This window comes from Massilia consociata, from assembly GCF_042432755.1.
In the GTDB taxonomy this organism is placed as follows: Bacteria; Pseudomonadota; Gammaproteobacteria; order Burkholderiales; family Burkholderiaceae_D; genus Telluria; species Telluria consociata.
The window spans coordinates 1-57068 of the sequence record NZ_JBHLWP010000009.1; the positions used below are offsets into that span (position 1 = coordinate 1).

Below are 57068 nucleotides of genomic sequence, written 5' to 3' on the forward strand. Positions count from 1 at the left end.
TTTCAGCTTAGCTTCAATTTCCTTGAGCTTAGCCATCTGCGATTTCAGCGCTGCGATCTTGTCGTTCAGGCGAACGCTTTTCGCTTGTGCGGCAGCCGGCTCCTGCCGGTCGGCGGTGTCCAGTTCGGCCAGGTAGCGGCTGATGCTCGCTTCGATCTCTGCCATCCTGCGCTTGAGCTTGGCATCGGTGAAATTGCGGTCGCTACTGTTGACGGCCTTGAACTTGCTGCCGTCAATCGCCACGACCGCGTCCGAGAACAGATCCAATTGCTGGCACAAGACGACAAACTGCCTGCACACGTTGCGAATGGCTTTGCCGTTGTCTTTGCGGAAGTTTGCTATCGTCTTGAAGTCCGGGGCCAGGCGCCTGGTCAGCCACATCAGCTCGACATTGCGCTGCGATTCGCGCTCGAGCCTGCGGCTCGACTGGATGCGGTTCAGGTAGCCGTAGATGTAGAGCTTGAGCAGTACAGCCGGGTGGTAGGCTGGCCTGCCAGTCTTTGCAGGCACTACCCGCGCAAAACCCAGCTTGACCAGGTCAAGCTCATCAACGAATACATCGACTACGCGAACCGGGTTATTCTCGGTGACGTAGTCGTCCAGGTGTTCCGGCAGTAGCGTGCCTTGTCCACGGTCTTCGCCTTCGATAAAGCGCTTCATTTGGCACCCCAGTGATGAGATACTTCCTCAACGTTTACCCAGCCGGGTTCGTTTACACGGTCCTGCGTTTTTACACAGGCTGGGTCGAAAGCGGACGCTACCGTAAGCCGCAGTTGTCTGAAAGCTGACAGTCTTGGTGTAGGAACCATTCCACTTCAACAGGCGCTTGCCCCGAATCGTGCCGCCAACTATGTGATGCCGGAGAACTACGCCATGCCTTCTAATCTCAAACAGTGTTTCTTGGTCTTCGTCCTGCTGCTGGCCGGTTGTGCGACCGGTACGTCGGAGGTAACGTTTGAGCAGCATGTCGAGCAGGGCATGGAGCGGACCGGCGCACAAGGCCTTGCGATCGCGATCATACGCGGTGGCGCGGTGGCGCAGGTTCGCACCTGGGGAAAGCGCAACGCCCGGGGCGAACCCCTGACGCCGGAAACGGTGATGTATGGCGCATCCCTCACCAAAGCCGTGTTTGCCTATACGGTGATGCAACTGGTGGAGGAGGGGAAGCTCGACCTGGACACGTCGATCGCCGCCTACCTGCCGAAAGCGCTTCCCGAGTACGCTGACGAAGCCAGGAAGTACGCTGCCTGGCAGCATCTACAGGGCGATGAGCGCTGGAGGAAGCTCACGCCGCGCATCCTGCTCACCCATAGCGCCGGTTTTTCGAATTTCGGGTTTCTCGAGCCGGACGGGAAGCTACGCTTCCATTTCGACCCCGGTGCCCGTTACGCCTACTCGGGCGACGGGATGATCCTGCTGCAATTCGTCATCGAGCGCGGGCTCGGCCTCGACCTGGGCAAGGAAATGCAGAGGCGTGTGTTCGATCGTTTCGGCATGCGGCGAACCGGCATGACCTGGCGCCCGGACTTCGCCACCGACCTGGCCGATGGATGGAAAGCGGACGGCAGCGTCGAACCGCATGACGAACGCAGCAGGACCCGCGCTGCCGGTTCCATGGACACGACGATCGCGGATTTCGCCAGGTTCGCGGCCGCGTACGTGCGCGGCGACGGACTGCAGCCGGCATCCCGGGCAGAATTGACGCGTCCACAGTTGCCGATATTGAGCTTGTCCCAGTTTCCCTCGTTGCGGCCGGTCGCCCAGCCAGAACATCGGCACCGCGATCTGGCCGCGGGGCTGGGTGTGATCAGCTTCGAGGGGCCGCTCGGCCGCGGCTTCCAGAAGGGCGGGCACAACGATTCAACCGGCAACACCTGGGTTTGCCTCGAAAGACAACAGGACTGTGTCGTCATCTTGTCGAACGATGTTCGCGCTGAACCGCTGTTTCCGGGAATTGTGCGGCTCGTCCTGGGTGAAACGGGCATGCCCTGGAGCTGGGAGTATGGAGCGAACAGCTGGGCGAAACCGTAATCAAGAGCTTGTGTCCGATGCGGCTTGAATGTGCAGTCGACAGCCGTCTACGCCGGACGCCCCGGATCAGCCGGACGACGTCTGCCGCTTCCGCATGCAATCCGGTGAAAGAATCGCTTCGCTCTAACGTTGTAGCAATCGGGAAATTGCAATACCATCCAGAACCTACGGTGTATCGCACCGCCTGTCCGTTCTATCCTAAGGATCCGATTGCATGAAGATTGCTCCCCTGGCCCTCCTGGTGGCCGCGTGTTTCACGTCCACCGTTCCAGCTCCGGCACACGCCGCCAAACCGGCCCAGGCCGGGCCGGCGGCGGGGCTGAAAGTGGACTTCCAGAAGTTCACGCTGCCAAACGGGCTGGACGTGATCTTCCATATCGACCGCTCCGACCCGGTCGTCGCCGTCAACCTGACGGCCCATGTCGGGTCGGCCCGTGAGAAGGCGGGGCGCACCGGGTTTGCGCACCTGTTCGAGCACCTGCTGTTCCTGGAATCGGAAAACCTGGGCAAGGGCGGCCTCGACAAGATGAGCGCGCGCATCGGCGGCTCGGGCGCCAACGGCTCGACCTCGCAGGACCGCACCAACTACCTGCAGACGGTCCCGAAGGACGCGCTCGAGAAAATGATCTGGGCCGAGGCGGACAAGCTGGGCTGGTTCATCAATACGGTCACCGATCCCGTGCTGGCGAAGGAAAAGCAGGTCGTCAAGAACGAGAAGCGCCAGGGCGTGGACAACGCACCCTACGGCCACACCCGCTACGTCATCAACAAGGCACTGTACCCGGCCGACCATCCGTACAACTGGCAGGTCATCGGTTCGCTGGAAGACCTGCAGAACGCGACCCTCGACGACGTCAAGGAGTTCTTCCGCCTGTGGTACGTGCCGAACAATGTGACCCTGGTCATCGCCGGCGATTTCGATCCGGCCCAGGCGCGCAAGTGGGTCGAGAAATATTTTTCCGAGATCAAGCGCGGCGAACCGATCAAGCCGCTGGCCAAGCGTCCCGGCAAGGTGGAGCAGACCGTGAAACTGGCCCACGAGGACAATTTTGCGAAACTGCCCGAGTTGAACATGGCCTGGCCGACCGTCGAGGACCTGCACCCCGACGCGTACGCGCTCGAGGTGCTGGCCGAGTACCTGTCCCAGACCAAGCGGGCGCCTTTCTACCAGGTGCTGGTGGAAGACGGCAAGCTGGCGCCGAGCGTCCAGATCAGCAACTACTCGGCCGAACTCGCCGGCCAGTTCATGCTGCGCGTGCGTGCGTTCGAGGACAAGCCGCTCGACGACGTGGCCGCCGCGATCGACCAGGCTTTTGCCAAGTTCGAGCGCGAAGGCATCCCGGAACGCGACCTGAACCGCATCAAGGCGGGTCTCGAGACCCGGTTCTACAACTCCGTTTCCAGCGTCCTCGGCAAATCGGCACTGCTGGCCGAGTATAACTACCTGACCGGCAACCCGGGCCATATCGAGGAAAGCATCAAGAAGACGCTGGCGGTCACGCCGGCCGACGTGCGCCGCGTGTACGACACCTACATCAAGGGCAAGCCGTATGTCGCGACCAGTTTCGTCCCGAAGGGCAAGCTGGCGCTTGCCCTGAGCGGATCGGGCAAGGCCAACGTCGTCGAAGAGAAAGTGGTGCAGGGCGCCGAGCATGCCGTCGATCCGAGCACGACCGCGGAGTACACCAGGACCCCGTCGAAGATCGACCGCAGCAAGGAACCGCCTTACGGCGCGCCGCCCGCCGTCAAGGTGCCGCAGGTGTGGGACACGAAGCTGGCCAATGGCATGCGCGTGCTGGGCATCGAAAACAGGGAAGTGCCGCTGGTCCAGTTCGATATCGCGATCGATGGCGGCCTCCTGCTCGACAAGCTTGACAAGGTCGGTGTCGCCAACCTGATGGCACGCCTGATGACGCAGGGTACCGCCCTGAAGACCCCGCAGGAGCTGGAGGAAGCGATCCAGCAATTGGGCGCGACCATCAATGTGTTCGCACGGACGGAAGACGTGCGCATCAGTGTGACGACCCTGGCCCGCAATTACGGGGCCACCCTGGACCTGGTGCGGGAAATCCTGTTGCAGCCGCGCTGGGACGAGAAGGAGTTCGCCCTGATCAAGCAAAGCGTGCTGAGCCAGATCCGCCAGCAGGAGGCCGATCCGAACGCGCTGGCGAGCAGCAATTTTAACAAGCTCATCTACGGCAAGGACGATCTCCGTTCACGCAATATCCTCGGCACCTTTGATACCGTAAATGCGATCACCATCGACGACCTGAAGCAGTACTACCGCGCGAACCTGTCGCCGTCGAATGCGCGCATGCACGTGATCGGCGCCTTGCCGAAAAGCGCCGTGACGCGGCCGCTGGCCGCGCTCGGCCGCGAGTGGAAGGCCAAGCCGGTGACCCTGCCCGCAGCCGTGGCGGCAGGCGGCGGGGCGCCGGCCAAGGTGTACTTCGTCGATGTGCCGGACGCGAAGCAGTCGGTGCTGCATATCGGCTACCGGGCCCTGGCCGCGACCGATCCGGACTATTACCCGGCGACCGTGGCGAATTACATCCTCGGTGGCGGCGGCTTCGCGTCGCGCCTGACCCAGGAGTTGCGTGAAGGCAAGGGCTACACCTACGGCATCCGTTCGAGTTTTTCGGGCAGCAAGAGCGCCGGGCCGTTCATCATCGCCAGCGGCGTGCGCAGCAACGTCACGCTCGAGTCCACGCAGCTGGTGAAACAGGTCCTGCAGGACTACGCCCCGACCTTCTCGGCGGCAGACCTGGAAACGACCAGGAACTTCCTCATCAAGAGCAATGCGCGGGCCTTCGAAACCTCCGCAGCCAAGCTGGACATGCTCGACAACATGAGCAAGTACGGCTGGCGCGCCGACTACGTCAAGGACCGCGAGCGCATCGTCAAGGCGATGACGCTGCCGCAGGTCCAGGCCTTGTCGCGTCAGTACCTGGACCCGTCGAAGATGGTCTGGCTGGTGGTCGGCGATGCGAAAACGCAGCTGCCGAGGATGAAGGAGCTGGGCTTCGACGAGCCGGTCCTGATCGCCAAATAAGCCTCGGGTACCACGCCTCAGCTACCGAGCCTCAGGTACCAGGCGTCGGGCACCGGTATCGCCTTCGTTCCCGGCGATGCCGGCGCCGTCAGTGGGTCGCGGACGAGGGCAGGTGGGACGGCCCTGTGCCGGCAAAGGGCATGGCGCCGATATCCGGCCGGCGCTGCGCCCGGATGGCGACCGGCTCGGCGCCGCTCGCGGGCAGCCCCTTGCCGATGGCCGGCGAGCCGGGAAGGAGCCGGAAATCCGGCGCGGGGGAAGAGCGGCTGTAGTCTGCGAACAGCGGCGCGGCGCTGATCGTGCCGGTATGCTGGCGTCCGGCCGACAGCCGCCAGTCGCCATGGGCGTTGTGGTACACCAAGTTGTTGCGGTAGCTGATGTTGGGGCCTGTCGCACCCTGTTCCAGGATGCCGTGGCCGTTGTCGTACACGATGTTGTTGATCGTGTGCGTGTGGTCGTTTGGTCCCTTGCTGTGATAGAAGTCACCGCCGCCGACCACGATGCCGGTGCCGCAGGCGACAACGGTGTTGCCGCGGATCGTCACGTGGCTGGCGTCGTGCCACAGGTGGATGCCGGCGCCGGAGGCCCGGTAGATGACGTTGTCGCGTACGCTCGCCGTCGTGCTCACGTAGATGCCGTGCATGTAGCGGCAGTCCGGCGGGCCGATGTCGTGCACGTGGTTGCCGACCACTTCTCCGTCATTGCCCTTGTAGTAGCTGTCCACGCCGATCCCGGCGCCACCCTTGGGTTCGCACGGCACGTCGTTGCCGATGTGGTGGATGTGGTTGTGGTGGATGCCGTTGTGCGAGCCGCCGTTGTAGATGCCGCTCAGCCATTTCATGCCGCTCTGGTACTGGCTGCCGTCGATCTCGAAGCCGATGATGTCGAGGTAGTTGGCGCGGTTGTCCCATGCCGCCGGCTGGCGCGAATCGAGGGGCGGCACCAGGCGCGCGCCGCCACGCTCGACCGACTGGAACACGATGCGCGCCTCGGCGGTGCCGTGGGTGTTGGTGCGCACGCCGCCGAAATAGGTGCCGGGCGCCACGTGCACCGTGGTGCCGGGCGTGACCGCCTGCGCCGCGCGGGTGAGGGTGCGGAAGGGTTCGTCCCGGGTGCCGGGGTTGCTGTCCGAGCCGGACGGCGCGACGTACAGGTGGGTGCGCACCAGCTCGGGGATGACGAGGTCTTCCTGCCCGTGCTCGCGCAGGCGGCACCCGGAAAGCACGGCTGCAAGGAGCAGCATCGCGACGAACGGCGCAGCTAGCGGGCCGGGGACGATGGTGAACTGGTGACGCGGCATGTCTTCTTCCTCGCGGGCTCGAACGTGACCCGGCAAGTTTGACGCGCCACAAGCCGGAGGGAGGCCGGATCGCTCAATGAATTCTTTGAGTGTGCTCAACACGGGACGGTGCTGCCGCGTCCGCCGCCCCGCCGCACCGGCGCTTCAAGCCGCGGGCTGCACCTGGGCCAGCGCGGGCATGTAGGTGTCGAGGAATTCGGCCGGCATGCGGCGCGGCCGGCCGCTGCTGATCTCGATGCACACCAGCTCCCAGCGCCCGCGCAGCACGGTGGCACCGTCGCTGTCGCGCACCAGCTGGAAGCGGCGCTCCATCGCCAGCTTGCCGTCGCCGGCGACCAGCCAGGTTGCCAGGCGCAAGGACTCGCCCGCCGAGGTCGGGAGCAGATAATCGTATGCGCCGCGCCGGATCGCCATGGCCCGGTCGAGGCGGCGGTAGTCGTCGAGCGTCAGGCCGAGCTGCTCGGAATGCGCCCAGCCGGCCTGTTCGCACCAGCGGATGTAGACGGCGTTGTTGGTGTGGTCCAGGCCGTCGATGTCGCCGGCCTGGGGCGTGACGGGCAAGATGAAGGGGTGCGGATAATCCCAATCCAATGCGATACCTCGTAGTGCGGTGGCGGCGCTCGGCCGCAAGAACGCCATTGTACGGCCCCGCCGGCGGGCGTGCCGGCACCCGTGCGCGTGCACCGCCCGCAGGCTGCGCTAGGGGCGCTAGGCGGCGCCCCAGTCGAGTTCCACCAGCAGCGCCTGGTGGTCCGATCCCTGCTCGCTGGCGTCGACCTGCACGCGGCGCACGCGCCCGGCGAGGTCGGCGCTGGCGAACACGTAATCGAAGGTGAAGGGGGCCGCCGCATTGGGATTCGCGTCGTGCAGGCCGACGGTGGGAGCGTGGCGCCGGCCGGGCTGGGCCAGTTGCCAGCAGTCGCGCCAGGGCTGGGTGCCGTCGCTGAACGGCGCCAGCAGGCGCTGGTGCTCGGGCGAGCCGGGCAGCATGTTGAAGTCGCCCGCGAGCAGCGCCGGCATGGCGCGCGGCGGCACCGCGAACGGACCGCGTCCCGGCGCCGGCGGGCAGCGCGCATGGTGGCTGGCTTCGCGGTGCAGTTCGCGCAGGCGCTCGACCTGGGCCAGGCGCTGGCGCTGCGAAAAATATTCCAGGTGGACGCTCGTCACGCGCAGCAGGCCGCCCGGCGCGGCGACGGTCAGCTCCAGCGCCATGCGCGGCATGCTCATCACTTCCGGCTCGGGCGGCCAGGGCAGCGAGTGGCGCAGCGCCTGCAGCACCGGATGGCGCGAGAACACCATCATGCCGAAGCGGCGCAGCGCGTGCTGCCCGCCATCGGCACCGGTGCCGGCCCCTGCGGCTTCGCAGGCGATGGCCTCGATGCCGGTGTAGCCAGGCAGGCGCTCGCGCAGCATGGCGAACTGGTTTTCGGACTGGTCGGTGTAGCCGTCGGAAACCTCTTGCACGCAAAGCATGTCAAAACTGCAAAGGCGGTCGAGGCATGCGATGATACGGTCGAGATCGGTTTTGCCGTCCGGGCTGCGGCCGGACTGGATATTCCAGGTAACGAGCTTGAACATGGGCGTCCTTTCAGGAGACCCTCAGGCTAGCGCGCAGCCACGGCTGCAAGCTTGAAGAAGCTCAGGCGTGCGGGGGACCGGCCCGCGCCGGACCAAGTATGGGAGTGTGCATGTTTACGATGATCCTGTTGCTGTACCTGCAGCAGCACCGCGAAGTGATGTTGGAGAGCACAAGCTTGCGTGGAACGTACCAGACGAAGAAGGCTTGCGAGGCCGCCGCCGTGCGCCTGCGCGGCCCGCTGCCGACGCCGGACGGTTACGCCGCCGCGTGGCACGACGCGATGTGCATCCCGATCGAACGCAACGTCATCGTGAACCAGGGCAAGCCCGTGGACCTGGGCAGGCTCCTGCAGGACCGCCCGCCGGTGGTGTGCGAAGGCACGGGCGCCTGGCGCCGGGTGGCGGAACTGTGCGTGCCCGCACCCGCACCCGCACCCGCGCCGCCCGTCAAGGACAAGGGCGGCGCCAGATAGCCGGTTTCATGGGGCAGTGCCGCGCCCTTGGCGCTGTGCCATCACTCCGGCATGAAGCGGAAACCCGAGAACCGGCCGGCCTTGTCAAGCATCACCGACACCAATAGCGTCTCGTTGTCGTAGCTGTAGCGGTAACGCAGGCTGCGGCCGCCATCCTTGTCCTGGCTCGCCAGCAGCGCAACCGAGCGCAGGGCGCCGGCCTCGCCCAGCGCCTCGGCCACGCGCGCCAGTACGGCCGGCGTGAATTCGGCGCCGAGTTGCGCGTTCAGCCCAGCCGGCGCCTCGCCGCGGGCGAACCTGTCCATCGCGGCGCGCACCTGCGCGCTTGCCGCCGGATCCTTGTCGGCGATGGGTTTGGCCGGTGCATCGAATAGCGAGGGCACGTAGTGCGCCGCCACCATGTTGGCGAATTTCGCCGGACGCGCGGAAGCCGAGTTCGCCAGGATCACGACGGTGAGCTTGTCGTCGACGTAGCGGCACAGGTGCGAGCGGAAACCCTGCCAGGCGCCGCCATGGCTGATGTGGGTGCGGCCCTTGACCTTGTCGACGAACCAGCCATAGCCGTAGGGGGCATCGCTGCCGTCGTTCAGCTTTGCCGGCGTGAAGCTTGCCGCCCTCAGGCGCGCATCCAGGATCTTGTCGCCGTACAGGGCCTGGTCCCAGCGCGCCAGGTCGCGCGCCGTCAGGTACAGGCTGCCGTCGGCCGTGGTGTTCAGGCGCGGGGCAACCCAGGCCTGGTTCTTCAGCGCGCCGTCTTTCCATTCATAGCCGGCGGCCCGGTGCGGGACGATGTCGGCTTCGGTGATCACGCGCGTGTCCATGCCGAGGGGGGCGAAGATGCGCTCGCGCAGCTGGTCGCCATAGAACTTGCCGCCCGCCCGGTTGGCGATGAAACCCAGCAGGTGGTAGCCCATGTTGCTGTACGCCCATTTCTCGCCCGGGGCCGAGCGCACCGGGATCTTCGCTTCCAGCGCGATCAGTTCCTCGTCGGTGTAGTCCTTGCGAAAGTCGATGATCTCGTATGGGTCGCCCAGGCCGGAGGTGTGGGCGAGCAGGTGCCGGATCGTGATCTTCTCCCAGGCCGGCGGCGTGTCCGGCAGGTGGCGCGCAATGGGGTCGTCCAGGCTCAGCTTGCCGTCCTGCGCCAGCAGCAGGATCAGCGCCGCGGTAAAGGTCTTCCCGACCGAGCCCGACTGGAACACCGTCTGCGGCGTCACCGGCACGCGGTGCTCCACGTTGGCCAGGCCGTACCCTTTTTCCTTGACCACCTTGCCGTCCTTGATGACCAGCACGCTCAGCCCCGGCACGTGGCGGCGCTGCATTTCCTTCAGCAGGGCATCGTCGAGGCTGTCGGCCTGCGCGCCAGCACTGAAGGCGATCGCGGACAGTAGGGCGAGGGTAGCAAGGCGCATGGGGTTTTCCTGTGGGAATGTAAGGACGGAATGATATTCGTATCCGGACGGTAGCGGTGCAATCGCGGCGGCGCCGTCCGCATTTCATGCAGGCCGCATCGGCGCCGGCGCACCGGTCACGGCCCGGCGGGAAGGCCAGCGCGGGCCGGCGGGCCCGAGCACTTCCAGGCTCAGTCGCGTTTCCAGTCCGCGTGGCTGGGGCACGCAATGCCGCCTGCGCTGCCTTCTCCGCCCCTGCTGTCGAACAGCGTGGCGCCGCCGCCCACGGCGCCACCGATGCTCGGCCTGACGCTGCCGCCGGTGCGGCACCACACCTTGCCGCCTAGGCGGAAGCGGTAGATCACCTGGCCGTCCGGCGCGGTATAACTTTCGCTCGTCAGGCCGCGCGCCGTATCCTTGTGGGCGCCATCGAGCGCCGTCCGAAAACTCCCCCACGGCGTGCCGGCGACGGCGGGCACGCCGGTTTTCCCCGCGCGCAGCTCACGGTCGACGATGCCGGCGTCGCGGCGGGCGCGTCCCACCATCGCGTCGAGCCGCGATTGAGCCGGCGCGGCGTCGTCGGGGACGGCGAAAGGGTCGGCGGTAGTGGCCATGGCGGCCGCGGCGGCCGGTGCAGGATCGGCAGCCGGGATGTCGGGCGTCGTGATGGCTTGAGCGACCACGGGCCGGGCGGCCGGCCGGGGGCGCGGGGCCGAAGACGAAGACGAAGCGGGCGTGGGGCGGAGTGGCGGCGCTTTTGCCTGCGCTGCTGCCTGCGCTTGCGGCAAAGACGCCGGCGGCGCGAGGAGCACCAGGTCGACCGCCCGTTCCTCGCGCCGGTCGGGCGCCGGCGCATGCGCGACCCGCCAGCCCCAGGCCAGCAGCAGGTGCACGCCCAGCGCGGCGAGCAACGGCCAGCCGGGCCGGACCTGCCTGCGCGGGAACGCGGGAGCGCCGGGCTGCATCGCAGGTCAGGACTTCGGCGCGGTCAATGCCTGCCTGATCGCGACACAGCGCTGGTCTTCCTGCAGGGTGTCGAGCAGCGAGCGGCGGGTGCCGGCCGACAGGTCCTTCATGGTGTCGGCGGCCTTCTGCAGGCGCTGCACGCTCGCCGGGGTGCAGCTGGCCGGGATCATGGTGTTCGCATACGAACGCATGAACACCGGCCCCGCGGCCTTGTCGATCGCCGGCAGTTTGGCCAGGCGGCTCGCAGCGGTCTGCTCGGCGAGCGCTTTCTGCTCGGCCGGATACATGGCGCCCATCGCGGTGCGCACCTTCGAGAACGGCAGCTTGGTCTGCAGGTCTTCGACGGTGGCGAGCCATTCGGACTTCACATTCGGGTCCGGCCGGCTGACGGTGGCGGCGATCGCCGCGCCTTGCCCGGCGTCCGACTTGTCGCGCGCCTGCTCGGCTTCGACCAGCGCGCCAGCGCCGGCATGGTCGAAACGGTTCAGGCGGTTGATGATGGCCCAGCGCTGGTCCTGGCCGATGGCCAGGCCTTCGGTTCCCTTGCCGTCCAGCATGCCGGCCAGGCGAGCCAGCGCTTCCTGGCTGCTCGCCACGCTCAGGTAGGTGCCGAACCACAGGCGCTGGAAGCTCTCGTTGCCCCGGTTGGCGACGACGCCGTTCCATGCCATCTCTTCCAGTGCCTTCGCGGTCTGCCTGCTCCAGGCGTTGTCGAGGCTCATGGCGTCGAGGTACTCCCGGGACGCGGTGACCTTGCCCAGCACGTCGCCCAGCAGGGTGTAATCCTTTTCTTGCGGCGCATTGACGAGTGCCACCTGGATGAATTCGTTCAGCGGCAGCCTGGCGTCGCGCACGCCGTCCCACAGCGCCTGCCACAGCATGGCGCGCAGCAGCGGGTCGTCCACGCCGGCCAGGCTGGTGCGGGCGGTTGCGAACGAGCGCTTGTCCAGGTTGACCTTCACGAAGCCCCAGTCCTGGTAGTTCGGGTACACCAGGTCCGGGCAGGCCGCGCCCACCATGCCCGGCACGGCGGTCTTCGCGCCGGTGTAGGTGACCGGCACGTTCTTGTCGAGCACCAGCTTGCCGTCGGCCAGCTTGAAGGCAGCCACCTGCACCCGCTGTTCGCGCAGGGTCGGCAAGGCCTTGCCCGGCGCGGTCTGCTGCAGCGAGAAGGCGCTGATCTTGCCGCCCTTGCAGCTGTAGTTGGCGGTGATGGTGTTCACGCCGGCCTGGTACAGCCAGTCTTTCGTCCACCTGGACAGGTCGCGGCCCGCGGCCTCGCCCAGGCTGCCAATGAAGTCCTCGAGCCTGGCGTTCTGCCACGAGTACTTGACCAGGTAGTTGTGCACGCCCTTGCGGAAGACTTCCTCGCCCAGCATGTGGCGCAGCTGCTTCAGGGTCGAGGCGCCCTTCGAGTAGGTGATGGCGTCGATGTTGTCGAAGGCGTTGCTTGATGACGGCACCGGCACCTCGATCGGGTGGGTCGAGACCTTCTGGTCCATGGTGTAGGCGGCCTGCTTGTCCTGCTGGTAGAAGGCTTGCCAGGCGTCCTTGAACTCGGTGGCTTCGGCGGTGGCCAGCGTGGCCATGAAGGACGCGAAGCTCTCGTTCAGCCACAGGCCGTTCCACCACTTCATGGTGACCAGGTCGCCGAACCACTGGTGCGCCATCTCGTGCATGATGACCTTGGCCAGGCGGACCTTCTGCGCCGGCGTCATCTCGGACTTGTGCAGGAAGCGGGCTTCGGCGAAGGTGACGGCGGCGGCGTTCTCCATGGCGCCGTACAGGAAGTCGGGCACCAGCAGCTGGTCGTATTTCTCGAACTGGTAGGGAATACCGAAATAGTCCTCGAAGAACACCAGGCCGTTCCTGGTGTAGCGGAACCAGTCGGCCGGGGTGACCTGCTTGGCGACGGACTGGCGCGCGAACAGGCGCATCGGGTAGCGCGCGCTGGTCTTGTCTTCCCACACGTGGTAGGGGCCGGCGTGCAGCGAGAAATTGTATGGGCTGAGCTTTTTGGTCTTGGGGAAGGTCCAGCGCTTGCCGCCCGCCGGGTTGGCAACACCGTCGGCGACGGCGGATTCGCGGGTGGTAGTGACCACGTGCCAGTCGCCTGGGGCGTTCACGGTGACGGTATAGGTGGCCTTCAGGTCCGGCTGGTCGAACACGGCGAACATCTGCTGGGCCGCGGCCGGCTCGAAGTGCGAGTACGTGTAGACCCGGTTATCGACCGGATCGACCATGCGGTGCAGGCCTTCGCCGTTGGTGCTGTGCAGGCGCTCGTAGGCGATGCTGACGGTGTTGCGCCCCTTGGCCAGGTCTTGCGGCGCCAGGGTGATGAACCAGTTGTTATAGCGCGGCGCGACCTGCTTGCCGTTGACGCTCACCGACTTGACGGTAGCCTTGTTCAGGTCGATGGTGACGGCCGAATCGGTATCCTTGAGGTCGAAACTGACGGTGGTCGTGCCCGCGAAGGTTTCCTTGCCGGTCAGGGTGAAGTCCAGCACGTAATCCACGTTCGAGATGCGTGCCGAACGGGCCATGGCGTCGGCCTCCGACAGGTAGGCGTTCTCGGCGCGGGCCGGTGCCGGGGCGGCCTGTGCGGTGCTGATTGCGCCGAGGGCGAAGGAGGAAGCGATGGCGAGCGCCATCACGCGGGGGGCGAAGTGTTTCACGTGGTCTCCTGGACAGCGCAGGCTCGGTGCGCTTTAAAAATAATCGCGCAAGAATAGCATGAGCGGGGTGTCGCCTACACCACATGCATATGCGAATGTAGAACGTTTGTCCGGGCGGAAGGAGAGGCTTGTGATGTGCAGAATAATCGGGTTCCCGCCTTCGCGGGAACCCGGTTTTGTAGCGTAACGCCGGTTTAATTCAGCGCCGGGTAGTCGATATACCCCTCCGCCCCCGGCGCATAGAACAGCTCCGGCCGCGGCTGGTTCAGCGGCGCGTTCGCCTGCAGGCGCTTCGGCAGGTCCGGGTTGGCGATGAACCACACGCCGAACGCCACCGCATCGGCTTCGCCCGATGCGATCAGGTGCTCCGCGCTTTCCCTGGTCAGCTTTTCGTTGGCGATGTACACGCCGCCGAATTCCTTCTTGAGGTGCGCGCGCAGGCTGTCGTCGCCGATCGCCTCGCGGGCGCAGATGAAGGCGATGCCGCGCTTGCCGAGTTCGCGCGCCACGTAGCCGAAGGTATCAACCGGGTTCGAGTCGCCCATCGTGTGCTGGTCGCCGCGCGGCGCCAGGTGCATGCCGACGCGATCGGCGCCCCAGACCTCGATGCAGGCGTCCGTCACTTCCAGCATCAGGCGGGCGCGGTTCTCGAGCGAGCCGCCATACTGGTCGGTACGCTGGTTGGTCGAGTCCTGCAGGAACTGGTCGAGCAGGTAGCCGTTGGCGCCGTGGATCTCCACGCCGTCGAAGCCGGCCTTCTTCGCGTTCTCGGCGCCCTTGCGGTAGGCGGCCACGATGGCCGGGATTTCATCGGTCTCGAGCGCGCGCGGGGTGACGTGGTCGCGCTTCGGGCGCAGCAGGCTGACGTGGCCGCCAGCCGGGATGGCGGAGGGCGCCACCGGCAGTTGGCCGTCCAGGAAGTACGGGTCCGAGATGCGGCCCACGTGCCACAGCTGCAGCACGATGCGCCCGCCCGCCTTGTGCACGGCGTCGGTGACGATCTTCCAGCCTTCGACCTGCTCGTCCGACCAGATGCCCGGGGTGTCGGCGTAGCCCACGCCCATCGGCGTGACGGCGGTCGCTTCCGACAGGATCAGTCCGCTCGATGCGCGCTGCACGTAGTACTCGGCCATCATCGCGTTCGGCACCCGGCCGCCGCCCACGGCGCGCGAACGGGTCAGGGGGGCCATGATGATGCGGTTCGGCAGTTCCAGTGCGCCTACCTTGATCGGGTCAAACATGCTTGTCATGCGTGGTACTCCTATAATCCGTCGTTCAGTTGGTCGAGGAAAGCCCGGATGACTTCCTCGTTACGCTGGAAGTAGATGAACTGGCCGACGCGCCGCGTGCTCACCAGCCCCGCCTTGTGCAGGGTCGCGAGGTGGGCCGAAACCGTGGATTGCGACAGGCCGGTGCGCTGGTCGATCAGCTTGCAGCACACGCCCAGGTCGAGCGGGTGTTCCTGCTCGGCGAAGTGCTGGTGCGGATCCTTCAGCCAATGCAGGATCTGGCGCCGTACCGGGTTTGCCAGGGCCTTGTGGATCGCGTCGATGTCCATGAGCTCTTCCTTATATCGGTTTCTCTCGATCCGAATATCGTCATTTTACGATATGCGAAAAAATCCTGCCGGCGGCGGGTCTGTTCGTACGCTGCTGAACGCGGAGCGGGCGCGATGGCCGCTGGGGGCAGCCTCGCACCCGGGATGGCGGCGCCGGCCTGGCTGCGGCGGGCGCGTTTCTTGTTTTACCGGTTTTGCTCGCGCCCGAACGACGGATTCGGGCGCGTCAGGTAGTACCACTCCGAGTTGGCGTTCGCTTTGGCATCCGGGAACAGGATGCGGCCGCTGAACTCGGCTACGACCTTCGTGCCGTCGGCGCGCACGCCGATCTCCTCGCCCTCGCTCACCGGGTCGAAGCTCGCCCAGGCGCGGGTGAAGCGGTCCTCCGGGTGCAGCTTGTCGTGCACCGCGACCATCGACAGCGCTTCCATCTCCTCGAACGGGACCGGTGCCGGGTCCGGCGCGTCGATCAACCCGAGGTGGGCGAGGGTGTTCATGATGGCCTGGTAGGCGACGTCGGGGGCGGCCGGATCCACGTGCTGGCCACATTCCAGGGTCAGCGCGTAGCCGCCGGTGCTGCGCATGTATTCGGTGGTGCCGACGCCATAGCGCAGCACGGTTTCCAGTTCATCGGCATTGCGGCTGCGGCGCTTGACGCCGTCGCCGTAGGTTGCCAGCCAGCCGTCCACGAAGCGTTTCACGCCCAGGCGGCGCGCCCAGGCGCGTTCCTTTTCCGCGTGCTTGAAGGGCTGCAGCGGGCCGTCGTTGTCCAGCGGGCCGACCATCACGAAAGGCAGGCCCCCGGTCGCGTTGAAGGAGTGCAGGTCGAGCAGCACGTCGTGCCGGGCGAGCAGGGGGCACAGCCAGTTGGCGATGTGGTCCTCGAAGTCCTGCGGATCGTCTTTCGGGAACAGGTTGCGGTTCAGGTTGCGGTCGCCGTTGCGGGTGTTCTGTTCGTAGGCCTTCGAGTTCACCACCGGCACGAAGGTCACGCTGCCGGCCGCGATGTGCAGGCGCCCGGCGTCGATTTCTTCCATCACGCGGCGGATGCCGATGGTGCCGCAGACTTCGTTGCCGTGGGTCGCGCCCATGATGATGACGCGCGGGCCGGGCCCGATGCCGGTGTAGTTGACGGATTTGAACTGGTACTTGCTTGGGGAAGTCATTGCGGTGCGGATCCGGAGGAAATATTGGGTGGCGACATTCTATCGGGAAAATGGCGGGGTGCGCTGGCGCGAGGTGGCGTAACTTCGGCCGGCATGGCATGATCGCCAACTTCCCACGCACCCAGACAAGCATGCAGTCCACCACCTCCACCGTCCGCGTCCACGGCCTCGATACCCTGCGCGCGCTCGCCGTCACGCTCGTCGTGCTGCACCATTACGTGCTGTTCGTGAGCCATGCGCCGACCTTCGGCTGGATAGGGGAGGTGGGATGGGTCGGCGTGGACCTGTTCTTCGCGCTGTCGGGCTACCTGATCGGCAACCAGATCTTCGCGGCATTGAGAAGCCCCGGCGGCTTCTCGCTGAAGCACTTCTATGCGCGGCGCCTGCTGCGCACGCTGCCCAACTACTGGGTGGTGCTGGCGCTGTACTTCCTGTGGCCGGCCTTCCGCGGCGAATCGCCCCTGCTGCCCTTGTGGGAATACCTGGCCTTCGTGCAGAACATCGGGCTGGAACCGGGCAGCGCGTTCTCGCACAGCTGGTCGCTGGCGATCGAGGAACAGTTCTACGTGCTGTTGCCGGCAGTGGCCTTGCTGGGTGCGGCCTTCGGGCGCTCGCTGCGCCTGGCCTGGTGCGTGATCGCGCTGGCCTTCGTGGCCGGGATGCTGGTGCGCGCCGACCTGTGGCAGGAGATGGCGGGGCAGGACCATAAGCTTTACTTCTATTTCAAGCACATTTATTACTCGAGCTTATGCCGCTACGACGAACTGCTGGCCGGGGTGGCGCTGGCGCTGCTGCGCAACCACCATCCGGGTGCGTGGGGGCGGCTGACGCGGCACGGCAACCTGGCGGGCCTGGCCGGGCTGGCGGTGTGCGGGGTGGCGTTCCGGCTGTTCGTCGACGACCGCTATGGCTTCGGCATCACCGTGTTCGGCTTCCCGCTGCTGGCGCTGGGGTTCTCGCTGCTGATCGTCTCCAGCGTGGCGGAGGGTTCGCTGCTGCGCAGCGTGCGCGTGCCCGGCGCCGGGGCGCTGGCCTTGTGGTCGTACGCGATCTACCTGCTGCACAAGCCGGTGTGCGTGATGGCGGCGAAGTGGATGCAAGCCTGGGGCTTCGGCCCCGGGCACCCGCTGACGATCGGTGCGCTGCTGGTGCTGTCGGTGGCCACCGGGTGGCTGCTCTACAAGTTGGTGGAGACGCCATTCATGGTGCTGCGCGAACGCTATGTGCCGAGCAATGCGATTCGTCCAGCGTCGCTGGTGCGCGCCGTGTAGTCGGACGCGCGTTCAGGCAGCGCCGGCAGCTTCTATCACGGTCGCGCTTCGATGACACCGAACGCCGCCGGCGCATCGGCCAGGAAGGCCAGGATCGCATTGGCCTGCACGTGCTGCTCGTAGCCCGAGGTATCGAGGATCGCCTGGCGCAGCCCCGGCACGGTCTCGACCGTATGCGGGCTGCGGTAGGCCGCCACCAGCATCGCGGCCAGATCGGTCGGGGCGCCGTGTGCGCGGCGCAGGCGTTGCTCGATCACGGCCAGCAGGGCGCGCTGCATGCGCGGCGTCGGGTTCAGGATCTCGCCGAAGACGTGCGGCGTGTTGGCGATGGCCTCGCACAGCCTGTTCTCGATGGCCTCGGGTTTCATGTTCGACGGGATGTCGAAATAGGCCTTGTTCCAGCGCGTGCGCGCGTAGGGATGGTGTTGGGGGAAGCGGTCGATCGTCTCGAAACCGAGCGCGTGGCTGGCGCGTGCAAGCAGGTCGGAAACGGTGTCGATCAGCGGCATGGCAGTGAAAAGTGCGAATACGTCATGCCGGAAGTGTAGCGCAAGCGGGCAGGGGGCGTACATGCCGCCCTGCCCGCATGGACTTCAGGCGAAGCGTCCGGCGCGGAAGTCGTCGAAGGCCTGGTACAGCTCTTCGGTCGTGTTCATCACGAACGGCCCGTGCTGCGCGATCGGCTCGTTCAGCGGCCGGCCCGCCAGCAGGATCAGGCGCGTCGGTTCCACCGCCTTGATGCGCACGCCGTCGGCCCCGGCGGCATTGTCGAGGATCGCCATGCGCGTCCTGGCCACGCCCTTGCCCTCCACGACCCCCTCGCCGCGATAGACGTAGAAGAAGGCGTTATGGCCCTGCGGGACCGGCTGCTCCCAGGTGACGCCGGCGGGAATCTCCAGGTCGAGGTAGAGCGGCAGCGTGTGTTCGCGCTGCACCGCGCCCGCCACGCCGTGGGTCTGGCCGGCGATCACCTGCACGACCACGCCATCCCCGCTGGTAAAGCGCGGCACTTCCTCGCTCGGGATGTCGCGGTACCAGGGGGCCGACATCTTGTCCTTGCCCGGCAGGTTCAGCCACAGCTGGAAGCCTTCCATCAGGCCTTCCGTCTGCTCCGGCATCTCGGAATGGATCACGCCACGGCCGGCCGTCATCCATTGCACGCCGCCGCTGGTGACCAAGCCCTCGTTGCCGGCGCTGTCGCGGTGGCGCATGCGGCCGTCGATCATGTAGGTCACGGTCTCGAAGCCCCGGTGCGGGTGCTCCGGGAAGCCGGCGATGTAGTCGCCCGCCTTGTCGCTGCCGAAGGCATCGAGCATCAGGAAGGGATCGAGGCGGCGCTGCAGGGTGCCGGTCAGCACGCGGTTGATCTTCACGCCCGCGCCGTCCATCACGAACTGGCCGGCGACCACGCGTTCGACGCCGCGCGACTTCTGCACCTGCAGCGTCGGGATCGTATCGGAAATGGCTTGCTCGGTCATGTTGTCCTCCTGTTGTGGTGATGCGCCGCGCCTGCGGTTATCCGCGCTTAGCCACGGTTTCCCAGGGGTTCCCGCAGCGCGCGGTCAATTCGCTTCGGTAATTCAGGCCGCCAGTGCCGCCTCGACGGCCGCATCGGCTTCCTGCTGGCCCTTGCTCGCCGCTTCCGGGCCCATGCTCAGGCCCGACGAGTAGATGAAGGTGTGGTCGGTCAGGCCGAGGAAGTTCAGCAGCATGCGGATGTGCGGCACCTGCGGGTCGGCTTCCACCGGATAGATGCCGCCGCGCGCGGTGGCCACGTACACCTTCTTGTTCTTCAGCAGGCCTTCCGGACCGGTCTCGGTATAGCGGAAGGTCACGCCGGAACGGGCGATCGCGTCGAACCAGTTCTTCAGCTGCGCCGGCATGCCGAAGTTGTACATCGGGGCGCCGATCACGATCACGTCCGCAGCCTGCGCCTCCGCGATCAGGGCGTCGTCCAGGGCCACCCGGGCCGCCTGTTCGGGGCTGCGCTGCTCGGCCGGGGTGAACAGGGCGCCGACAGCGGCGCCGTCCAGCAGCGGGTGCGGCTGGGCGCCGAAGTCGCGGCGGACGACGGTGGCATCCGGATTGGCGGCGGTCAGCTTGTCGACGATCAGGTTGGTGACGCGGGTCGATTCCGAATCGTTGCCGCGCACGCTCGAGGTGATCTGCAGGATATTCATGTTGGATGTCCCTTCGTTTCCAAGAAAGTGTTGATGGACACACTGTAAAGGTTCCAAAAACGAAGTGGAAGACCGTAGAATGGATAACATTATTCAGCCAGTGGAACAATCACGATCATGGATGTGGAGCCGAATGACCTGCTGCTGTTCGCCCGGATCGTCGAGGCTGGCAGCTTCAGCCGCGCGGCCGAGCGCGTGCAACTGCCGAAATCGACCGTCTCGCGCAGGATGGCGCTGCTCGAGCAGCGCCTGGGCGAGCGTCTCCTGCAGCGCACTACCCGCAAGCTGATGGTGACGGAATTCGGCGCCAGCCTGCTCGAGCATGCGCGCCAGGTGGTGGAACAGGTGGAGGCGGCCGGCGCGCTGGCCCAGCACCGCCAGCAGGCGCCGAGCGGCAAGCTGCGCATGTCGGTGCCGGGCGACTTCGCCAACAGCAGCCTGCACGAGGTGGTGGCGCGCTTCATCGCGCGCTACCCGAACGTATCGCTCGAGATGGACCTGTCGCCGCGCAGGGTCGACCTGATCGCCGAGAATTTCGACATCGCGATCCGCATGGGGGACCTGCCGGACGATGCTTCGCTGAATGCGCGGCCGATCAACCTCGAGTACTTCGGCCTGTATGCCTCGCCGGGCTACCTGGCCCGGCACGGCCTGCCCGAACACCCCGACGACCTGCTGCGGCACGACCTGCTCTGCCTGCTGGGCCGGCACGGCGGCGCCACGCCCTGGGTGCTCACGCGCGGCAAAGTGCGGTGGGAGCGCCCGCTCGGCGCGCGCCTGACGGCGAATTCGCCCGACCTGCTGGCGCGGATCGCCTCGCGCGGCGCCGGCATCGCGGGCAGCTCGCAGACCTTTGCGGCGCCTTACCTGAAGACGGGAGAACTGGTGCGGGTGCTGCCGGAATGGGACCTGCCCACGGCCAGCGGCTGGGCGGTGTTTCCTGGGCGCCGGCTGATGCCGGCCAAGACCCGGGCCTTCCTGGACCTGATGGAGGAGGTATGCCGCGAGCGTGGACAAGACCACGCCCGCGCGGGGATCAGCGGGGACGATTCCCCATCGTCTCGCCCAGGCGCACCGGACGCTCCGGCGCCCAGTCGCGGTTGAACGAGATCGCGCCCTTCCTGAAGAGCATGACGACGGTGGAGCCGAGCAGGAAGCGGCCCATCTCTTCGCCCTTCTTCAGCACCACCGGGTGCGAGTCGTAGCGCCACTCGCAGATGCGCGCCATGCGCGGCGGGTTGACCACGCCATGCCAGGCGGTGGCCATGCTGCCGACGATGGTGGCGCCGACCAGGGTCATCACGAAGGGGCCGTGTTCCTCGGACTCGAACACGCAGACCACGCGCTCGTTGCGGGCGAACAGGCCCGGCACGCCGCGCGCCGTGGTCGGGTTCACCGAGAACAGCTTGCCCGGCACGTAGATCATGCGGGTCAGGCGGCCGTCGCAGGGCATGTGGATGCGGTGGTAGTCCTTCGGGCTCAGGTACAGGTTGGCGAAGTGGCCATGCTGGAAGTGCGCCGCCAGGTCCGCGTCGCCGCCCACCAGCTCGGCGGAGGTAAACTTGTGGCCCTTGGCCTGGAAGATGTGGTGGTCGTCGATGTCGCCGAACTGGCTGATGGCGCCGTCCACCGGGCAGACGAAGTCGGCCTGGGCGAGCGGACGCACGCCGTCGCGCAGCGGGCGGGTGAAGAATTCGTTGAAGCTGGCGTAGCTGGCGATGTCCGGGTTCGCCGCTTCTTCCATGTTGACACCGTACTTGCCCACGAACCAGCGGATCAGCCGCGTCGTCATGGCGCCACCCTTGGCGCCGGCAACGCGGCCGGCGAAGTTGGTCAGCGCCGTCTTCGGCATCACGTATTGGGGCAAGACTTTTATGCGGGACACTTTGATGGGCCTCTAGATTTGCAATCGATGGCGAATTATAGCGGCGATGGCGTAGTGCAATGCATGTTAACCGCTGCCGCAACCACAGCGTACCCGAGCAGTGTACCCCAGCACGAGGCGGTAAAAGGGCCAAAATCTATGCGCCAGCCATGGAACACGGATACATATCCGATTGTTGAAGACATACGGAATTGCTTCTGAGACAATCTTGGCTCCTATCACTTTCGACGCATCCATGTCCTCCGTTTTCCAACCGTTTCGCCTGACCGCGCTGGCCGCCGCGGTCGCCATGAGTCTCCCCGCAATCGACGCCGCCGCGCAGGATGCGCGCAGTGCCCAGCCGGCGCCGGCCGCGCCCAAGGCGGATGAGGCCAAGGCGGATGCGGCCAGGAAGATCCAGCAAGTGGAGGTGAAAGGCACGGCCGACACCTACGACCCGCGCCGCGACGACACCGCCACCAAGATCGTGGTCGGCAGCGAAGAAATCGCCAAGTACGGCGATACAAGCGTGCTCGACGTGCTCAAGCGGGTGCCCGGCATCACCGTCAACACCGGCTCCGGCGGGCGCGGCGGCGAGATCCGCATGCGCGGCCTGGGCGCCGGCTACACGCAGATCCTGGTCAACGGCGAGCGTGCGCCGGCCGGCTTCTCGATGGAGTCGCTGGCGCCGGATTCGATCGAACGCATCGAGGTGTTGCGCGCGGCCAGCGCCGAGTTCTCGACGCAGTCGGTGGCCGGCACCATCAACATCATCCTCAAGCGCTCTGTCAAGAACCGCATGCGGGAAGTGAAGCTCGCGGCGCAGGGATCGAGCAACGGCTACGGCCCGAACGCCAACCTGCAGATGTCGGACCGCGACGGCGCCTTCTCGTATTCGGTGTCGGCCAACGCAGTGCATGACCGCTTCGAGTTCGAATCGTCTGGCGTGGAAAGGGGCGTGTCGCCGGGCGGCGAGACCACCATGTTGCGCACGATCCGTTTGCCCCAGAAGGGCCAGGTCACGTTCGCCAACCTCAGCCCGCGCCTGAACTGGACCCTCGGCCAGGACAACACGCTGACCTCGCAGAGCTTCATCAACGTGCACCGCTTCAGGAACCGCTTCAACCAGCCGACCACGACCCTGATCGGCAGCCCGCCGCCGTACCCGGACCTGATGAACGCGTTTCGGGGCGACAACGACTCCCTGCGTTCCGACCTGAGCTGGTCGCGCAAGTTCGAGTCGGGCGCCAAGCTCGACCTGAAGGTCGGCGTCGTCGCGGGCCGCAACGAGAGCACGTCGCACCGCACCGCCTCGACAGCGGCCGCAGGTTCCGCTCCCGTGCCGCTGCTCGATACCACCAGTCTGCTCGACACCCGCGACCGCGGCCTGAACTCCACCGGCAAGTACAGCCGGACGATCCAGAAGGGCCATACTTTTGCTTTCGGCTGGGATGGAGGCATCGACACGCGCGACGACGAACGCAACGAGCGCACCCTGTTCCGGGCGCCAGGCAACCTGCCGCTCTACGAGGTTTCCGAGGCGCGCGTCAAGCGCCTCGCCGTGTTCGCGCAGGACGAGTGGAATATTACGCCGGCCTGGTCGATGTACCTCGGCGCGCGTTGGGAAGGCATCCGCACCGACGTCACCGGCAACACCTTCGAGCCCGCCGAGGCCAGCTCCAGCGTCTGGAGCCCGATCATGCAGACGCTGTACAAGATCCCGGGTAAAAAAGGTGACCAGGTCCGCCTGGCGCTGACCCGCACCTACAAGGCGCCCGGCGTGGGCAGCCTGACGCCGCGCCGCCAGGTCAGCGAGAACAACAGCTCGACCGAGCCGGATTACCGCGGCAACCCGAACCTGAAGCCGGAACTGGCCCTCGGCATCGATGCCGCCTACGAGCACTACTGGGCAGAAGGCGCGCTGCTGTCGGTGAGCGTGTCGCAGCGGCGCATCAGCGATTTCACCCGCAACCTGATCTTCTTCGATGGCGAGCGCTGGATCCAGACCCCGAGCAACCAGGACAGCGCCGTGACGCGTTCGATGGAAATCGAAACCAAGTTCCCGCTCAAGGCCGTGATGACCGATGCCCCGGCGGTCGACCTGCGCGCCAGCGTCAACCGCAACTGGTCGCGGGTGGAATCGGTGCCGGGGCCGTACAACCGCCTCGACCAGCAGACGCCGCTGACCGTCAACCTGGGCGCGGACTACAAGGCCGGCGCACTCACTACCGGCGGCAGCTTCGTCTTCCGCCGCGGCGGTCCGGTGCGGGTCTCGGTGAACCAGCGTGCCTACACCTGGCCGCGCCGCGAGCTCGACGTGTACGCGCTGTGGAAATTCGACCAGAAGCGCCAGTTGCGCCTGGCGGTGGGCAATGCGCTGAGCCAGGACTTCCAGATGGAAAACACCTACGAAGATTTGCGCTTCGGCAGCCAGACCCGCAGCTTCAACTTCCCGCAAGGCGTGCGTTACCGTGCGACGTACGAGCTGAAGTTCTGACGACACTTCTGACGACTATCGAGCCCGGCCATGTGCCGGGCTTTTTCTTTACCGTGGAACTATAAATTGCTATTTGATAGCAATAAAGATGTCATTAAGATGTTTACACGTTGCTATTAACTGGCATATAGTTATTACCAGAAAGCCGAACAACATTTCTGGAGACTGGAACATGACATTGCTTCGCCCGCGCCACATGGTTGTCCTCCTCGCCGGGCTCAGTGCCCCCGCCCTTGCCCAGCAGTCCGCTACGGACGCTGCCATCCAGCGGGTCGAAGTGAAAGGAACGGCGGCCGGCTACGACCCGCGGCGCGACGACACGGCTACGCGCATCGTCGTCGGACGCGAGGAAATCGGCCGCTATGGCGACACCAGCCTCACCGAGATCTTCAAGCGCATCCCCGGTGTGAGCGTCGTGACCGGTTCCGGACGCAGCACGCAAGTGCAGATGCGCGGCCTGGGCGCCGGCTATACGCAGGTCCTGGTCGATGGCGAGCGTACGCCGCCGGGTTTTTCCCTCGAATCGCTGTCGCCCGACGTGATCGAGCGGATCGAGGTCCTGCGCGCGGCCACCGCCGACATGTCGACCGAATCGGTGGCGGGCACCATCAACATCGTGCTGCGCAAGACCGTGCGCAAGCGCGAGCGCGGTGTCAAGCTGGGGCACCAGCTCTCCAGCGACTTCCGCGGGCCGACCGTCAGCTTCGAGCTGGCCGACCGCGCCGACAAGTCCTCGTACGCGATCTCGGGCAGCGTCAACCACGACAGCTTCCGGCGCGAGGCACTGGGCGTCGAGGAGAACACCCGGCCGGACGGCCGCGTCGACCTGTTCCGTACCACCACGGTGCCGGAGACGGGGCACATGAACGGCTTCAGCCTCGGCCCGCGCGTCAACTGGACACTGGACAACGGCGACACCCTGGCGTGGCAGGCCCTCCTGAACGGCAACCGGTTCCGCAACAACGCGCACGGGCAGGTACTGACCTTCATCGGCCGGCCGCCACCGACGCCCGACTTGCACACCCGCTCGATCATCGACTACACCGCCCTGAGTTCGGACCTGTCCTGGACCCATGCGATGGCCTCCGGCGCCAAGCTGGAAGCGAAGTTCGGCGTCGAGGGCACCTGGAACAAGCGCTTCCTGCGCCGCATGGGCAACGACGCTGCCGGCCTGCCGGAGACCGACGGCAGCATACGCAACGACGCGCGCGCCAAGGGCGCGAACTCCACGGGCAAGCTGACGCGCGAGCTGGCGGGTGGCCACGTGCTGGCGGCGGGCTGGGACGTGCGCATCAATACGAGCGACGACATCCGCGTCGAACAGGACACCGTGCGCGCATTTGCCCCAGGCCAGGTGCTCGACGAGGATTTCGGCGCCAACGTGCGCCGCGCCGCCTTCTACGCCCAGGACGAATGGACCATCACGCCGGCGTGGTCGCTGTACGCCGGGGCGCGCTGGGAAGGCGTGCACACCCGCGTCACCGGCAATACGGTGGAGCCGACCAGCGTACGCTCGAGCGTCTGGAGCCCGGTGCTGCAGACCCTGTGGAAGCTGCCCGGCAAGGACGGCAAGCACGGCGACCAGCTGCGGCTGGCGCTGTCGCGCACCTACAAGGCGCCCGAGATGCGGAACCTGGTGCCCGACCGCTCGGCGTGGGAGAACAACAGCGCCACCGAAGCCGATTTCGTGGGCAACCCCAGGCTGCGCCCGGAGCTGGCATGGGGCGTGGACGCGGCCTGGGAGCACTACTGGGCGGAAGGGGCGATGTTCTCGATCGGCGCTTCAATGCGCCGGATCGACGACTACACCAGCAACGAAATCTTCTTCGACGGTCTTCGCTGGATTTTCCGGCCCGTGAACGACGGCCGTGCGAGGGTGAGGACGATCGATCTCGAGACGAAATTCCCGCTCAAGACGCTGGTGGAAGGGGCGCCGGCGATCGAGCTGCGCGCCAGCCTCAGCCGAAATTGGTCGCGTGTCGCGTCGGTGCCCGGCCCGAACAACCGGATGGAAATGCAGACGCCGCTGACCGCCAAGCTCGGTCTCGACTGGCAGGCCGGCTCCCTGAGCGCCGGCGCCAGCCTGTCGCACCGTCGCGGCGGGCCGATACGCGTGACCGCCAACCGCGGTTTCTACGAGATGGCACGCACCGACCTGGATACCTACGCGCTGTGGAAGTTCAACGCCAAGGCCCAGCTGCGGGTGGCGCTGTCGAACCTGCTGGGCGAGGATGGCGCCTGGGGCGTCAGCTACGCCGACCCGGTCACCGGACTGGAAAAACGCAGCTGGCGCTATCCGGGCGGAATCAAGCTGCGCAGCACGCTGGAATTGAAGTTCTGAGTCCCGACGCCGCAGGAGGAACGCCTGCTGCGCGGCGAGCCGGGAACATGCCGGCGCTCAGGCTTCGACGGCCTGGTTGTCGTGGACGCGGTGGGTGCGAAAATACCGCCAGGCCACCACGACCGCGACCGCCTGCATCGCCGCGCACAGCAGGAAGTGGCTGCCGATGCGCCAGTCGCCAGGGGGCAGGTGGCTCACGCCGGCCAGGATCGCCGTGCCGAGCAGCGGCGTGACGATGACCCCGAGGCTGCTGATCGATTGCAGCGAGCCCATGAGCTCGCCCTGCTGGCCGGCCGGCGTCGCCTTCGACACGATCGCCTGCAGCGCCGGCGTGGCGGCGAAGGCCAGCACGTTGCACAGGATGATGGCGTACATCATCCAGCCCTGCGTCGCCAGGGCGTAGCCGAGGAAGGCCAGGGAGCCGGACGTGATCCCCATCAGCGACAGGCGCACCTCGCCGAAGCGCCGGATCAGCACCGCCAGCAGGCCGGCCTGCACCACGGCGGACACCAGCCCGACGCAGAACAGGGCGATGCCGTTGTCGCGCGGCGTCCAGTCGAAGCGGAAGGTGGTGTACAGGACCCAGGTGGACTGCAGCATCATCTGGCCGAAGGTCACCAGGGTGATGACGAGCACCAGGCCGCGGATGTCGGTGCGCCGCACCAGGCGCAGCAGCGCGGCGAGTGGATTGAGCCGCTTCCAGTCGAAGGGGGGGCGCTGGCCCGGCGCCAGCGACTCGGGCACGAAGAAGTATCCGTAGACCAGGTTGGCAAACCCCAGCAGGGCTGCCACGTAGAAGGGCAGGTGCAGGTCGTTGTTTCCCAGCAGGCCACCCAGCATCGGGCCGCAGATGAAGCCCAGGCCGAAGGCGGCGCCGATCTTGCCGAAGCTCCTGGCGCGGTTGTCCTTGGTCGAGATGTCCGACGCGTAGGCCGAGGCCACCGACATGCTGGCCGAAGACATGCCGCCGATCATGCGCCCGACGAACAGCCAGAACAAGGATGGCGCCCAGGCCGTGATCAGGAAATTCAGGCACATCCCGCCCATGGAATAGAGCAGCACGGGCCGGCGGCCGATGCGGTCGCTGAGCGCGCCGAGCGCCGGCATGAACAGGAATTGCAACAGGCCGAAGGTGGCGGCCAGGACGCCGAACCACAGGGCGTGGTCCTCGCGCGCCGGGACGAACTGCCCGACCAGCAGCGGCATCACCGGCACGATCAGGCCGATCCCGAGCATGTCGATGAAGATGCAGACCAGGACGAAATTCAAGTTGCCGGGAGTGGACTTCGGAAGCGCGGTCGTGCTGGTCATGCGGGCCTCGAGCGTGAATCGACCAGCCTATCTTAGCACCGCCGGCACCGATATTATTGGCATTCAGGAACTTTTTCCAGCACCCCATTCCTCGGCAAATGCGCTACGGAAGGACTCCAGCATGGCCATGCGTTCGCGGGCCAGCGCGCGCCCGCCCTCGGTCTGCATCCTGCCCGGCAGCGTGGCCAGCTTGGCCTGGATGTGGTCGAGCGAATAGGCGCGGTCGTCGAGCGGGCGGCCGGTGGCGAGCGGGTCGCTTGGATGGGCCAGCCCGCTTCCCATGCGGCCCGCGGTATAGAACATGCGCGCCAGCCCGACCGCGCCGAGCGCGTCGAGCCGGTCTGCATCCTGCACGATCTTCGCTTCCAGCGTCTCGGCGGGAATATCGGCCGAAAAGCTGTGTGCCTCGATCGCATGGGCCACGGCGTCGAGCCGTTCCGGCGGAAAGTTCATGACCGCGAGCTGGTGCCGCGCCAGCCTGGCCGAGCGGCGGGAGGCCTGGGCGCGGTCCGGGTCGTCCTTCGGCAGGTTGACCAGGTCGTGCAGGTAGCAGGCGGCCATCACGACCAGGGCATCGGCTTGCGGGTGGCGCGCGAGCAGCGCCTGCGCGTTGCGCCAGACGCGCTCCAGGTGGTTGGCGTCGTGGGCGCCGTCGCCGCCGCCGGCGCCGCCGGCCAGCGCGGCCAGGCGTGGACGCCAGCTGGCCAGGTCGGTGCTGGGGGTGTCGCGCGAGTCGTGCGGATCGTGCAGGGGGCCGGCCTGTGGCCTATTGCGCGGCTGGTTCGGTTCGGTCATGCGCTTCTTCGTCGTGGAGGGGTGGTACGGCGCGTTGCGACAGGGCGTCGGCGCGGGCGTTCTTGTGGCGCGGGATCCAGCGCAGCGTGGTGCCCGGCAGGCGGGCGAGCAGGGCGCGCGCCTGGGTACGGCATGCGCGCAGGGCCGGGGCGCTGGCGCAATCGGGGGCGTTGACGTCGTCGATCACGACCTGGCTGTCGCCGTGGATCGCAAGCATGGTGGCGCCATGCTCGACGGCCGCCTCCAGCACGGCGATCAGGGCGCGGTACTCCGCTTCGCTGCTGTTGCCATAGCCGGCATCGAGGGACAGTTCGACGCGTACCGCCCCCGGGCCTTCGAGCACGGCGCCGATGCCGCAACGGCCCGGATTGGGGCGTGCGGAGCCGTCGAACCAGGCGCGCCATGGCGGCGCCGCGGCCGGCGCCGCCTGGCGCCGGGCCAGGGCCGCGTCGGCCAGGGCGCGGCGCGCGGCCACGTTCTGCTCTCCGCGCAGGCGCTCGGCTGCGCGCATGGCCAGCAGGTGTTCGAGTCCGGCGACACCGGCGCGCCGCGTCAGGGTGGCGCGCAGGGCGTCGGCTTGCGGCATGCCGGTGCGTTCGGCGAGCTTGCGGCTGGCGGCAAGTTCTCCCTTGGAGGCGGCGGTCATCAAAGCGGCGTGGTCGGTCATGGAACGAAGCATAGCAAAAAGGCGCCCTGAGGCGCCTGTTCCGTTCCGGACCGCGGACTGTCGAATCAGCGGCGGTAGGGATTGTTCGGACGCTCGTCCCAGCGGTTCGGGACGCCGTCGCCGTCGCGGTCGCGGTCGTAGCGATTCGGCACGCCGTCGCGGTCGCTGTCGCGGTATCCGCGGCGCTCGTAGCGGTCCGGGATGCCGTCGCGGTTGCGGTCGTAGCGGTAGCCGTCGTAGCGGTAACCGTCGCGATAGCCGTCACGGTAGTAGCCATCGCGGTAGTAGCCGCCGGCATACACCGGGTCGTGGCCGCGGCGCTCGAAGCGGTCGGGCACGCCGTTGCGGTTGCGGTCGCGGCCATGCGGGGTCCAGCGGGCCGGTTCCATGTACCAGCCGCCATGGCGCTGGTACCAGCGCGGCGGCGCATACACGTAGCCCGGGCGGGCCGCGACGTAGTGACCCGGCACCCAGGCATGGCGGTGGCCACGCCATTCCCAGTAGCCTGGCGCCCAGACGTAACCGTGGCGCGGGCCGGGCACGCGCTCGTACACCGGCGCCGGCGGGCCCGAGCTGATGACGAGTTGGAAATCGGTTTGCGCCATTGCCGGGAGTGGCGCGAACGCCGCGCCGAAAACGATGCCGGCGGCGGTCAAGGCAAGGGAAAGAGTGCGTTTCATGTCGGTCTCCAGATCCAGAACGGATGACCCACTATATCGCTGTACGTACTTGATTTGGATCTTTGAAGCAGTTGCTTACAACTGAAACAGATCGCGCCGCGGACGGCAGGGGAGCTTGATACAGTTGGCGCTGCGGCGCGCCGCCCGCTGTCGCGCCGAGGCGACGCGGGCGGCAGCGGCGGGGCGTTCCGGCCGGCCTGCGCTACTCATCCGCGGCTCCCGGCAGCCTGCTTTTCCTCGCCCGACAGGCGCTTGGCGGTCACGGTGACGACGGCCATCTTGTCGCCGCTCGCGACCAGTGCCGGGTCCGCATTGTACGTGCGGGCATGGGCTTCGGGAACGGCATCGAGCAGGTAGCTGCCGCCGAGCGTGAGGCTCAACGCGACGACGAAGACGGCTTCCATGTGCTTCATGATGTTCATGGTGTTTCTCCTTGCGGGTGGGTTGTCGATGTGTGCACTGTAGGCCAAGCCTTTTCGTGCGGCGAGCCGATTGCGACGAGACGCGCAAAACGCGGGATGGCCTGTCGAAAAGCCTGTCCGAATGCGCGCGCGCCACCCCTGGAATGGCCGGGTTTTCCGCATCCCCCCGCTAGGCGCCTGCGAGCGGCCGCGTGCTGGCCGCGCAACGGTGGGAACAGGATGACAGCTACCTTCAACGCACTGCTCGGTCACATCGCGGCGCACCGCACGGCCCGGCGGCGCGCACGCAACCTGCGTGCCGGCGCGCGTCCGGCGACGCCGCGCCGGCGGGGTGTGGCGCCGTGGACCGTGCTGGCGGCGGCGGTGGTGCTGCTGGGTGCGGCCGTGCTGGCCTTGTCGGCGCGCTCGCTCTCCAGCTCCGCCGGCCGGGCTGCGCCTCTTGATGCGTCCGTGCTGGCCGCGCTCCAGCCGCTGCTGGGCGGCGTGACGATCCGGGTGCCGCATGCGCCGGGCGTCGCCGTGCGCCAGCATGGCGCCGCGGCGCTGGTGATCGCCTCCGGCATGGTGGCGGCAGCGCCGGTCCGGATCGACCTGTGCACGCAGGCGCTCGATCCGCAGCGTCCGCTGTTGCTGCCGCTGCGGATCGGCTATCCCTTCGCCGAAGCGGCTGCGCTGGCCCCCGGTACGCCGCCGCGCAACGTCCTGCTGGCCGGGCCCGGGTCGACCATGCCGCGCGTGGACCTGCGCGGCGATGCGCGCGGCCCGCTGCGCCTGGCATGGAACGCCGGTGCGGCGAGCGCGTCGTGGGCGGGGGACGCGGGCAATGGCGTCGTCACGCGCGGCGCACGCGGTGAAGCCGCGCTCGGGCGCTCGGGCTGGCTGGTCTGGAAGGAAGGCGCCCTGCGCTTCACGCGGCGCACGAGCGCGGCCTGCCCGCAGGCCGGCGAGCTGCTGTTGCAGCATTACCTGCCGGGCCCGGCCGGCGCCGGCCTGGTCCAGGCCTACGGCAGCGGCATGGCGCCGGCCGCGCTGCGGCTGGCCCCGGGCGAGTACCTGGTGCCGGCCGCCGCGCCGCCCGGCCTGGAGGATGCGCAGCTGTTCGCGCGCCTGCAGGCGCGCGGGTTGTTGCGCCTCGGCAGGAGCGGACTGGTCGAGCTCGCGCCGCGCGACCTGGCCCTGTGGCAGGCGGCGGCGCCGGGCGTGCGCGCCCCGCTGCGGGGCTGGGAGGGTGTCCGGATCGACGACGAAAGCCGCAGGCTGCTCGAGCGCCTGTACTACCGTGCCGACGGCGCCTTCGTGCGCGAGCAGGTCCGGGTGTTCAACAGCGAACGCCGGCTGGTGGCCTGGCGTGTCCGCCCGGGCGACCGGGCGCAATGGCTGGCCAGCGTGGACGGCGTGCCGGCGGCCCGCAGCGATGGGCTGCCGGTGGCGGCGATGCGGCTGTTCGCTCGGCTGCCGCAAGGGTGGACGCCGTGGCAGCGCGTCGGCGCCTGGGACGCCGGTGCGTGGAACGGCGGCACGGCCGCGACCGTGGTGCTGGCCGCCGACGCACGGGGGCCGGCCGAGCTGCTGGTGGCGGGCAGGGTGCGCAGGGCGAGCGGCGCGGCGTTGACGGTGAGCGGCGCCTGCGACGGCCGGGCCTGCCCGGACCGCGACGCCGTCCAGCGCGTGACCCTGGTTCCCCGGCCGGGCGCGCAGCGTATCGTGCTCGAGATCGAAGCGCTCGACCTGGGGGCGCTGGCGGACGGCGCCGACGCCGCCTACCGCCACTTGCGACTGGACGGCGGACAACTGGCTTGGCACGCCCTGCCGGGGACCGGCGGCGCCGGCCCTGGCCCCGTCCGTCCTGCGCAGGCCGAGGTGCGCCTGCTCGACCGCAACGGCCAGCCCTTGTGGTCGGGCGGACGGCCGAGCGCAGCCGCGCTGGCCGCGGGCCTGGGCCCGCTGCTGGGCGTGCACCGGGACCACGGTTCCAGCGTCGCCGGCATGCTGGCGCGGCTGCCGGGGCCGGCGCACAGCGGCCGCCTCACGCTCGACCTGGGCCTGCAGGCCGCCGCGCAGGCGGCGCTCGACTGCATCGGCCTGCGCCAGGGCGCCTGGGACGGCAAGGACTGCCATGGCGCCAGGACGGTACAGCCGGGCCGGCAGGCGGGCCTGGTCCTGCTCGATGCCGCCAGCGGCGAGGTGCTGGCCGCTGCCGGCGCCGGAACGGGGGCGGTCGACCCGGCTGCCTGGCCGGAGGTGCGCGACTTCGACCGGGCCGATCCTGCGCGCAGCCCGCTGCGCCTGCCGGCCTTCCAGCATGACGGCGGGGCGGAGCGCGCACCGGGGTCGACCTTCAAGGTCGTCAGCGCGCTCGGCCTGGAGCAGGCGGCGCGGGACGACGCCGGCCTCGACGCCCTGCTGCAGGGCATGCCGCTGGAGGCCATCGACGCGGCGGCGCGCGCCCGGGCCTACGGCTTCCGGACCGGAGCGCCCGCCTATCCGGCCGCCGAAGCCGGCGGACGCGGGGTGCGGATCGGGGGCGCACGCATCACCAATTTCCGCGAGCAGGAAGCCGGGCGCCGCGCCGTGGAAGGCCGCCTCGGCCTGGAGCAGGCCATGGCGCACAGCATCAATACCTGGTTTGCCTGGACGGCGGAATCGGGCGACCGCAGCCTGCTCGGCCAGCCGCAGGGCGGCATGCCCGGCGTGCGCGAGATCGAGAGCGGCGCACTGGACGGCGTGCGTCCGGTGGCCGGCATGGCGCGCATGCTGGGCTTCGGCACTCCGGTCCGCCTGGACGGCGGCCTGCTGCCGCCCGACTACCGCTGGTCCGGCTGGGATGCGCTGCAGGCCAGTGCGTCCTCGCTCGACCCCATCCAGACGCGGCACGAGGTGCGCCAGATGGCCATCGGCTTGCGCATGCAGGCTACCCCGCTGCAGATGGCGTCGGTGGCCGCGGCGGTCGGCCAGGGCCGGATCGTGGCGCCGCGCCTGCTGGCGGAACTGGACGGGCGCGAAGCCTCGGTATCGCCGGGGCCGGCGCTCGGGGTGCGCCTGGACCGTATCCGCGCCGGGATGAAGGGTGTGGTCGACGGCGGCACCGCGGCCGGGGCGTTCCGGGGCAGGGAGTTCGACCGCCTGCGTGCCGGCCTGTACGGCAAGACCGGCACCGCGCCGGTGGGCGGGGACGGCCTGGGGACCGTCTGGTTCATGGGGTGGCTGGAGCCAGGCAGCCTGCCCGGGCAGACCCGGCGCCTGGCCTTCGCCAGCTTCGTGAGCCGGTCCGAACTGACGGGCGGCGCCCATGCGGCGCCGGTCGTCGCGGCGCTGCTCCGTGCCTTGCACGCCGCGCCGCAGGGGCGGTCCGATGAAAAGAACGGGAATTGAGCCTCTCCTGCGCGCCTCGAAATTGTGTTTGTATGGCATCATCTGTTGAAAATCCGCCCCTGTGCGGAGGGCCATCGAGGACGAGGAAGGTATGCGTTTGCCGGGAACCCGGTACCAGGAGCATGGTTGGGAGCAGGTCCGCAAGTTGCTGGGGCGGTGCTCGTTGCAGGCGCTCGCCCGTAGCGGCCCGGCCGTGCTGCTCGACCTTTCCCCGGAGGAGTCGCTGGCCAGCTACGTCGATGCGGCCGCGCAGTCCCTGTACGCGCACGCCGGGCGCGCCAGGGGCAGCGATGCGCGTGCGGATGCGGCCGGTAACAGCTATGGCGATACCGTCCTCGAGTTGGCACTGGGCCTGGTGGCCGAACTGCAGGCCCGTCCCGCCGACTGGAACGCCCTGTGCGCCGCCGTGGCCGGCGAGCATGCGCGTTTGCCGTCGTTCTGGACGGCGCCCGGCGGCGAGGCGCTGCTGCGCAAGAAATTCAACGACCTGTACGCGGTCCTGCGCGACAAGGTGGACAGCGACAACTACCAGGTGGCCTGCGGCCGGCCCTGCAGCCCGAACCGGATGTACGCCTACCGCATGCTCGATACCGCGTACGGCGAAGTGGCGCGGCTGTTCGCCGGCTGGCGCGAGCATCGCGAGCAGGTCGGCGCCATCCTCGGCCGCGCCGTCGAGGCCGAACCGATCGAGGCACGCCAGCTGCGCGCCATCAAGGACTGCCGTCCGGAGTGGATCATGCGCTGGAGCGAAACCCTGCAACGCTTCACGGGCGCCGCCGGCCCGCTGCATACCCGCTCCAAGCGCTTCGCCAGCCTGAAGAACAGCCCCGGGAAGATCGGCGCCATGCTGCGCGAGATCGGCGAATACGAAGCGCTGTCCGCGAACCAGGACCGCGACTGGCTGCAGGATGCCGGCGCGGCCACCGCCTGGCTGGACGACTACTGGCGCGTGCTGGGCGAGTCCGGGCAAGCCTGCACGCCGGGCCCGGACCAGGTCCTGGAAGCGCGGCAGGAGGAACTGGATGGACCGGATGAGCTGGACGAGCCGGACGGTGCGCCGCCCGGCGCGGATGGGCTTGCGGAGGCGGCCACGCCGTTCCCTGTGCTGGCGGCCGATTTGGCGCAGCAGCTTGCACTGCCCCCCCGCTACCTGGAGATGGCGGACGCGGCGCAGGAACGCGGCAGCTGGGCGCTGCGCATGATGGCGGACGATTCGCTGCCGGTGCGGCTGGCGGTGTACCTGAAGCTGCTCGGGCCGTACGACGACAGCTATCCCCCGGACTGGCTCGACCCGGCCACGGGAGAACTGCCGACGATGCAGCAGCTGGCGCTGCTGGACGGGGTCTCGCTGCCGACCCTGCGCAAGCGGCGCGACGCCGCCATCGCCCGGCTCGGTGCGCCGGCGCAAACGAAGGAGGAATCGTGATGGGCATGACGGAACTGGACCGCAAGCTGCAGGCGCGGCTGCTGGTGGGGCGCCGGGTCGAAGGCGACCGCCTGGTGCTGGCCGACGCGGTGCTGCTGGCGGCGCTCGACGGCAGCCGGCCGCTCACTGCCGGCGAACGCGCGGCGCTGCAGGCCTCGCCGCTGACGACGCGCCGGCTGCGGGCGCTGGCCGAAGCGCGCAAGGCGCAGGCGAGGCGGACGGAAGCGCCCGGGGCGGACACGCCGTGGCGCGGCAGCAGCGGCATGCTGCGCGCCGCCGACAGCGGCGCCGCGCCGGATGCGCGGATGGCGCTGGTCACCGACGACGGCGCATGGCGCCTGCATGTCGTGGGCGGGCGCGTCATCGTGCAGCTCGACCCGCATTCCCGGCTGGCCGAACGCCTGCTGCGCAGCGCCCGGGCGGTGCACGTTCGCGTGCTCGACGGCGCCGGCAACCCGGTGCTGGAAGGGCCGCTCGACAGCGACGGCGAGCTCGAAGCCGGCTGGCCGTTCGCCGAGCCGCCCGCACAGCACTTCCAGCGCCACGGTGGGCGCTTTCGCGTGGAACCGAGTGCGGGGCCGGACCCGGATCCGGGCGGGGGCGCGGCATGCTGAACTTGTTCACACGGCCTTTCCGCCAGCAGAACGCCGACCTGGCCGGGCTCGGCACCGGGTTCGTCGCGCTTCCGATCCTCAAGGGCTCCACGGTGCCGGCCGGATGCTTTGCCGTGCTGGCCACCGGCGAAGGCCGCCGTACCCGGCGCCTGAGCGAAGGCGCGCGCGTGTCGCCGGTCGAGGGGGAGACGGCGTGGTGCGTCCATCCGGGACCCTACACCTGCGACCTGGCGCCGTTCGCGGCCGCGCCCGAGATCGGACTGCGCGTGGGTTTTGCCATCGACGGCCCCGACCCGCGCGAGACGCAGCAGCGCTTCGACCTTTACCTCGCCAGCGAAGGGGGCGAGCGGGTTGCGCTCGACGTCCTGGTGGCGCAGGTGGAGGCGGCGCTGCAGCGCGAACTGGCCCAGGGCAACCTCGACCTGCCGCCCTGCACCACGCTCGAAGAGTGGAATGCCTTCCGTTCCGGCTTCAACCAGTTGCTCTACACGCGTTTCGGCGTCACGGTGGACGATTGCGTGCCGGTCGACCTCGGCGCCACGCGCGACCTGGCGGCCTTGCTGGCGGCGCGCCTGGCGGACCAGCCGGCGGCCGATTTGCCTGCCGGGCTCGTGACCCCTGGTGTCCCGGAAGAGCCGCAGGCCTTCGATCCCGCCCGTGCGGACGGGCAGGCCCTGCGCCGCCTGTTCCTGGAGCTGCCTTGCGTGATGTGCAGCCTGCGCCTGGCCGTGCTGCCGCAGGACTGCGCGGATTTCCGCCGCCACCAGGACCTGCTACGCCGGCTCGACCTGGTGAGCCTGTCGGTGGGCACGATGCCGGCATTGGAACTGGCGGCTCCCGGCCAGGCGCTGCCGGGAGCGCAGCGGCTGCGGCGCGCGCGCCACAGCCGGCGTGCCGTGGCGGCGCTGGACGAAGCCTGGGCGCTGCTGGCGCGGATGAAGACCTGCGACGCCACCCTCAGTCCGGCGCGGATCCCGGCGCTGCTAGAGGAGGCCGACCGCATCGTCGCCAACCTCGAATCCGAGTGCGCGGCGCGCCGTGCCGTGGACCCGGGCGAGGTGGCGCAATGAGCGCGCCCGCGGTCACCTGCCGCAGCATCGCGCCGGACGGCTCCATCCTGACCGTGACGGCGACCGTGCGCGCGCGCGACGGCCGCGCCGACGTCAAATGCAGCGTGCCGGGGGCGCCCGAGATGGCGCTGCGGATGCAGCAGGTGGTGCGCCTGGCGCGCCATACCGAGCCGCGTTTCGACAGCCGCAACCAGGTGGTGCTGAGCCTCGACCGCGCGCCGGTGACGGGTCCGGCAGAGCGCGACTGGGAACTGGCCTGCGTGCTGGCTGACCGCATGGTGCGCGGTGTATGGCAACCGCGGCAACCGCCGCAGGCGCCGCAGCCGCTGGTGGCGAACGGCTGGTCCGACGCCTGGCACCTGGGGCGCGTGGATGGCCACGGCCTGCGCCAGGTACCGCCCGGCGTGCTGGCCGGCGGCGCGGACGGCCTGCCGCACCTGGGCGCGCTGACCGGGCATCCGGACCCGGCGGCGGGCGTGTCGAGCGCCCGCGCCTGGTTCCCGCTGGTGAGCGGCGGCGGCGACAGCCTGTGCTGGGTCGAGGTCAGCGTCCGGCCGGCCGTACACGAGGGGGACGAAGCCGAGGGAGAAGAAGCGAGCATCGCCGCGCCCGGCGTGGACGCGGTCCTGCAGGCCCGGGTCCGCGCGGTGCTGGCCGGCGCGCGCCACTACGACGGCCGCGGCGCCGGGCAGTGGCGCACCACGGTGCGCTTCGGCGAAGCGCGCTTCCAGGGCGGCTCGTACGAGCTGGCGCTGGTCATGGCCGACCGCATGGCGCGCGGCCGCGAATTCCTGGCGCGCGGCAGGGTGCTGGCGACCGGCCAGTCGTCCGGCTGGCATGCCGGGCAGGTCGAAGCGGTCGAGGGCGTGGCGCCGAAGTGCGCGCTGATCGCGCGCGAAGCCGCGCCGGGCGACCGCATCCTGCTGCCGCGCGCGTGGGAAGCCGTCTTGCCGCCCGGGTGGCGCGAACGGATCGTATCGACCGGGGCCAGCGTGGCGTGCGTGGACAGGATCGGGATCATTTGAATCCTGCGCGGCCCTGATAGAATCGGGCAGGGATGTTGCATGAAATGAAACGGAGTCGGATATGTTCCAGATGTTCGGATTGGGTGGTGCCGCGGGCGCTCCTTGCCCACGCTGCGAGCGCAAGGGAAGCGGGGATGCGCGCTACTGCGCGGGCTGCGGCCTGGTCCTCGGCGCCCCGCGAGGCGCCAAGGCGGCGCCGGTGCTGCGCGAGAACCGCTGGGTGGCCGGCCCCGACGAGCTGGCCGTGTTCTTCGGCATGCGCGAGCTGTCCGGGCTGTTCGTGAAAACCCTGCGCGTGCCCGCCACCGCGCGCGCCTACATCCTGCAGGGCGACAAGGCCACCGAGGTGCCGCAGGGCGAGTACGAGATCGAAGGCTTCTTCACGCGCCTGAACCACCTGCTGCGCGACCAGCATGCCGAGATCCTCGTCACCCGCACCGCCGCGCTGCCGGTGGCGCTCCGGTTCGACGACCTGCCCACCAGCGAACACCTGGCGGTCAGCGCGCATTTCACCGTGAGCGTGCGGATCGAGAACGTCCCGGCCTTTGCGCGCCATTTCATGACGATGCCGGGCACGATCGGCACCGGCGAGCTGTGCGAACTGCTGGCGCAACCGGTGCGCCAGCTGGCGGTGGAGTTCGTCGGCGCGCGCTCGATCCGCGAGCTGGCCGGCAATCGCGACCTGCGCGAACAGCTCGACGAACGCCTGCACGGCGGCCTGAAGCTGCTGCTGGCCGAGTACGGGCTGGCGGCGGTCAAGGTCGATACGGTGGAGCTGCGCCACGACAAGTACGACGCCAACCGCGCCAGGATCGGCAGCCTGTGGCTGGCGGCGGACGAGCGCCACGTGCAGATCGAGCACGCGAAGCACCTCGACGAGCTGTACGACGCGCAAGAGTGGCAGCGCCTGCGCCGCGCCGAGCAGGCGGCGCGCGTGCGCCAGCGCGAGGCCGAGCTACGCCAGACCGATGCGATCGCCCGGGCCGAATTGTCGCTGCAGGGCGCCGACCGCGCCCACGCCGTGCGTGCGCGCCAGATCGAACTGTATGCCCGGATCCTGGACGCGCAGTCGCGCAAGCAGGCGCTGGAACGCGGCGCCGGCGACGTGCTGGCCGAGCTGGAGCACGAACTGGCGAAGAAGGGCGCGCGGCGCGCCGGCGAAGCCCATGAGTGGCGGCACCTGCGGGCGCTGGCCGGGGTGCGCATGCGCAGCGAACTCGAGGTGGCGCAGCAGGATGCCCGGCAGGCGCTGGCCATCGCGCGCCAGCGCTTTTCGCAGCAACTGCTGCAGCAGCAGATCCGCTACAAGGTCGAGCAGGCCGAGCTGATCGAGGACGCCGCGCGCCGGCGCGCCGAACTGGCCCGCCTGCGCGCAAGCGAAGAGGATGCCGCGCGCCGCGCCCGCGAGATCGACGAGGAAGAGCACACCGCGCGCCACCAGGTGCTGCTGCTGGCCAATGCCGCGCGCCGGCGCGAAGCCGAGCGCCTGCAGGAATGGGAAGACGAGCAGGCGAGGCTGCGGATCGACGCGCACCGCAGCGCGGCCCAGCAGGACAAGCTGCAACGCACGATCGAACTGGACGCGCTGCAGGCGCGCGCCGCCCAGGACGTCACGCTCGACGGCGAGGCGCGCCGCCATGCGCTGCGCCTGGCCGAGCTGGAGGCATTCGCGGCCATGGAAGACAGCGCCAAGCTGGCCCTGGCCGCCGCGCCGAATGCCGCGTTACTGAACGACTTCATGAAGACCCGCGTGCATGCGGCGATGGATGCCGGTCAGCTGTCCGCGCTGGCCGGCGTCGTCGGCGCCGGCCGGCCAGGTGCCGGAGACGCAGGTCGCCCAGCTCCAGCGCCCGCGGCGCGCCAGTGCGCGCACGGCCACCCGGCGCGCGAGGGCGAGCGCTTCTGCGGGGCCTGCGGCGCGGTGCTGCCCGCCTGATGAAAGCAATGCAAAGCGCCATCGACAAGATCCGCGAATTGCGCGCGTTGCACGAGGATGGCCTGCTGAGCCGCCACGAGTTCGACCAGCGCAAGAACGCGATCCTCGACGCCGTGTATGCACCGGCGGCGGCCGTGGCCGCCGGCGACGCCGATGCGGGCGCCGAACCCGTGGCCGTCGAGGAAGCGCCGCGCGGCCGGCCCGGCACCGAGATCGGCCTGATGGCGGGCCAGGAAATCGGTCCCCGGAACCGCCGCTACCGGCTCGAGCGCCTCATCGCGCACGGGGGCATGGGGCAGGTGTGGCAGGCAACCGACCTTGCCACCCACGCGGAGCTGGGCCACAGCGCACAGGTGGCGCTCAAGATCCTGCCGCCACAGCTGACCCAGTCGGCCAGCCACGCCAAGCTGCTGATCCAGGAAGCCACGCGCGCGCGCCGGCTCGCCCACGAGCACATCGTGCGGGTGTACGAGTGGGCGCAGGATCCGGCCACGTCGAGCTACTTCATCATCATGGAATGCCTGGAGGGCGAAGACCTCGACAGCCTGCTGGCGCGCGAAGGCCGGCTGCCGTTCGAGCGTGTGCTGGCACTGCTCGAACCGGTGGCCGCGGCCCTCGACTACGCCTGGGACAGGCACGGGCTGGTCCATCGCGACATCAAGCCGGGCAATGTATTCGTCACCCGGCGCGGCGAGGTCAAGCTGCTCGATTTCGGCATTGCGGCGCGCGCGCGCGCGAGCGGATCGGCGTCGCCGCTGGACGCCCCGCCCAGCTCCGGCACGGCAGGCTATCGTGCGCCGGAAGCGGGCCAGCCCGGTTGCCAGCCTGCGCCGGCGCTGGACGTCTACGCGGTAGCGATGATGATCTGGCAGATGCTGCAGGGTGCCTTGTCGCCTGCGCCGTCGCCCGGCGCGCCGGAGGCGCCCGAAGGGATGGCGCCATGGCGCTGGGAAGCGCTGCGCAGCGGCTTTGCCCACGACCCGGCGGCGCGTCCGGCCACCGTACGCGCACTGCTGGAGGCGCTGCGCGCCGCCCCCGGCCCATCGCCGGAAGAACGCGCGGCCAGCGAGGCGGCGGCACGCGCAGAGCAGGAGCGGCAGGCGCGGGAACTGGCCGCGCGGCGCCAGGCAGAAGAACAGGCGCTGGAACAGGCAAGGGAGGCGGCCCGTGCGCTGGTCGAGCGCCAGCGGCGCGAGCAGCAACGCCTGGAGCGCGCGGCCGCCGAGGAGGCGCGGGCGGCGCGCAAGGAAGCCCTGCGCCGGCAGTTGCTGGCCAGGCGCGAGGAAGAAGTCGCCAAGGCGCGCCTGGCGCAGGAGGAGGCGCAGCGCAAGGCGGCGCAGGCGCGAGCCGCCGCCGCCTACCTGGCCGAGCAGAAGCGGACGCGCGAACTGCAGGCGGCGCGCACGGCGGCCGACCTGGAAAAGCGCATGCCGGCACCGGCCAGCCCGATGTCCGATGGCGACGGGGTCCTGCGCGACCCGTTCCTCGACGGCGCCGGCAGTGGGCCGTCGCTGGTCCCGATCCCCACCGGGCGCTTCCAGATGGGTTCCCACGAGCACGAGCGCAGGATCGCCATGGCCGCCGGGGCGCAGCAGCGCTGGCTGGAGCGCGAGACACCGCAGCGCTGGGTCGGCATCGAGCGGCCGTTCGCGATGGGGCGCTGTCCGGTCACGGTCGGCGAGTGGCGCGTGTTCGTGGCAGCGACCGGCTGGGAGCCGCACGGCGAAGTGGACTGGGCCGATCCCGGCTTCCCGCAGACCGATGCGCATCCCGTGGTCGGGGTGACCTGGCACGACGCGCAGCACTACCTGCGCTGGCTGACCGAGGCCACCGGCAAGCCGTATCGCCTGCCGAGCGAGGCGGAGTGGGAGTACGCCTGCCGCGCCGGCACCAAAACGGCCTTCAGCTTCGGCGACACCATCGGCCCCGAGCAGGCCAACTACGACGCCACCTTCACCTACAACGGCGGGCCGCGCGGCCCCTGCCGGCGCGGCACCACCCCCGGCGGGATGTTCCCGCCCAACCCGTGGGGGCTGTACGACATGCACGGCAACGTATGGGAATGGGTGCAGGACGTGGTTCACGACAACTACGAAGGCGCGCCGCTCGACGGCAGCGCCTGGGAGACCGGCGGCGACGCGGCGCGGCGCATCCTGCGCGGCGGGTCGTGGCTGTACAACCCGCGCTACCTTCGTTCGGCGCTGCGCAACGGTTTTTCCAGCGTACTGTCGAACGACATCGTGGGCTTTCGCGTGGTGCGCGAGCTGACGTGAGGCTTGCGGCGGGCCCGCACGCCGCCCGGGTTGGTGTAAAGTAGAAGGATTACTCAAGCACAGGAGGATCGCCATGCCCATCGCGCACCTGCTCAAATCGCATGACAAGGACCTCGGCGGAGGCTTCACGGTGCGGCGCATCCTGCCGGCTGCCGCGCGCCAGTCGATCGGCCCCTTCCTGTTCTTCGACCACATGGGGCCGGTGGAAGCCCAGCCGGGCTCACGCCACGACGTGCGCCCGCACCCGCACATCGGGCTGGCGACGGTGACTTACCTGTTCGAGGGCGCCATCATGCACCGCGACAGCCTGGGCACCGAGCAGCGCATCGAACCGGGCGCCATCAACTGGATGACCGGCGGCAGCGGCATCGTGCATTCCGAACGTACTCCCGAAGACCTGCTGGACCGGGTGCGGCGTACCCACGGCCTGCAGTTGTGGGCGGCGCTGCCGCGCGAGCACGAGGAAGCGCCGGCGGCATTTTCCCACACACCGGCCGACCGGATCCCGGAAGTCGAATTCGAAGGCGCCACGGTGCGGGTGCTGGTCGGCACGGCCTTCGGGCGCACGTCGCCGGTGCCGACCTTCAGCCGGACCCTGTACCTGGACGTGCAGCTGGCGCCGGGCGCGTCGATCGACCTGGGCGGGCTGCCGCCGGAGAGCGCCGTCTATGCCCCGATCGGCGCCATCGAGGTCGATGGCGAGACGATTCCCGCCAACACGATGGCGATGGTCGAGGCCGGCCTGCCGGTACGCGTCAGCTCGGAGGGCGGCGCGCGCTTCGTGCTGATCGGCGGCGAGCCGCTGGACGGACGCCGCTACATTTTCTGGAACTTCGTCTCCAGCAGCCGCGAGCGCATCGAGCAGGCCGCGCGCGACTGGGAAGAGGGGCGCTTCGTGCCGGTGCCGGGCGACGACGAGCGCATTCCGCTGCCGGCCTGGCCGGCAGCGTGGAAGCACAGCGAAAACCGCGACGAACGGCGCGATTGAACGCTGGCGTGGTCAGCGCTTGGTCGGCTGCAGGTCGCCCTCGCCGCGGCCGGTCTTGCTGTCGCTGGCGCCGCCCTGGCCCTGGGCCCCTGCCGCCGTCCCCGGCGAGGCGAGGGCCTGGCGCAGGCTGGCCAGGCGCGGGTTCGGGACCTTCCCGGACACCACGTCGCGCGGCGTGACGGGACGCTGGTAGTAGGCCGTCGTTTCGGCCGCGTCGAAGTTGATGTCCATGACGCTGATGGTGGCGCCGCCGAACAGGCCTTCGGTATCGGACCAGGCCGTGATGTTGCCCCAGCCGATCGACCCCTCTCCCTTCTTCGACCAATCCACCAGGGTCAGGCCGGCATCGGCGTTGAGCCCGAACTTGCTCTCCTGCGCAAAGCTGTTGAGGGCCTTGTCGTCGTTCAGGATGAAGGCCATGCCGCCGCCTTCGGCGCCGAGCTGGGCGCCGAGCGTGACGCCTGCCATGTTGTAGAACGCGGGTGTGCCCCAGCCGTCGGCACGGCGCACCAGCAGCACGCCGGCGCCGCCGCGCCCGCCGATGCCGACGGCGACGCGCACCGAATCGGGCACGATGAACACGCCCTTGGACTGGGCCAGCCGCGCCGCGACGTCGCGGTTGCGCTGCATCTGGTGCAGCACGGCGATGGCCCGGTTGAGGTGGCCGATGGCGTCGGCGGTGTCGCCGCTTTCCTGGACGGCAGGCGCGCCGCCGGCGGGCGGGGCCGTGCGCGCCGGGGCTGTGGCCTGTGCGGCGGCGGTGGCGCTTGCAGCGGCCAGCAATACGCCAAGGGCAGCCTTGCGCACTGCGAAATCGGAATTCTTGCTGTTCATTGATACGCTCGCATGTTGATTTGTTGCGATAAGCCTAATCCGATCCCGCAAGCGGCGGCGCATGCTTGCGTACGCGGAAGGTGCTTGGCGTGATTCGGCCTGAAAAGCAGCCTGAAAAGCGGCGGCTTGACGCGAGGCTACAGGGCGCAGCGTCATCAAAGACCGGCGTAAACTGGTTTTCCCCGAACGGGTTTTTATGACACGCAAACGAAAGGAGGCGCCATGAAAATTCCAGACCATCTCCGGATTCCGGTCATCGTGTTCGCCCTGCAGGCGGCACTGCTGGCCGGCACCTCGCTGATCTTCCTGGTCCTGCGTCCGCCGGGAGGGTAGGGCGAGCTAGCGCCAGGACGACAGGGCACGCGGCTGCGCGCCGGCGCAGGGCACCGGCACCGGCACGCGCGCTTCCAGGGACGCGCGGTTGCGCGCCTCCGGATAGGCCTGCGCGGCGAAACGCCCCCGTTGGCCGCACCCGCGCAGGCGGTCCAGGCCCGTGCCGGGCGCGAGCGGCGTGTCCGCGCCCGTCACCGGGTCGCGGTGCCAGAACCCGCCATCGCGGTGGAACAGCGGCGGCATGGCGGCGCCGCACCTGCCTGCCACATCGGTTCCCAACGCGCGCCCCGGGTCGCGCTCCGGCACCAGGATCATGAAGGCCTCGGCCTGCGCCCCCGCATCGACGCGGTGCAGGACGACGCCGTGCGGCAGCAGGGCGGTGACTTCCAGTTCGGCCACCCCGCGTATGCTGGCCGTCAGCGCGATGCGCATGCCGAGCCGCAGCGGCACGGGCGTGTGCTTGCCGGGCCAGGCGCCGTCGAGCAGCATGCCATAGCGCGACACGTCTTCGATCTCGAAGCCCTGGCGGCCTTGCCGGATCAGGGCGTGGCGGCCGGACAGGCGGCGCGTCAGGCCGCTGCGGTCTTCGCCGTGCTCGCCGTAGTGCGCCAGCAGCAGGTCGGCTTCAGGGGCGAACTCTTCGAAGCGCCCGAGCACGCATTCGTCGAGCGCGAACACGCGCAGGTGGCGTTGGCGCGCCGAATCCGGCTCGCCGTGCACCAGGCAGGCCGTGCTGGCCGGGCAGGGATGGGCTTGCGTCGCCGGCGGGACGTCGATTTCGATCAGGTCTTCGTCCCAGGCGATGGTGGAAAAGCCGAGGTCGATCTTGCCGCCAGCCTCGCCCAGGTTGAGTTGCGCGATCGAGGCATTGCGCGCGCTGACGTCGATGTCGACGCGGCCGCCACCCGGCGCCTGGACCCGCGCGATGCCGGCGTCGTCCGCGCTCACCCGCACGTTCTTGTGGGTGGCGAGGAAAGTCTGGTGGATGTCGCCCAGGGTGGCGTCGGGGCGCGGCACCAGGATCACCGGCGAGCAGGTCCAGGTGCGGGACGCTCCCGGCCACTGCGGCAACTGCGGCCGTTGCGGGTGACGGCTGTGCAGTTCGATCTCGATGCGGTACTGGCCGTGTTCGAGGCCGCGCGACGAAAACTCGAGGAAGACCGGGCGCCAGTCGCCGCGCGCGGTGCGCCGGAAAACGTGGCTGTCGCCGTCCTGCAGGCGCAGGCCGGAACGCACCAGCATCCTTACCTCGGGCGCGCAGTCCATCGGCATGCCGCGCAGTTCCAGCTTGATGGCCTGGCGGCCACCGGCGGCACGCGGGTCGAAGCCGCTGATGTGCAGTTGCGGACGTTGCAGCGATACCGCGTCGCCTACCGCCGCCGGCGTAGCCGGACCGGATGGATGCGGCGCCGGCGGAACGGGCAGTGCAGGTGCCGGTGCCGCAGCAGAATGGGCATCAGCCGGCTGCGCATGCCCGTGCGCACAGGCGGTCTCGCCGGGCATGACCCAGACGGTGCAGTGCGGATGGTCGGGATGGCGGCAGCGGTTCATGGATCGCATGGGGTCGACGACATGGCAAGCTTACGCGTTTTTCCAGCTCGGCGGCGCGCCGCATTCATTGATTAACAACATTATTTTCTATTTGTAACTTTTCAATCGCGGCCCGCATGCGGCAATGCCGTCTCGTCGGCATGATCGCCGGGCCGTGCTTGCAAGGGACGCAGCACCAGTGCAGTCAGGTTGTCGGCTTGCAGTCCCGTGGGTGGCGTGTCGTCGATGGCGGCGAACAGGCGCCCGACCATGGCGGCGGCATCCGGCGCGCCGGCCAGCAGACCGGGCCAGCGGCCGACGAAGCGCTCGGGCGCCGCGCACGACCAGAAGCCGTCGGTCGCCAGCAGGTAGGCGGCCTCGGGACGCAGCTCCAGCACGCGGCGGTCCGCCAGGCGGCTCAGCCAGTGCGGCAGGTTCAGCGGGCTCAAGGCGTACAGCGGGTCCGATAGGCGGGCCGGATCGCTGAATGCGTTGCCCAGGATGAAAGCCTGGGCGATCTGCGGCGAATGGCCGCCGTGCACCTGCTGCCACCAGCCGTGCTCGTCGAGGTGGCCGCGCATGGCTGCCGAGGTGGCAGGCACGTGGTCCACGCTCAAGGGCAGCGCGTGCGCCGGCCCGATCTCGTACAGGCGCGAATCGCCCACGTGGTAGAGCAGGGGCTGGCCGCCGGCCGGCAGTTCGAGCAGGGTCAGGGTCGTGCCCGGACGGGCGCCGAGCGGGCCCGCCAGCCCGGCGAAATGGCGTTGCAGCGTGGCGTGCAGGACGTCGAGGTGGTGCGCCAGCTCGTCGGGCGCATGGCAGGCAGGAATGGCCAGCAGCCCCGCGGCCACCGCTTCGGCCGCTTCGCGCCCATGGCCATGCCCGCCCATCCCGTCCAGCACCGCTACGCGGCCGTGCCCGGCCGGCCAGCCACGCACGACGCTCCGGCTGACGGCCTGCTCCTGCAGGTGGCAGGCGCTGCCGGCAAAGTCGATGACGACGAAGTTGTCCTGGTTCTCCGGGCGCTGGACGAAGCCGGTCCCGCGCCGGCTGGCGACCGCCACGTCGTAGCGTGGTGCGAACAGGAAGTCGGACAAGATGGCGATTGGATCGGACGGCATGGTCGGGCAGTGTGGGGCACGATGGCAATGCCGACACTTTACACCTTCGCAACCCCTGGCGAAGTCCCAATCAGAGCGGATTCTTCCGGTTTCCGGCGAGGAGGAGCGCCGCGTTGGCCAGTACGCAGGCGCTGGCCCCGCCGAGCGCGGCGCGCACGCCCCACCGGTCCGCCACCTGTCCCCAGAACAGGCTGCCGGCCGCATAGCCGCCGGACATGACGAACAGGTAGATCGACAGGGTGCGCGCCCGGACCGCGTCCGGGAAGGACAGCTGGGCTGCGGCATTCAGGGTCGACACGGTGGCCGACCATGCCATGCCGCCGCACAGGACCAGGGGCACGAGCAGCAGGAGCGAACGGCTGCTGGCCATCGCTGCCAGCATGAGGCCGTAGACGGCCATGGCGCCGGCCAGCAGGCCCGCCTTGTCGACGCGCGCGCGCAGCTGAGGCAGGAAGAATGCCGCAAGCACGGCGCCGCCGCCCAGGCAGCCCATCAGCATGCCGTAGGTGCCGGACTGCATGCGCAGCACGTCGCGCACGAAGACCGGCAGCAGGCCGGCGAAGGCGATGGTCGAGAAGAACACCCAGCAGACGTTGCGCAGGATGCGGCAGTAACGCGCACAGCCGAAGGCGGTGCGGATGCCGACGCGGAAGCGCTCGGCGAAGCCGGCCTGCGGTCCGGTTTGCAGCCCGGTTTGCAACTTGTTCGCGCGCCACCAGGCCCGGTACACGCCGAGCAGGCCGGCGAAGGAGAGGGCGTTGGCGAGGAACAGTGCGCCGGGTCCGATCAAGCCGAACAGGATGCCGCCCAGCGCCGGCCCGATGATGGCCGACAGGTTGTAGGACAGGGTATTGAGGGTGGCGGCGGCCTCCACTTCGTTCGGTTCAACCAACCCGGACATGGCCGCCTGCCAGGCCGGCCAGGTAAAGGCGGTGCCGATGCCCAGGCAGAAGGTAATCGCCAGCACCGCCTCGCTCGCGACCTTCCCGGTGGACGCCAGCAGCGCCATCACGGCCGCGCACAGTGCCATGAACAGGTTGCAGAAGAACAGGAACCTGGGACGGTCGACGGCATCCGCGACCACGCCGGCGAGCAGGGCGAACAGGAACACCGGCAGATAGGTGGCGGTCTGGACCAGCGAGGTGATCGACGGCGACTGCGACAGCGATGCCACCAGCCAGGCCGATGCGAAGGCCTGGATCCAGGTGCCGAGGTTAGATACCATGTTCGCGAGCCAGAGCTGGCGGTAGCGGGCGTGCCGCAGCGGCCGGGACAGCGGCACCTTGTGGCGGATGGCGGAACCAGCGGCGTGACCGGTAGCGCCCGCGGGGAGGGCGGAAGACTCGGGGACGCTGGCGCTCGGGGTCGGCATGGTCTGGCCAGTGTAGGTTGGGCACCTGCGGCCGGTCAATAAAATTGCCGTACGGCAAATGTTTTCTGTGTTATTGTGGCGTTCCCCAAACACCTTTGCCATGACTGACATGTTGATCCGACCGCTGGCGGCCACGGACATCCCGGCCGTGGCTGCCCTGCTGCGCGAGCTGGCGCGCGAATTCATCGTGCACGAATCGCCGCCGGAGGGCGCTTCGACCTTCCTTGCGGAAAATGGCGAAATGGGCGTGCGCGGCTTTCTCGCGCGCGGGCATGTCTATCACGTGGCCATCATCGACGGCCAGCTCGCGGGCTTCGTCGCGGTGCGCGACCACAGCCACCTGTTCCACCTGTTCGTCGGCAAGCGCTGGCACCGCTGCGGCGTGGCGCGCGCCTTGTGGGAAACGGCGCGTGATGCGGCGCTGGCCGCGGGCGGTGACGGCGCCTTTACCGTCAACTCCTCCAACTACGCGGTGCCGGTGTACGAGGCCTTCGGCTTCGTGCGGGTCGGCCCGACCCAGTGCGCCAAGGGGCTGTACTTCAACCCGATGCGCTTCGCCGGGCACGAGGACGCCTGAACGCCGGGCCTTCCTGCCGATTCCATTGGACGACAGACTGGCAGCGCAGCGATGCATCGTGCGGTACCCGAAGGGGAAGGCTGTCTGGACGTGAAACCGCCTGCTCAAGAGCGCGTGACCGAACTTTCCGATCAAGCCGCTCGATGCTGCGCCGCGTTCCTCCGCCTCGTCATTCCAGCTTCGCGCCTTGGGCGCAGGCGTACTTCGGACGCGGCGCCGGAGCGAGGAAGGTATCGATGGCGGATGTGATTCTGGCCTTGAGTTGTTCACTGCCGCCATCCTGCATATCGTTGTGGCGCGCGCCTTCGATGTGGACCACGCAGGTACCGTAGCGCCTGCGTTCGTCCTCGTCCGGCAGGACACCGGGATCGGCCGTGGTGTCGCCGGCACGGATCGTCAGGACGCGGATACCGGCTGCGCGAGGCAAGGCGACCCGCCGGCTGTCGAGGCTGATCAGTCCGGACACGCGCTGCGGGTCGTCAGCGGCGAACTGGGCCGAACTGTCCCCGCCAAGGGAGTGCCCGACGAGAAGCAGCCGTTGCCAGTCGAACTGCGGATAGCGGAGCGCGGTTTCACCGACCAGGGCGGCGATCGACTGCGACGCAACCCGGGCCATTGCTTGTACTTGCGGCGTCACGGGGGCGTTCCGGTCGATTATGACGCCGCCGGCACTGTCGTGAAGGGCGACAACCAGGTAACCCATCCCGTTGAGATGCCTGGTGATGAATGTGTAGTCCGAACCAGAAAGTCCATATCCCGGACTCACGATTGCTACTAAGCACGGTTTTGCACGCGTACAAGCTTGCATGCTGGGAGGGGCGTGAAGATCTGCCGGGACGGCGGCTATGGCTACGGGCGTGCCGAATAGCAGGGGCAATAGGGCAAAGCGAGGGCGCATGAGATACGTTCTGAGAGCTGGCATTCGTACTGGATCTATGGAGCTAGTTGTAGAGAAGGGTTCCGGCGATACCTTAGTTCCTACAGGTTACTTGGGCCGCGCGTACTGTCCCTAACTTTAGACGTATTCACTGCTTCGAACGAATTCCGGTTGCGCTCAACAAATTCCGCTAATTTTTTATACACAACTTTATCACCGCAGGCCTTATTACTTAGGAGCACAAACTCGTGGGCCTCGTTATCTTTGATTGAATCGATCCACTGTTGCCGCTGTGCTTCATGCAGGTGGGGGTGAGCGAACGGAAACATATCGGCGCAACGCTCGATACATGTAGATACCCCATCAGCACCGATCCGGCGGAATGCCTCGACAAACAAGGAATACGGCGGATTGTGTGGAAAGTCGCTTTCGAAGAAGTATTCAAGGCCACCGTTATCAATGATGCCTTGGGCTGTACTGACGATGACAACGGTCCGCATTGGTTCAGGCAAGAGCGCGGCGTTCCCGTCAACTGCAGAAAGGAACGTGTAGGCGTGCTCAATTGCGTCGTTGAGGAAGGGTTGAGTCATCCGTGAACTCCTTGCTATCTGGACGCACTTTGGAGCCGGCGAAAACAAAATATGCTGTGGCTGGCCAACTTATCGGCGCGGTTACCTATTAGGACGGCTTTTAGCCGCGATCTCGGCCCTTGATCTCAGTTTAGCAGGTCGCCACAGCCGAAAAAATGTGGACTGTTACGAAGGGACCGGATCCGACCTATTTCGTTGAAAAAGTCGGACGGCAACTTTTATTGCGAATTTTCGGTCGTGTCGAAAGTCCAACTGACTCGCGTTCGTGCCGTGGCGGCCGCTTTGGGAATCGAGTTACTGATCTTTCGTTTCCGGCCAACTCTAGAACCGGGTTTTTCAACAGAATAGGCCCGATAGCGGACGGTCGGCACGGCTCAGTGTACTCGGCTGTTGCCTTCTGAGCAACTAGTGGGTTTTGTTAGGCGCTCAAAACCGCCGCGTTTCTCCTTCCTTGGTCAACGCTTCAAGCGCCGGCACGGTAGCCCGGAGCCGGTCGCGGCCAACGCTTGGCCCCCGTCGCGCCATAGTGTCAGCCCGGAGGAGCCAACGGTCAGGAGCATGCGGCTAATCTCAGCTTCCACCGTGTCGTCGCATCAGTCGATGGAGTAGGCGGTCCTCGCGCGCTCGTCGCCCCGCCGCAGCCACAGGCTGCTGGCCCATCCTTCCAGCCGGCGCCCCTGCACTTCCACGCTGACCTGCCACCAGTCGCCCTGGTGGCGGCCGGTCGCGGCCACCAGGGCGCCGGCCGGCACCACCGCCAGGCGCGGCGCGCCGATGCCGGCGGCCGCGCGCAGGTTCAGGGCGTCGTGGGTACGGTAGCGCGCCCCGGCGACCGGGACGTCGGCCGGCGCCAGGGCGGTGGGCGGTACCGTTGCCTGAACCGGCGTGGACGGCGCCAGCAAGGCATGCAGCAGCCAGCCCAGGACCAGCGTGCCGCCGGCCAGCACCGCGAGTGCGCGGGCGTTGGCGCGCCGCCACCAGCCGCGTGGCGTCAGCCGCGCGGCCAGGCAGAGCGTCAGCAGCAGGGCGCCGGCATAGGCCGCGAGCATCGCCAGGGAAGGCATGGACTGCATGGCCTGGCTCAGGCGTCGAAGCGCAGCACGTAGTGGCCGGCGACCAGGTGGTGGCCCGGCGGGATGAGGTAAGGGCTGTCCGCGCTCGCCCCCTCGACCTGCGCTACCAGCCGCAGCCCGGCATCCAGGTGGAACAGGGCCTGGGTCTCGGACAGGCGCACGATGCGCATGCCTTCGGCACAGGCTTCCCAGCTGAAGGCGTTGCGCGACAGGCCGAGGCGGTCGGCGCTCGCGGCCGCGCTGCCGTCGGCATGGCGCAGGAAGTGCGGGGCGTCGAGCACCCGCAGCGTGTCCAAGGACGGCATGCCGCGCCCGAACACCAGGCGGGTGCCGGCGGCGGCCGGCTGTTGCGGCCCTTGCGGCAGGGCCAGCAAGGCGCAGTAGCGGTCGGCCATCTGGGGCGGCACCGCATGCAGCTGCACGCTGCCGCCGTCGATCGGCGCGAAGCGCGAGGGCACGGCTACCCGCTGGCGGCCCGCGGGGGTGATCGCATGCACTTCGTCGGCCTCGTCCACCGCGAAGCGGATCACGTTGTCCTTGTCGGGTGCGGACGGCCCCAGCGTGGGGCCGAGGCCCACTTCGAGCGCCTGGGCGCCGGTGTCGCGGTAGCGGCTCAGGCGCGGCAGCGCTAGGGCGGCGAGCGTGATGCGGTGGCGGGCCACCGGCGCATAGGTGGCGTCGCTCTCCGCTTGCGGCGGCTGCAGCGGCGCCGCTTCCGGGGCTGCTGTGCCGGCCAGCGGCATCGCCGTCAGCTCCGGTTCGGGCGCCGCGACGCGCGGCTTCCACACCGCCGGGGGGCGTGCCGGCGCCGGCGGCGCGGACAGCGAAGCGACGGCGGACTTGGGGGTGCCAGGGCGCAGCGAGGCATCGGCCCGGCTGATCCGCAGCAGCAGGCGCTGGCCGGTGGCGTCGCTAGCGCCGTTGCCGTTGTTCCGCTTGCCGCGCACCACGTAATAGCCATTGGCCGCGTCGAACCGGCAGTCGAGGGCATCTTTCGGACGCACCTGCACCTCGAGCGGGGCATCCGCGCCGTCGTTCACCAGGAGGATGCCGCCTTCCGCGCCGAAGGGCCAGCCCGGCACCGTGAAGGTGGCGCTGGCCTCGTCCTGGCCCACCAGGGTCAGGCGTTGGTTGGGGTACACCACGCACACCGGCTGCCAGATGGCGCTGTCGCGCGAGGCAGTCACGGTATACAGGATTTGCTCGCCGGGGGCCGGCAGGTAGATGGCGTGGCCGAATTTCACCTTCACTTCGCCCGGCAGCACCGCCTCGTTGCCGACGACGTGGTAGCGCACTTCCTCTCCCGCCAGCAGGTCGCCGAAGTCCTTCTGGTGCAGCGCCGCCAGCGACTGGGCCAGGTCGCGCACGCGCGCGCCGCGGGTCAGGTGGCGGTCGTCGTCGACCTCGTCCTGCGGCAGCATCAGGGTCACGTGCGAAAAGCAGCGGGTGGCGGCGCGGCCGCGCTGCTCGCGCGGGGCGCGTTCCAGCAGGTCGCGCAGCAGCGGCCTGCGCGAGAACAGCGACAGGCCCGGCGCCTGCCACAGCGCTTCGGCATTGAACACATCGTCGACCCTGGCTAGGACTTCGTGTTGGACGTAGACCGGCATGATGGAATCTCCTCGAAAGATTGAATGCTCGCGACGCCAAACGCTAGCAGGGGGCAGATGAAAAACAGCAGGTGCGAGCCGCCGGACGACAGGAAACTCATCGGCTGGCCCATGATCGGGAACAGCGCCAGGTTGGTGCCCCAGGAGAGCAGGAAGTGCCCGGCAAGGAAGGCTGCGCCGCCGCACAGGGCGAAGCACTGGAAGCGCCCGAGCCAGGCGCGCCGGAAGTCGCCCGCGAGGGCCGCTGCCCGCCAGGCCCGGATCGCCGTATGCAGCAGGGCGGCCACCAGCGCCGCCTGCAGCGCCCACAGCAGCAGGCCGGCGGCCAGGCCGTGGCGGTTGAGCAGGAAGGACGCTGCAAAGTCGTCCTGTACCGCCGGGATGCGCAGCACCTCGCCGGCGGCCTGGCCCAGCGTGGCAATGCCGAGCAGGCCGTCGGCCCCCAGCCAGCCCCCGTCGGCGATGGCGCGCGCGCCCCGCAGCATCTGCTGGCCGGTATGCGGATGGGCGGTGGGGTCTGCCCATATCTGGAAGCGTTCGGCATAGAAGTCCAGCGTGCCGAGGCTGGGGCCGGCGTGCTGCAGGGCGATGGCGCCGGCCAGCCCGGCGCAGCAGAGCATGCCCAGCACCCCGGCGCCGAGGCGCCGGCCGGTGGCCAGTAGCCACGCCAGAAGGGTCACGGCCGCCCATGCCAGCAGCAGGACCAGCGGCGAGTAATCGTCCACCTGGATCAGGGCCACGGCAAGCAGCAGCACGAACAGCAGGACGGGGGCGATGAGGCGCAGCCAGGTGCGCCAATCGCGTGCGCCGGGCGCCGTGGCGGCCGTGGCGCCGGTGGCCAGCGCGAGGCAGTGGGCGCTCAACGCGGCCAGCGCCAGCTTGGCGAATTCCACCGGCTGGATATCGAAGACACCGGTTTCGTCACCGAAGGCCACCTGCAGCAGCAGGCCGGCCAGCGCGGCCAGCGCGAGCGCCACCAGCAGCGCCTCGGTGAAGGGCCGCGATACCTGGTTGCGGGCGACCCCTTGCAGGCACAGCAGGGCGGCCGGCAGGCCGATTGCCAGCAGCACGCAGCTGTTCTCGACGTGGCGCAGCCAGGCCGTGTCGCCCGCGCCCAGGCCGAGTTCCAGCTGCACCAGCAGGCCAGCGGTAAGCAGCAGCACGGCGATGGCGCCCAGTGCCGGCACCCGCCGCGCCCAGAGCAGCGCGTGCCAGAGCGCGGCCCAGGCCAGCACCAACGCCCATCCGGCGCCGGGCGCGGCGCCGGTGCGCTGCATGACCAGCACCAGCGCCGCCGCCGCGATGATGACGGTGGCGGCCACCACCCGGGCCGGCGCGGGGAAGCCGGACCGAGGACCCGCAGCAGGCGGGCCGGCAAGACCGGCGCCGACGCCGCCGGCGAGCAGGGCCGCGCACAACATGGCGGCCCAAGCAGGCGGCGATGGCATCGGGAAGCCCCACAAGGAGCGCTCCGCCCAGCTCCAGCGCACGGCGGGCGCCAGCTCGCCCCTGGGCTCGCCAAACAGCGCGACCTGCGCTCCAGGTTCCAGGCGCAGGGCGCCGCCATCGGGAGAGAGCGCATAGCGGGTGCGGCCGACCGCAAGGCCGGACGCCCCGTCGAGGGCATGTTCGCGCTGCGCGACGTCGAGCCAGGCGCCCGGGGCGTACGGTTCCCGGAGCAGCACTGGCTGGGCACCACGCACGTGCAGCGCGATCTGCCCGCCAAGGTCGGGGTCGCTTACAAGCGCGGCGCTGCCGGTGTCCAGGCCGGGCACCGGCAGGCGGTTGCCGCAGTACAGGTGGCCGCCAAAGGCGAGCGGGCGTTCGAGCGCGAGGAAGCGGGGGACGACCAGGTTCCAGTATCCGGACAGGCGCGAGGCGGCGCCGGCGCCGGGGCAGGCGGCCTGGGGCGCGCCATCGCGCAGCAGGCGTGCGCCGTCGTAGTCCCAGCGGTGGCGGCTGTCGCGCAGCGCCACGCGCCCCTCGCCGGCCTGCGCGATGTCGAAGATCGCTGCGCCGACCTGCACGCGCTGGCCGGCCGCCAGCGCGGCGCTGCCGGTGCGGATCCGCTGCTCGTCCTTCCTGATGGCCGTGGGCTGCGCCGGGTGGAGGTTCTGGAGGAACCAGCGTCCGCTCGCATCGCGCCGCACGACGAACTGGCGCGCGGCGGCGCGGGGCGCGGCCAGTTCGGCGCGCCCGAGCACCAGCGATTCGCCCGGCGCCAGCCCGAGCGTGATCGCAGACGGCAGGTGCAGCTGCGGCGCCCTCGCCAGCGCGAGTACATGGAGCATGCAGGCCAGCCCCAGGGCCAGCATGGCCAGCAGGGTGGGCAGGGCAAGCCGGCGTGCCTTCATGCGGCCCTCCGCAGCGCGGGGCCGCTCACCCGGGCGCAGACCGTGCCCAGCATCCGGCTGATGTCCAGGACGTGGCGCGGCCGCTGCGCCGGATCGGCGGCGAGCAGGGTACGCAGCAGGGCCGCAGCCTGGGCTTCGGCGCCCTCGAAGCGCTGCCCGAAAGCGGCAACTTCCTCGGCCTGCAGGACCGGCGGGATGCCGCCATGCTGCCGGCGCAACAGAAGCGCCGCGTCGCGACCATGCGCGCGGTAAGCCTGGCCGCAGGCCGCGCCGTAGCGCAGCAGCCGGCCGCACACGAGGTAATAGAAGAGGGCGCCCAGCGCGAAGTAGTCGCTGCGCGGGTCGGTGGCGTACAGGCCGTCGGGTTGCGGGAAGAACTGTTCCGGCGCCTGCCAGTTGGCGGTGCCGCCGTAGGCATGCGCGCGCTCGCCCTGCAGCGGTAGGCTGGTGCCGAAATCGGCGAGTTTGAGGGTGCGGGTGCGCCGGTCCACGAGCAGGTTGCCGGGCTTGAGGTCAAGGTACCGGAAACCGGCCGCATGGACCTTGGCCAGGGCCTGGTTGACCTGGGCCACCCAGTCGAGAACCAGCGCGACGGGCGTGGCGCGCCCGAGCGCGCGTTCGGCCGCCAGCCATGCCGCCAGGTCGCCGTCGAGCAGTTCGAGCGCCATGGCCGGCAGCCCGTCGTGGATGCCGTGGTCGAGCAGGCGGACGATGTGGCGGCCATCCCAGGGCGCAAGGCCGGCGAGGAACGCGGCCTCCAGTCTGGCGCTGTCGCGCCAGTGGCTGCGCAGCGGCGCCGGCGCCCGGGCCATCTGACTGGTGTTGACGAGCTTGACGGCGCAGGCGCCGCCCCCGGGCGCCTCGGCGCGCCAGACCACGCCGTAGGCGGAGCCGCCGAGCGGCGCACACAGCCGGTATTGGCCGTGCGCGAGTACGACGATCGTGCCTTGCTGCACCATGCTTGCCTCCGTTTCCGCTTCCATGCCTGGCGCAGCGCGCCGTTACCGTGGCAAAGCGGGGGGAGGGGGAAACTGCGCAAACAAAAAAGCCGCGCGGTGCGCGGCTTCGTCATTGGCCGGTCGTCCTGGCGGCGATCAGCGGCCGTGGCGGTCCCAGCGGTCGCCGCGATCCCAGTCCCGGCGGGCGTGGCGATCATGGCGGTCCCAGTCGCGGCGGTCATGGCGATCCCAGTCGCGGCCGCGGCGCTCGACGTAGACAGGGCGCGGCTGTACGTACACCGGGCGCGGTTCGACGTAGACCGGACGTGGCTGGACATAGACGGGACGCGGCTGCACATAGACCGGGCGCGGCTGGACATAGCCGCCATGGGCATATCCACGGTTGTCGTAGTAGCGGTTGTCATGGTAGCGGCGGTCATCGCGGGTCGAGATCGAATTGCCCACGGCGGCGCCCAGCACGCCGCCCACCAGGGCGCCGCCCGAACCGCCGGCGCTGTGGCCGATTGCCGCGCCGACCACGGCGCCGATTGCAGTATTCACACCACGGTCACCCGCCATTGCCGCAGGCGAGACGGCAACCGCGGCCAGGACCACCGCACCAACAATGTTAGATTTCCACATGGCTATTCCTTTTTGCCCCAGCGGAGATCGGCATGATCAGAACGGCGCCGGGTATGGATGCACTATAGGCCTGCCGTTCGATGCTGCCACTTGTTAATACAGTTTTTTACAAGTGGCACGGGCGCGATACATCCGGGTTACAGCCCTTGCAGCGGTGCCGGCATGCCCCATCTAGGCATTCTTACCGTTGCCGCCGCCTGAGCCCATCCGTGAACCGATCCTTCGCCACCATCCTTTCGCTGCTCGTCCTGTTACAAGTCTATATCGGCATCCGCCTGCTGCCGGACCTGGCCATGGG

The 57068-nt window shown here is 68.9% G+C and carries 47 protein-coding genes (1 of these 47 running past the window's edge); 17 read left to right on the forward strand and 30 right to left on the reverse strand.

Annotated features, from left to right (window positions below):
* The coding region (locus ACFFJK_RS07060) for a transposase (RefSeq protein ID WP_379678467.1) at positions 1-660 on the reverse strand (660 nt) is incomplete at its 3' end.
* Positions 661-873: 213 nt separating this feature from the next.
* Between ACFFJK_RS07060 and ACFFJK_RS07065 the strand changes: the two genes are divergently transcribed.
* Positions 874-2031: a serine hydrolase domain-containing protein gene (locus tag ACFFJK_RS07065; RefSeq protein WP_379678468.1), complete on the forward strand. Its 1158-nt coding sequence runs from the start codon at positions 874-876 to the stop codon at positions 2029-2031.
* A gap of 214 nt (positions 2032-2245) precedes the next feature.
* The gene (locus ACFFJK_RS07070) at positions 2246-5083 is read left to right on the forward strand and encodes a M16 family metallopeptidase (RefSeq protein ID WP_379678469.1); all 2838 of its coding nucleotides are present in this window, start codon (positions 2246-2248) and stop codon (positions 5081-5083) included.
* 88 nt (positions 5084-5171) lie between these two features.
* Here the strand turns inward: ACFFJK_RS07070 and ACFFJK_RS07075 are convergent, their stop codons facing one another.
* The 3 genes from ACFFJK_RS07075 to ACFFJK_RS07085 all read right to left on the reverse strand — a co-directional run bounded on the left by ACFFJK_RS07075 (position 5172) and on the right by ACFFJK_RS07085 (position 7961).
* On the reverse strand, positions 5172-6383 hold the full coding sequence (locus ACFFJK_RS07075) for a right-handed parallel beta-helix repeat-containing protein (RefSeq protein WP_379678470.1): 1212 nt from the start codon (positions 6381-6383) through the stop codon (positions 5172-5174).
* Between the two features lie 144 nt (positions 6384-6527).
* Positions 6528-6944, reverse strand: a complete 417-nt coding sequence (locus tag ACFFJK_RS07080; RefSeq protein ID WP_379678471.1) for an acyl-CoA thioesterase — start codon at positions 6942-6944, stop codon at positions 6528-6530.
* Positions 6945-7091: 147 nt separating this feature from the next.
* Positions 7092-7961: an endonuclease/exonuclease/phosphatase family protein gene (locus tag ACFFJK_RS07085; protein WP_379678472.1), complete on the reverse strand. Its 870-nt coding sequence runs from the start codon at positions 7959-7961 to the stop codon at positions 7092-7094.
* A gap of 110 nt (positions 7962-8071) precedes the next feature.
* Here ACFFJK_RS07085 and ACFFJK_RS07090 point away from each other — a divergent pair, with 110 nt between their 5' ends.
* A complete protein-coding gene (locus tag ACFFJK_RS07090) occupies positions 8072-8434 on the forward strand; it encodes a hypothetical protein (RefSeq protein WP_379678473.1) in 363 nt (120 codons plus the stop codon).
* Positions 8435-8475: 41 nt separating this feature from the next.
* Here ACFFJK_RS07090 and ACFFJK_RS07095 read toward each other — a convergent pair whose 3' ends face one another.
* The 6 genes from ACFFJK_RS07095 to ACFFJK_RS07120 form a co-directional block, all read right to left on the reverse strand.
* On the reverse strand, positions 8476-9846 hold the full coding sequence (locus tag ACFFJK_RS07095; protein WP_379678474.1) for a serine hydrolase domain-containing protein: 1371 nt from the start codon (positions 9844-9846) through the stop codon (positions 8476-8478).
* A 170-nt stretch (positions 9847-10016) separates the two neighbouring features.
* A complete protein-coding gene (locus ACFFJK_RS07100; protein WP_379678475.1) occupies positions 10017-10508 on the reverse strand; it encodes a hypothetical protein in 492 nt (163 codons plus the stop codon).
* A 288-nt stretch (positions 10509-10796) separates the two neighbouring features.
* Positions 10797-13466: an aminopeptidase N gene (pepN, locus tag ACFFJK_RS07105; protein WP_379678476.1), complete on the reverse strand. Its 2670-nt coding sequence runs from the start codon at positions 13464-13466 to the stop codon at positions 10797-10799.
* A 194-nt stretch (positions 13467-13660) separates the two neighbouring features.
* Positions 13661-14716, reverse strand: a complete 1056-nt coding sequence (locus ACFFJK_RS07110; RefSeq protein WP_379678477.1) for an alkene reductase — start codon at positions 14714-14716, stop codon at positions 13661-13663.
* Positions 14717-14727: 11 nt separating this feature from the next.
* Complete coding sequence (locus tag ACFFJK_RS07115) at positions 14728-15024, reverse strand: ArsR/SmtB family transcription factor (protein ID WP_379678478.1); 297 nt, start codon at positions 15022-15024, stop codon at positions 14728-14730.
* Between the two features lie 185 nt (positions 15025-15209).
* The gene (locus tag ACFFJK_RS07120; protein ID WP_379678479.1) at positions 15210-16190 is read right to left on the reverse strand and encodes a succinylglutamate desuccinylase/aspartoacylase family protein; all 981 of its coding nucleotides are present in this window, start codon (positions 16188-16190) and stop codon (positions 15210-15212) included.
* Between the two features lie 131 nt (positions 16191-16321).
* Between ACFFJK_RS07120 and ACFFJK_RS07125 the strand changes: the two genes are divergently transcribed.
* Complete coding sequence (locus ACFFJK_RS07125; RefSeq protein ID WP_379678480.1) at positions 16322-17461, forward strand: acyltransferase family protein; 1140 nt, start codon at positions 16322-16324, stop codon at positions 17459-17461.
* Between the two features lie 35 nt (positions 17462-17496).
* Here ACFFJK_RS07125 and ACFFJK_RS07130 read toward each other — a convergent pair whose 3' ends face one another.
* From ACFFJK_RS07130 to ACFFJK_RS07140, 3 genes are all read right to left on the reverse strand, one after another.
* Complete coding sequence (locus ACFFJK_RS07130) at positions 17497-17970, reverse strand: hypothetical protein (RefSeq protein WP_379678481.1); 474 nt, start codon at positions 17968-17970, stop codon at positions 17497-17499.
* Positions 17971-18054: 84 nt separating this feature from the next.
* Positions 18055-18939 carry a pirin family protein gene (locus ACFFJK_RS07135; protein WP_379678482.1) on the reverse strand — a complete coding sequence of 295 codons (885 nt, stop codon included), beginning with the start codon at positions 18937-18939 and terminating at the stop codon, positions 18055-18057.
* A gap of 102 nt (positions 18940-19041) precedes the next feature.
* Positions 19042-19641: an FMN-dependent NADH-azoreductase gene (locus tag ACFFJK_RS07140; protein ID WP_379678483.1), complete on the reverse strand. Its 600-nt coding sequence runs from the start codon at positions 19639-19641 to the stop codon at positions 19042-19044.
* Between the two features lie 117 nt (positions 19642-19758).
* Between ACFFJK_RS07140 and ACFFJK_RS07145 the strand changes: the two genes are divergently transcribed.
* Entirely contained in the window at positions 19759-20745 is a 987-nt protein-coding gene (locus ACFFJK_RS07145) for a LysR family transcriptional regulator (protein ID WP_379678484.1), read from the forward strand.
* On the opposite strand, the gene asd is transcribed toward ACFFJK_RS07145, so the two are convergent.
* The gene (gene asd, locus ACFFJK_RS07150; protein WP_512700278.1) at positions 20678-21526 is read right to left on the reverse strand and encodes an archaetidylserine decarboxylase; all 849 of its coding nucleotides are present in this window, start codon (positions 21524-21526) and stop codon (positions 20678-20680) included. The two genes, ACFFJK_RS07145 and asd, sit on opposite strands and share 68 nt — an antisense overlap.
* Positions 21527-21761: 235 nt before the next feature.
* Between asd and ACFFJK_RS07155 the strand changes: the two genes are divergently transcribed.
* The gene (locus ACFFJK_RS07155; protein WP_379678485.1) at positions 21762-24002 is read left to right on the forward strand and encodes a TonB-dependent receptor plug domain-containing protein; all 2241 of its coding nucleotides are present in this window, start codon (positions 21762-21764) and stop codon (positions 24000-24002) included.
* A gap of 172 nt (positions 24003-24174) precedes the next feature.
* Entirely contained in the window at positions 24175-26343 is a 2169-nt protein-coding gene (locus tag ACFFJK_RS07160; protein WP_379678486.1) for a TonB-dependent receptor plug domain-containing protein, read from the forward strand.
* A 57-nt stretch (positions 26344-26400) separates the two neighbouring features.
* On the opposite strand, the gene ACFFJK_RS07165 is transcribed toward ACFFJK_RS07160, so the two are convergent.
* The 5 genes from ACFFJK_RS07165 to ACFFJK_RS07185 all read right to left on the reverse strand — a co-directional run bounded on the left by ACFFJK_RS07165 (position 26401) and on the right by ACFFJK_RS07185 (position 30218).
* The gene (locus ACFFJK_RS07165) at positions 26401-27654 is read right to left on the reverse strand and encodes a TCR/Tet family MFS transporter (RefSeq protein WP_379678487.1); all 1254 of its coding nucleotides are present in this window, start codon (positions 27652-27654) and stop codon (positions 26401-26403) included.
* A 63-nt stretch (positions 27655-27717) separates the two neighbouring features.
* Positions 27718-28449 (reverse strand): HD domain-containing protein, encoded by a 732-nt coding sequence (locus ACFFJK_RS07170; protein ID WP_379678488.1) that lies wholly within the window; start codon positions 28447-28449, stop codon positions 27718-27720.
* Positions 28421-29116 carry a ribonuclease HI family protein gene (locus ACFFJK_RS07175; RefSeq protein ID WP_379678489.1) on the reverse strand — a complete coding sequence of 232 codons (696 nt, stop codon included), beginning with the start codon at positions 29114-29116 and terminating at the stop codon, positions 28421-28423. Before ACFFJK_RS07175 ends, ACFFJK_RS07170 begins: the two co-directional genes overlap by 29 nt.
* A gap of 65 nt (positions 29117-29181) precedes the next feature.
* The gene (locus ACFFJK_RS07180; RefSeq protein WP_379678490.1) at positions 29182-29796 is read right to left on the reverse strand and encodes a hypothetical protein; all 615 of its coding nucleotides are present in this window, start codon (positions 29794-29796) and stop codon (positions 29182-29184) included.
* A 206-nt stretch (positions 29797-30002) separates the two neighbouring features.
* Entirely contained in the window at positions 30003-30218 is a 216-nt protein-coding gene (locus tag ACFFJK_RS07185; protein WP_379678491.1) for a hypothetical protein, read from the reverse strand.
* Positions 30219-30437: 219 nt separating this feature from the next.
* Between ACFFJK_RS07185 and ACFFJK_RS07190 the strand changes: the two genes are divergently transcribed.
* The 8 genes from ACFFJK_RS07190 (at position 30438) to ACFFJK_RS07225 (ending at position 42922) form a co-directional block, all read left to right on the forward strand.
* Positions 30438-33590, forward strand: a complete 3153-nt coding sequence (locus ACFFJK_RS07190) for a penicillin-binding transpeptidase domain-containing protein (protein WP_379678492.1) — start codon at positions 30438-30440, stop codon at positions 33588-33590.
* A gap of 91 nt (positions 33591-33681) precedes the next feature.
* Positions 33682-35016, forward strand: a complete 1335-nt coding sequence (locus ACFFJK_RS07195) for a hypothetical protein (protein ID WP_379678493.1) — start codon at positions 33682-33684, stop codon at positions 35014-35016.
* On the forward strand, positions 35016-35630 hold the full coding sequence (locus ACFFJK_RS07200; protein ID WP_379678989.1) for a hypothetical protein: 615 nt from the start codon (positions 35016-35018) through the stop codon (positions 35628-35630). Before ACFFJK_RS07195 ends, ACFFJK_RS07200 begins: the two co-directional genes overlap by 1 nt.
* Positions 35624-36700: a hypothetical protein gene (locus tag ACFFJK_RS07205; protein WP_379678494.1), complete on the forward strand. Its 1077-nt coding sequence runs from the start codon at positions 35624-35626 to the stop codon at positions 36698-36700. Before ACFFJK_RS07200 ends, ACFFJK_RS07205 begins: the two co-directional genes overlap by 7 nt.
* The gene (locus ACFFJK_RS07210) at positions 36697-37725 is read left to right on the forward strand and encodes a hypothetical protein (RefSeq protein ID WP_379678496.1); all 1029 of its coding nucleotides are present in this window, start codon (positions 36697-36699) and stop codon (positions 37723-37725) included. Before ACFFJK_RS07205 ends, ACFFJK_RS07210 begins: the two co-directional genes overlap by 4 nt.
* Before the next feature lie 61 nt (positions 37726-37786).
* On the forward strand, positions 37787-39661 hold the full coding sequence (locus tag ACFFJK_RS07215; protein WP_379678498.1) for a coiled-coil domain-containing protein: 1875 nt from the start codon (positions 37787-37789) through the stop codon (positions 39659-39661).
* A gap of 8 nt (positions 39662-39669) precedes the next feature.
* Positions 39670-41934 (forward strand): SUMF1/EgtB/PvdO family nonheme iron enzyme, encoded by a 2265-nt coding sequence (locus ACFFJK_RS07220; protein ID WP_379678990.1) that lies wholly within the window; start codon positions 39670-39672, stop codon positions 41932-41934.
* Positions 41935-42007: 73 nt separating this feature from the next.
* A complete protein-coding gene (locus tag ACFFJK_RS07225; protein WP_379678499.1) occupies positions 42008-42922 on the forward strand; it encodes a pirin family protein in 915 nt (304 codons plus the stop codon).
* Between the two features lie 12 nt (positions 42923-42934).
* Here the strand turns inward: ACFFJK_RS07225 and ACFFJK_RS07230 are convergent, their stop codons facing one another.
* The 4 genes from ACFFJK_RS07230 to ACFFJK_RS07245 form a co-directional block, all read right to left on the reverse strand.
* On the reverse strand, positions 42935-43756 hold the full coding sequence (locus tag ACFFJK_RS07230; RefSeq protein WP_379678501.1) for a lipid-binding SYLF domain-containing protein: 822 nt from the start codon (positions 43754-43756) through the stop codon (positions 42935-42937).
* Between the two features lie 339 nt (positions 43757-44095).
* A complete protein-coding gene (locus ACFFJK_RS07235) occupies positions 44096-45649 on the reverse strand; it encodes an FHA domain-containing protein (protein ID WP_379678502.1) in 1554 nt (517 codons plus the stop codon).
* A 92-nt stretch (positions 45650-45741) separates the two neighbouring features.
* Positions 45742-46740: a PP2C family protein-serine/threonine phosphatase gene (locus tag ACFFJK_RS07240; RefSeq protein WP_379678504.1), complete on the reverse strand. Its 999-nt coding sequence runs from the start codon at positions 46738-46740 to the stop codon at positions 45742-45744.
* A gap of 70 nt (positions 46741-46810) precedes the next feature.
* Entirely contained in the window at positions 46811-48112 is a 1302-nt protein-coding gene (locus ACFFJK_RS07245) for an MFS transporter (protein WP_379678505.1), read from the reverse strand.
* A 100-nt stretch (positions 48113-48212) separates the two neighbouring features.
* On the opposite strand from ACFFJK_RS07245, the gene ACFFJK_RS07250 reads away from it, so the two are divergent.
* A complete protein-coding gene (locus tag ACFFJK_RS07250) occupies positions 48213-48689 on the forward strand; it encodes a GNAT family N-acetyltransferase (protein WP_379678506.1) in 477 nt (158 codons plus the stop codon).
* Positions 48690-48858: 169 nt separating this feature from the next.
* On the opposite strand, the gene ACFFJK_RS07255 is transcribed toward ACFFJK_RS07250, so the two are convergent.
* From ACFFJK_RS07255 to ACFFJK_RS07285, 7 genes are all read right to left on the reverse strand, one after another.
* Positions 48859-49392, reverse strand: a complete 534-nt coding sequence (locus tag ACFFJK_RS07255; protein ID WP_379678507.1) for an alpha/beta fold hydrolase — start codon at positions 49390-49392, stop codon at positions 48859-48861.
* 275 nt (positions 49393-49667) lie between these two features.
* Positions 49668-50156 carry a DMP19 family protein gene (locus ACFFJK_RS07260; protein WP_379678508.1) on the reverse strand — a complete coding sequence of 163 codons (489 nt, stop codon included), beginning with the start codon at positions 50154-50156 and terminating at the stop codon, positions 49668-49670.
* A gap of 593 nt (positions 50157-50749) precedes the next feature.
* Positions 50750-51229, reverse strand: coding sequence for an SH3 domain-containing protein (locus ACFFJK_RS07265; RefSeq protein ID WP_379678509.1), 480 nt, complete (start codon positions 51227-51229; stop codon positions 50750-50752).
* Positions 51230-51237: 8 nt separating this feature from the next.
* Positions 51238-52836, reverse strand: a complete 1599-nt coding sequence (locus tag ACFFJK_RS07270; protein WP_379678510.1) for a hypothetical protein — start codon at positions 52834-52836, stop codon at positions 51238-51240.
* Positions 52806-55190: an FtsW/RodA/SpoVE family cell cycle protein gene (locus tag ACFFJK_RS07275; protein ID WP_379678511.1), complete on the reverse strand. Its 2385-nt coding sequence runs from the start codon at positions 55188-55190 to the stop codon at positions 52806-52808. Before ACFFJK_RS07275 ends, ACFFJK_RS07270 begins: the two co-directional genes overlap by 31 nt.
* Entirely contained in the window at positions 55187-56173 is a 987-nt protein-coding gene (locus ACFFJK_RS07280; protein ID WP_379678512.1) for a protein kinase domain-containing protein, read from the reverse strand. Before ACFFJK_RS07280 ends, ACFFJK_RS07275 begins: the two co-directional genes overlap by 4 nt.
* A gap of 111 nt (positions 56174-56284) precedes the next feature.
* Positions 56285-56770: a hypothetical protein gene (locus tag ACFFJK_RS07285; protein WP_379678513.1), complete on the reverse strand. Its 486-nt coding sequence runs from the start codon at positions 56768-56770 to the stop codon at positions 56285-56287.
* A gap of 209 nt (positions 56771-56979) precedes the next feature.
* On the opposite strand from ACFFJK_RS07285, the gene ACFFJK_RS07290 reads away from it, so the two are divergent.
* On the forward strand, positions 56980-57068 hold the beginning of the coding sequence (locus tag ACFFJK_RS07290; RefSeq protein ID WP_379678514.1) for a metallophosphoesterase. Its footprint extends 1042 nt past the window's final position; only the first 89 of its 1131 coding nucleotides appear in the window; the start codon lies at positions 56980-56982; its stop codon lies beyond the right edge, outside the window.

Bases quoted from the DNA above. Each gene is read 5' to 3' on its own strand.
- ACFFJK_RS07095 (WP_379678474.1), bottom strand. From the start codon at position 9,846: ATGCGCCTTGCTACCCTCGCCCTACTGTCCGCGATCGCCTTCAGTGCT.
- ACFFJK_RS07120 (WP_379678479.1), bottom strand. From the start codon at position 16,190: ATGACTTCCCCAAGCAAGTACCAGTTCAAATCCGTCAACTACACCGGC.
- ACFFJK_RS07280 (WP_379678512.1), bottom strand. From the start codon at position 56,173: ATGGAAGCGGAAACGGAGGCAAGCATGGTGCAGCAAGGCACGATCGTC.
- ACFFJK_RS07145 (WP_379678484.1), top strand. From the start codon at position 19,759: ATGGATGTGGAGCCGAATGACCTGCTGCTGTTCGCCCGGATCGTCGAG.
- ACFFJK_RS07190 (WP_379678492.1), top strand. From the start codon at position 30,438: ATGACAGCTACCTTCAACGCACTGCTCGGTCACATCGCGGCGCACCGC.
- ACFFJK_RS07065 (WP_379678468.1), top strand. From the start codon at position 874: ATGCCTTCTAATCTCAAACAGTGTTTCTTGGTCTTCGTCCTGCTGCTG.
- ACFFJK_RS07180 (WP_379678490.1), bottom strand. From the start codon at position 29,796: ATGAAACGCACTCTTTCCCTTGCCTTGACCGCCGCCGGCATCGTTTTC.
- ACFFJK_RS07130 (WP_379678481.1), bottom strand. From the start codon at position 17,970: ATGCCGCTGATCGACACCGTTTCCGACCTGCTTGCACGCGCCAGCCAC.
- ACFFJK_RS07215 (WP_379678498.1), top strand. From the start codon at position 37,787: ATGTTCCAGATGTTCGGATTGGGTGGTGCCGCGGGCGCTCCTTGCCCA.
- ACFFJK_RS07165 (WP_379678487.1), bottom strand. From the start codon at position 27,654: ATGACCAGCACGACCGCGCTTCCGAAGTCCACTCCCGGCAACTTGAAT.
- ACFFJK_RS07170 (WP_379678488.1), bottom strand. From the start codon at position 28,449: ATGACCGAACCGAACCAGCCGCGCAATAGGCCACAGGCCGGCCCCCTG.
- ACFFJK_RS07220 (WP_379678990.1), top strand. From the start codon at position 39,670: ATGCAAAGCGCCATCGACAAGATCCGCGAATTGCGCGCGTTGCACGAG.
- ACFFJK_RS07185 (WP_379678491.1), bottom strand. From the start codon at position 30,218: ATGAACATCATGAAGCACATGGAAGCCGTCTTCGTCGTCGCGTTGAGC.
- ACFFJK_RS07125 (WP_379678480.1), top strand. From the start codon at position 16,322: ATGCAGTCCACCACCTCCACCGTCCGCGTCCACGGCCTCGATACCCTG.
- ACFFJK_RS07155 (WP_379678485.1), top strand. From the start codon at position 21,762: ATGTCCTCCGTTTTCCAACCGTTTCGCCTGACCGCGCTGGCCGCCGCG.
- ACFFJK_RS07270 (WP_379678510.1), bottom strand. From the start codon at position 52,836: ATGCCGGTCTACGTCCAACACGAAGTCCTAGCCAGGGTCGACGATGTG.
- ACFFJK_RS07070 (WP_379678469.1), top strand. From the start codon at position 2,246: ATGAAGATTGCTCCCCTGGCCCTCCTGGTGGCCGCGTGTTTCACGTCC.
- ACFFJK_RS07205 (WP_379678494.1), top strand. From the start codon at position 35,624: ATGCTGAACTTGTTCACACGGCCTTTCCGCCAGCAGAACGCCGACCTG.
- ACFFJK_RS07160 (WP_379678486.1), top strand. From the start codon at position 24,175: ATGACATTGCTTCGCCCGCGCCACATGGTTGTCCTCCTCGCCGGGCTC.
- ACFFJK_RS07250 (WP_379678506.1), top strand. From the start codon at position 48,213: ATGACTGACATGTTGATCCGACCGCTGGCGGCCACGGACATCCCGGCC.
- ACFFJK_RS07075 (WP_379678470.1), bottom strand. From the start codon at position 6,383: ATGCCGCGTCACCAGTTCACCATCGTCCCCGGCCCGCTAGCTGCGCCG.
- ACFFJK_RS07260 (WP_379678508.1), bottom strand. From the start codon at position 50,156: ATGACTCAACCCTTCCTCAACGACGCAATTGAGCACGCCTACACGTTC.
- ACFFJK_RS07090 (WP_379678473.1), top strand. From the start codon at position 8,072: ATGTTTACGATGATCCTGTTGCTGTACCTGCAGCAGCACCGCGAAGTG.
- ACFFJK_RS07085 (WP_379678472.1), bottom strand. From the start codon at position 7,961: ATGTTCAAGCTCGTTACCTGGAATATCCAGTCCGGCCGCAGCCCGGAC.
- ACFFJK_RS07175 (WP_379678489.1), bottom strand. From the start codon at position 29,116: ATGACCGACCACGCCGCTTTGATGACCGCCGCCTCCAAGGGAGAACTT.
- ACFFJK_RS07240 (WP_379678504.1), bottom strand. From the start codon at position 46,740: ATGCCGTCCGATCCAATCGCCATCTTGTCCGACTTCCTGTTCGCACCA.
- ACFFJK_RS07140 (WP_379678483.1), bottom strand. From the start codon at position 19,641: ATGAATATCCTGCAGATCACCTCGAGCGTGCGCGGCAACGATTCGGAA.
- ACFFJK_RS07225 (WP_379678499.1), top strand. From the start codon at position 42,008: ATGCCCATCGCGCACCTGCTCAAATCGCATGACAAGGACCTCGGCGGA.
- ACFFJK_RS07275 (WP_379678511.1), bottom strand. From the start codon at position 55,190: ATGAAGGCACGCCGGCTTGCCCTGCCCACCCTGCTGGCCATGCTGGCC.
- ACFFJK_RS07200 (WP_379678989.1), top strand. From the start codon at position 35,016: ATGGGCATGACGGAACTGGACCGCAAGCTGCAGGCGCGGCTGCTGGTG.
- ACFFJK_RS07115 (WP_379678478.1), bottom strand. From the start codon at position 15,024: ATGGACATCGACGCGATCCACAAGGCCCTGGCAAACCCGGTACGGCGC.
- ACFFJK_RS07265 (WP_379678509.1), bottom strand. From the start codon at position 51,229: ATGCAGTCCATGCCTTCCCTGGCGATGCTCGCGGCCTATGCCGGCGCC.
- ACFFJK_RS07210 (WP_379678496.1), top strand. From the start codon at position 36,697: ATGAGCGCGCCCGCGGTCACCTGCCGCAGCATCGCGCCGGACGGCTCC.
- ACFFJK_RS07255 (WP_379678507.1), bottom strand. From the start codon at position 49,392: ATGGGTTACCTGGTTGTCGCCCTTCACGACAGTGCCGGCGGCGTCATA.
- ACFFJK_RS07195 (WP_379678493.1), top strand. From the start codon at position 33,682: ATGCGTTTGCCGGGAACCCGGTACCAGGAGCATGGTTGGGAGCAGGTC.
- ACFFJK_RS07235 (WP_379678502.1), bottom strand. From the start codon at position 45,649: ATGCGATCCATGAACCGCTGCCGCCATCCCGACCATCCGCACTGCACC.
- ACFFJK_RS07245 (WP_379678505.1), bottom strand. From the start codon at position 48,112: ATGCCGACCCCGAGCGCCAGCGTCCCCGAGTCTTCCGCCCTCCCCGCG.
- ACFFJK_RS07135 (WP_379678482.1), bottom strand. From the start codon at position 18,939: ATGACCGAGCAAGCCATTTCCGATACGATCCCGACGCTGCAGGTGCAG.
- ACFFJK_RS07230 (WP_379678501.1), bottom strand. From the start codon at position 43,756: ATGAACAGCAAGAATTCCGATTTCGCAGTGCGCAAGGCTGCCCTTGGC.
- ACFFJK_RS07285 (WP_379678513.1), bottom strand. From the start codon at position 56,770: ATGTGGAAATCTAACATTGTTGGTGCGGTGGTCCTGGCCGCGGTTGCC.
- ACFFJK_RS07110 (WP_379678477.1), bottom strand. From the start codon at position 14,716: ATGACAAGCATGTTTGACCCGATCAAGGTAGGCGCACTGGAACTGCCG.